Genomic DNA, 55,207 nt, shown 5'->3' on the forward strand with positions numbered 1-55,207 from the left:
GGCGCTGGCTGAAACCGGTCTGGCCCGGCGACACGCTGACCGCAAGTTCCGAGGTGATCGGCCTCAAGCAGAACTCGAACGGCAAGACCGGAGTGGTCTGGGTGCGCAGCCGCGGCGAGAACCAGCACGGCGAGACGGTGATCGAATACGTGCGCTGGGTCATGGTGCGCAAGCGCGACCCCAACACCCCGCCGCCCGAGACGGTGGTGCCCGATCTGGCCGATGCGCTGGCTCCGGAGAGGCTGGTGGTGCCGGACGGCCTGGACTTTACACGGTACGATTTCGACCTTGCGGGCGACCCGTATCGCTGGGGCGACTACGCCGTGGGAGAGACCATCGACCACGTCGACGGCGTCACCGTCGAAGAGGCCGAGCACATGCTGGCGACACGGCTCTGGCAGAACACCGCGAAGGTGCATTTCGACACGTCCGCCCGGCCAGATGGCAGCCGTCTGATCTACGGCGGTCACGTCATTTCGATGGCGCGCGCGCTCAGCTTCAACGGGCTGGCCAACGCGCAGATGATCGTCGGCCTGAACGGCGGGGCACATGCCAATCCCTGCCTTGCGGGGGATACCATTCGGGCCTGGTCGGAAGTGCTGGACAAGGCCGAGACGGCGGCCCCCGGCGTCGGCGCCCTGCGCCTGCGGCTGGTCGCCATGCGGGGCACCAAGCCCTTCGCGCTGCGCGGAGAGGACGGCAAGTACCTGCCGGACGTACTGCTCGATCTCGACTACTGGGCGCTGATCCCGGTCTGACGCGCCACCCCGCGGCTTGCCTGTTGGCCTGTTTCGCGGAATGGTCGCGACATGATCCGGGCGATCCTGCCTCTTGCCGCCGGCTTCTGCGCCGCCGGAGCCGCCGCTCGCGCCTGCGGGCTCGCGCTGGTGCTGGCGGTCGACATTTCCGGGTCGGTCGATCCGCGGGAATACGAGATCCAGATGACCGGCCTCGCCGCGGCGCTGCGAGACGGGATCATCGTCGACGCGCTGGTGGACACCAAGGCGCAGGTGACGCTGATCCAGTGGACAGGCGCTTCGCGACAGCGCCAGACGATTCCCTGGACCGCGATCGCGTCGCCCGACGACGCCTATGCGCTGGCCGACCGGATCGAGGCCGACGAACGGGTCTGGCGCAACTATTCCACTGCTGTGGGCGAGGCGCTTGCCCTTGCCGCCCGCAGCCTCGACGACGTTCCCGAGTGCCGCCGGCGCGTCATCGACGTTTCGGGCGACGGTCCCTCGAACGAAGGATTGGATCCGAAGACCCTGCATCCTCAGCTGCGCGAAAAAGGCGTCACCGTGAACGCGCTGGCCATCGAGACCAGCGAAGAAGACCTGACCGCATGGTTCTTCGAGAACCTGATCACGGGTGAAGGCGCCTTCGTGATTACGGCGAACGGGTTCGAGGATTATCCCGAGCAGATTCGGCGAAAACTGCAGCGCGAGACAACACGTCAACTTAGCCGGGGACGTTGAACTGGACACTGTGATCACGGGCCGGATGCGCGTGATCACAAAACGCTTCGCATGCAAGATTGCCGGCCCGCTTTCCGCGTCATGAGGACGCTTTTGCTCAGCTTACCCGTGACATGGCCGCGAGAAAGCTTAGAAAGGAGCACAAAGGTCCGAAGGAGTCTGACATGGCCGACGTGAACCGGGGCAACCGCCCGCTCTCACCTTTTATGCTGGGGCAGTACTACCGCTTCCAGCTCAATTCGGTCACCTCGATCCTGACCCGGATCACCGGCAACGCGCTGCTGATCTCGGCCCTGCTGATTGTCTGGTGGTTCGTCGCCGCGGCCACGTCATCGAGCGCCTTCGCCATCGCCGATGGCTTCCTGACCAGCTGGTTCGGGGATCTGGTCATGACAATTTCGGCTCTGGGGCTGTGGTACCATCTGCTCGCCGGGCTGCGCCATCTGATCTGGGATCAGGGCTACGCGCTCGATGTCAAGACCTCGGACAAGCTTGGCTGGGCGTGCCTCGGTGGCTCGGTCGTCCTGACCCTTCTGACCATTCTCGTCGTCTGAGGAGGCCGCCATGAGCTACCTGACCGACCGCAAACGCGCCGCAGGCCTCGGATCCGCCAAGTCGGGCACCGCGCATCACTGGTCGATGACCGTGACGTCCGTGGCCCTGCTGATCCTCGTGCCGCTCTTCATCTTCACCTTCGGCGCGATCCTCGGCGCGCCCTATGCCGAGGTGGTGGCCTACTACCAACGCCCGTTCCCCGCCGTTGTCGCGGCGCTGACCTTCACGGTCGGCTTCAAGCATCTCGTCGGCGGCGCACAGGTGATGATCGAGGATTACGTGCACGGTCTTGCCGGCAAGATCGCGCTCCTCGCGGTGACCTGCATCAGCTACGCCGCCCTTGCCGCGGCGCTTTTCGCGCTCGTGCGCCTCGCCCTCTGACCTCTGGAGACAGCAATGGCTGAATACGATTACGAAACGCACGAATACGACGTGGTGGTGGTCGGCGCCGGCGGCGCGGGTCTCCGGGCGACCCTCGGCATGGCCGAGCAAGGCTTGCGCACCGCCTGCATCAGCAAGGTCTTCCCGACGCGCTCGCACACCGTCGCCGCACAGGGCGGCATCGCTGCCTCGCTTGCCAACATGGGCCCCGACACCTGGCAGTGGCACATGTACGACACCGTTAAAGGCTCGGACTGGCTCGGCGATACGGACGCGATGGAATACCTCGCCCGCGAAGCTCCGAAGGCGGTCTACGAGCTCGAGCATTACGGCGTGCCGTTCTCGCGTACCGAGGAGGGCAAGATCTACCAGCGGCCCTTCGGCGGCCACACGACCGAATTCGGCGAAGGCCCCGCCGTGCAGCGCACCTGTGCTGCCGCCGACCGGACCGGCCACGCGATCCTGCACACGCTTTACGGCCAGTCGCTGAAACAGAAGGCCGAGTTCTACATCGAGTATTTCGCCATCGACCTCATCATGTCCGAGGACGGAACCTGCCAGGGCGTGCTTTGCTGGAAGCTCGACGACGGCACGCTGCATCTTTTTGCGGCGAAGATGGTCGTGTTGGCAACCGGCGGCTACGGCCGGGCCTATTTCTCGGCCACCTCGGCGCACACCTGCACCGGCGACGGCGGCGGGATGACGGCGCGCGCGGGCCTGCCGTTGCAGGACATGGAATTCGTGCAGTTTCACCCGACCGGCATCTACGGCGCCGGCTGCCTGATCACAGAGGGCGCGCGCGGCGAGGGCGGGTATCTCACCAATTCCGAGGGCGAGCGTTTCATGGAGCGCTACGCGCCGCAGTACAAGGACCTCGCCCCCCGCGACTACGTCAGCCGCTGCATGACGCTGGAGATCCGCGAGGGCCGCGGCGTCGGCAAGGATGGCGACCACATCCACCTCAACCTCAATCACCTGCCGCCCGAGACGCTGCACCTGCGCTTGCCGGGGATCTCGGAAAGCGCGCGCATCTTCGCCGGCGTCAACGTCAACAAGGAGCCGATCCCGGTCCTGCCGACGGTGCATTACAACATGGGCGGTATCCCGACGAACTACTGGGGCGAGGTGCTGGCCCCGACCAAGGACGATCCCGATCGCGTCTCTCCGGGCCTCATGGCCGTGGGCGAGGCGGGCTGCGCCTCGGTCCACGGGGCGAACCGCCTGGGCTCGAACTCGCTCATCGACCTTGTCGTCTTCGGACGGGCCGCCGCAATCCGCGCGGGCAAGGTGGTCGACCCCGAAAGCGCCGTGCCGACGCCGAACCAGCATAGCATCGACCGTGCGCTCGACCGCTTTGACAGCCTGCGCCACGCCAAGGGTCACACGCCGACGGCGGAGCTGCGGCTCGAGATGCAGCAGACGATGCAGAAGGACGCGGCGGTGTTCCGTGCCAAGGACACGCTGGCCAACGGCAAATCGCGGATGGAGGAGGTTGCCGGCAAGTACGACGACATCGGCGTCACCGACCGCTCGCTGGTCTGGAACTCCGATCTCATGGAAACGCTCGAGCTTGCCAACCTCATCCCGAACGCGGTGGCGACGATCACCGCCGCCGAGGCGCGCCACGAAAGCCGCGGGGCTCATGCGCACGAGGATTTCCCCGAGCGCGATGACGAGAACTGGCGCAAGCATTCGCTGATCTGGTTCAAGGGCAACCGCGCCTCGCTGGGCTATCGCGGCGTGCATACCGAGCCCCTGACCAGCCACAATGACGGCGGCATTGATCCCAAGAAGATCGCCCCCAAGCAAAGGACGTTCTGATGCTGAACGCGGTCAAGACATTTGTGATCTCGCTCTTCCTGCTGGCGAATCTTGCGGCCTGCTCCAGCGGTGGGGCGGATTACGCGACGCAGTGCATGTTCGAGGTGAATGCGCCGGGCGCCTACGAGTACCCGGCGGGGCAGGCCGTTCCGGTCGTCAGCCCCGGCGTAGGCGGAACCGCCGAGGGGGCGGCCGCTGTCAACGCCTGTATCCAGAACAAGGCCCAGCTCGCGGCATCGACGCCGGCCGGGTCGACGCAGAAGGCGGTCGTCGAGACCGAAACCGTCGACGGCAGGCAGTACACGGTGCAGACGTACACCTATGGAACGCCGCCGGCGGCCGCGCAGGCCGCGCCGGTCGTGGTGACGCCCGCGTATCGGGCACCCGCGCGCCTCGTGTCGCCGGGGTGTACGCTTGGAAATCCGCGGATCTACCGAGGATCGCTCTATTGCTGAGACGCGTGGTTCAGGGAGACGGAACATGTCGACAGAGAACGTCGTGACAGGACCGGGGCGGCTTCGAATGGCGGCCTTTCTCGTGCTCGCCGCATCGGGTCTCGTGGCCTGCGTATCGCGGGACGACGACTACGCACGACAGTGCATCGCCGAGCTCGACCTGCCCGGCAACTACGAGTACACGCCCGGCACCCTCGCCCCGGTCGTTCGGCCCGGTGCCGGCGGCACGGTGCGCGGCGCCGAAATCCTGAACCAGTGTGTCCGGCGCAAGGCGGAACTGAATGAACCGGGCCAGCCCGCGCCGGTCGTCACGGCGCCCGCGGCCACCGAGGCCGGCTTGGGCGGTGCGACCTTCGTGGCGGTGACCGGCGAGGGCAATACCCGTCGCGCCGACGCACCGATCTACCCGGCCGCACCTGCGCGCCCGGAGCCGGTCTACACCGCGACCCCTGTGACCCCGCCGTTCGAGGCGGCAACACCGCAATACGTGCAGCGACCGGCCTGCCGGCCACGTCAACGCGGCGTCACGCAGGCGCCGTTGTTTTGCTGATGTGGATGTCACCGATCGGGCGAGCGGCATGAGCGAAGTGCTCGAGGATGCGCGCCGCGCGCTGAGGTCCGAGGGGATGGCCGCTCATCCCATCAAGACCCGCGCGGCCTACCTGCGCGGCTATGGTTTCGCACCCGAGGTCGTGGTCGACGTCGGTGTCGGCGGCGGCACGACCTGGCTTTACCGGTGCTTCCCGCAGGCCCGTTTCGTCCTCGTGGACCCGCAGGCGAGCTGCGAGGCCGAAATCGCAACGAGCGGAGTGCCGGCGAATTTCGACTTTCACGCCGTGGCCCTCGGCGAGGCGCCGGGGACCGCCCGCCTGACGGTGCCCCGCAACCGCAAGGGACGGCAGGAGGACATGGCGAGCCTGCGCATCCGCACCGATCCGATGGCCGACAATTTCACCGGCGGCGAGATGCATGATGTCCCCGTCGCAAGGCTCGACGATCTGATGCGCGCCTGCCCGGGACGGGTCGGGTTGAAGATCGACACCGAAGGCTACGAGGCCGAGGTGCTGCGCGGTGGTGCCGAAACGCTTTCGCGCTGCGAGTTCGTGATCCTGGAGCTGTCGGTGACGCCGCGGTTCGACGGCGTGGCGCCGCCGTCCGAGGTTGTCGCGCTGCTGGCCGCGGCCGGTCTTGAGATGCGCGACGTGCTGACTGTCGCGGGCGGTCCGGGACGGCGCGCGCGCCCGCGCTACATGGATGTCCTGTTCGCAAGGTGGGGAACATGAACCCGAGTCTGTCCTTCCGCACCCGGCGCCGGGCCGGCGCTCTGATCCTGTCCGTCGCGCTGGCGGGACTGGCCGGCTGCGCCGAAATCGTGCGCACAGCCGACGAATCCGGTCGTGCCGCCGCCAAGACCGTCGTGCCAGAGGCGCTGGCGCTTTACTTCCCGCAGGTGCCCAAGGCGCTTTACACGCCGTTCACCGACTGCCTCATCGACAATGCGACCGGCCCGGAACTGGCCGATCTGGCGCAGGACGCGCTGATCGGTCCCGACCCGCAGACCGCCGAGACGATTCGTGCGATTCTGTCGCGCCCCGCAACGGAAAGCTGCCTGACCGCGCAGGTCCCCGGCAGCGGCCCCGCTCTTTAGAAGGAGACGCCGAAATGGTTCAGCTCACGCTCCCCAAGAACTCCCGTATCACGACCGGCAAGACCTGGCCTAAGCCAGAGGGCGCGACCAACGTGCGCAAGTTCCAGATCTACCGCTGGAACCCGGATGACGGAAAGAACCCGTCCGTCGACACCTATTTCGTCGATCTCGACACCTGCGGACCGATGATTCTCGACGCGCTGATCAAGATCAAGAACGAGATCGACCCCACGCTGACTTTCCGGCGCTCCTGCCGCGAGGGCATCTGTGGGTCCTGCGCGATGAACATCGACGGGCAGAACACGCTGGCCTGCACCTGGGGCATCGACGACGTCGAGGGCGACGTGAAGATCTACCCGCTGCCGCATATGCCGGTGGTCAAGGACCTGATCCCGGACCTGACGCACTTCTATGCCCAGCACGCCTCGATCATGCCCTGGCTCGAGACCAAGTCGAACGAGCCGGCCAAGGAGTGGCGGCAGTCGATCGAGGACCGCTCGAAGCTCGACGGGCTTTACGAGTGCATCATGTGCGCCTCGTGCTCGACCTCCTGCCCGTCCTACTGGTGGAACGGCGACCGCTACCTCGGGCCGGCGGCGCTGCTGCATGCCTACCGCTGGATCATCGACAGCCGCGACGAGGCCACGGGCGAGCGGCTCGACGATCTCGAGGATCCGTTCAAGCTCTACCGCTGCCACACGATCATGAACTGCGCCAAGACCTGTCCGAAGGGCCTGAACCCGGCCGAGGCGATCTCCAATATCAAGAAGATGATGGTGGACCGCGCGATCTGACCTGAACCGTGCCACGCGACGCAGCGTCGTTACGCCGCGCGGGGCCTCCGGAGGGTGGTGTTCGGCCGTCGGGCGCTTAACTCGGTGACAGGGAGGGCTCACAGTTTCGGAGCAGACCCGTGACCCAGAAAACCGACAAGTCCGAGGACAAGGCGCGCGAAGCGCTGGCGGCCTTGGAAGAGGCTTATGCGTACTTTACCCCAACCCCGCATCGCCCCAACTCAAGGCAGGCCGACTACACGCTTTTCGACGCCGCTGCCTGATCCGGCCCAAGCGCATCCGGCGTTGACCCGGGCGGGCCTTGTCCCGCTCGGTGGCGCCGGACAGCCCGGAAAGGACATGCCATGCCCGTGCTGCTGATCCTGCTGCTTGTCGGCGTGCTGGCCTATCTCTACTGGCGCCACACACGCACCACGCTGACGCGCGATTGCCGCTGGCGCGCCGACCGGTCGCGCGACAAGGGCAGCCTGCACTTTCATCGCTGCGCCTCCTGCGGGGCCGAGGTCTATACCGCCGGCGACGGTGCGCCGCGTGATTGCCGGCGCGGCACGCTTGGCGGGCGGCGCTGAGCCGACCGGCTTGGCAAATGCCAAGTGCGCGCGTACCCCTTCTGAGGTCAGAGAAGGAGCTTGCAGATGACCACACCCGAGGACGCACAGGCAAGGCGCGACGTGGCGCCGGTGATCTGCTACCCGGTCGAGACCTTGCCGAAACCCGACATGGCGATTTTGTCGGCTGCGCGGGACGGTTTCGAAAAGACCGGGGAGGTGATCGTCGCACCCCGCGAGGCTGCCTGCTTCGAGGTTCCGGCTGGACATTTCTTCCGGATCACTTCGGTCGAGGGGCCTCAGGTCGGCGACCTGAACCTCTGGAACCGTGACGATCTCGGCGAACGGTTCTACTCCGGCAAGACCCGTGCGCTGCACGGCACGCATGTCAGCACCGGCGACCGGCTGTGGTCGAACTTCCCGTACCTGCGCCCGCTCGCTACCGTGACCCGGGACACGCTCGACTGGTACGGCATCGATGCCTTCGGCGGGTCTGTCCACGACGTCATCGGCACGCGCTGCGATCCCTATACCCATGCGGTGCTGAGCGGCGGCGCGCAGTATTATCACTGCTGCCATTCCAATCTGACGCGGGCACTGGCCGCGCATCTGGGACTGTCGGTCTCCGAGGCCGAAGGCCACGTCCATGACGTTCTCAACGTTTTCATGTGCACCGGCTTCACCCGCGACACCGGCCAGTACTTCATGAAGGCAAGCCCGGTCCGGCCGAGCGATTTCCTCGAATTCTTCGCCGAAGTCGATCTGCTCGGCGCGCTCAGCGCCTGTCCCGGCGGCGACTGTTCGGCGCAGCATTCGAGCGATGTCGCGGCCTGTCATCCTCTCCTGGTCGAGACCTTCGCGTCGCGCGCCGGCGCGCTCGGGGGGTGGAGCAGGCCCGAGACCGCGCCATTCGACGGCACACACGGGCTCTGACCCCGGGCGACGACCTCGTCCGACACTCCGGCGAGAACCCGCGCACATCAGGCGCCTTCGGCCCCCGTTCCTGTGAATCCCCCGGAATCGCGGTACTCTATGACGCCTCAATTCGCTCGAAATTGGCAGGATCACCGGCTTTGTGCGCGATTCCAGCCGAATTTCCGCCTCAATAAGGGACTAGTTCGAACCGGCGCCGGGAAGCGCATCGCAACAGCTACGGAGCAGGTCGATGAAGAACGCGAACGCCCTCGAAATTTACGTGCTCGAACTGGTCAACGCTGCGCGTCAGAAAGCCGGGGTCGGCAAGCTTACGCTGGAACGCAATCTCAACGAGTCCGCCGAGAAATACTCGAAGTCGATGCTGAAGCACGGGTTTTTCTCCCATGACGGGGCCGACGGATCGAATGCGCACCAGCGCATTGCGCGCGAGGGCTATGATCTGAAAAGCGGCTGGTCCACGGGCGAAAACATCGCCGCCGGTACGATCGGTGGCTCCTCGGGCCTGCGCGACGACGTCAAGCGGCTGTTTGACGGGCTGATGGAAAGCCCCGGGCACAAAGCCAACATCCTCAGCGCCAAGTACGAACATGCAGGCTTCGGCATCGAGATCGGCAAGTTCGACCCGCTGAGCGGCAAGACGTCGATGGTGCTGACACAACACTTCGGCAAATCGTCCGGCGCGATGGACGAGCAGATGGTCGGCAGTGGGCGGCGCGACCGTCTCGACGGTGACGCTGGCAACGATCTCCTCGATGGCAACGGCGGCGGGGACATCCTGCGCGGTGGCCAGGGCTCCGACAAGATCCGCGGCGACGGCGGGCGCGACAAGATGTTCGGAGGAAGCGGCAACGACCACATCAAGGGCGGGTCCGGCAGCGACATGCTGCGTGGCGATGCCGGCAGGGACGTTCTGAGAGGCGACGGCGGGCGCGACAACCTCAACGGCGGGACGGGCAACGACCGCATGACCGGCGGTTCCGGCCCGGACACCTTCGTGTTCCGCAATGGCGACGACCACGACCGCATTACCGACTTCTCGCGCCAGGACACGGTCCGGCTCGACGATGCGCTCTGGTCCGGCAACCTGAGTGCCAACCAGGTCGTCAACCGGTACGGCGAGAAAAACAAGGGCTCGATCACGCTCGACTTCGGCGACGACAGCCTGACGTTCGACGGGTTCTCGAACTATTCCGCGCTTGCCGACAGCATCGACATCTTCTGACGGCGGTCAGGCGAACGCCGCTTCGAGCGCGATCTCGACCATGTCGCCGAAGCTGCGTTCGCGATCTTCCGAGGGCAGCGCCTCGCCGGTCTGAAGGTGATCGCTGACCGTCAGCACGGCAAGCGCCCGACGCCGGTGCCGTGCTGCCAGCGTGTAAAGCTCTGCCGCCTCCATCTCGACCCCGAGGATTCCGTGACGCACCATCTGCTCGTCGAGGTCGGGTCGCTCGGCATAGAACACGTCCGACGAATAGATCCCGCCGACATGCGTCGTGACCGACCGCGCCTCTGCGGCGCGGACGGCGGCTCTCAGCAGCGACCAGTCGGCGCAGGGCGCGAAGTTCAGCTCGCGGAAGATGCCGCTCGACGGTGATGTGATGGTGCTGGCCGTCATCGCGATCACCACGTCGCGGATGCCGACATGCGCCTGCATCCCGCCGCATGATCCGATCCGGATCAGGGTCTGAGCGCCGTAGTCGCGGATCAGCTCATTGGCATAGATCGACAGCGACGGCATCCCCATGCCCGAGCCCTGGATCGTGACGCGATTGCCCTTCCAGGTGCCGGTGAAGCCCAGCATGCCGCGCACCTCGTTGACCAGTTGCGCGTCTTCGAGAAAGGTCTCCGCCGCCCAGCGCGCCCGATAGGGGTCGCCTGGCATGAGAACGGTTTCGGCGATTTCGCCCGGCTTGGCACCGATATGGACAGTCATGTGGCGTGCTCCCGCGTCGTCTGCATTGCGCCAATCTGCCTCTCCGGTGTCACGGGGACAAGGGTTGCCCGGGTGTCGCGTTCTATTCCGCCGCGACGGCCTCGGGATCGGCGAGCGTCACGATGTCCGACATGATGGTGTTGAGCTCGAAATCCTTGGGTGTGTAGACCCGTGCCACGCCCATCGCGCGCAGGCGGCGCGCGTCTTCTTCGGGAATGATCCCGCCGACAACGACCGGCAGACCGCCCATTCCCTCGGCACGCAGGCGCTCCATCAGGTCCTCGACCAGCGGGATGTGCGATCCCGACAGGATCGACAGCCCCACGACATGCGCGCCTTCCGACTGCGCCGCCGCGACGATTTCCGCCGGGGTCAAGCGGATGCCTTCGTAGGCGATATCCATGCCGCAGTCGCGGGCGCGCACTGCGATCTGCTCGGCGCCGTTCGAATGGCCGTCGAGGCCGGGTTTGCCGACGAGGAACTTCAGCCGCCGCCCGAGCCGGTCGCTGACCGCGTCCACCGACGCGCGCAGATCATCCAGCCCCTCGGTCCTGTTCGACGGCGATTTCGACACGCCGGTCGGCCCGCGATACTCGCCGAAGGCCGCGCGCATCTCGGCGGCCCACTCACCCGTCGTCACACCGGCCTTTGCCGCCGCGATCGACGGCTCCATGATGTTGCGCCCGTCTTTCGCCGCTGCCCGCAGGTCGTTCAGCGCCTTGGCGACCGCCGCGTCGTCGCGTTCGGCGCGCCACGCCTGCAAGGAAGCCACCTGCGCGGCCTCGACTGCCGGATCGACCACCATGATGTCGCCGTTCCCGCTCATTAACGGCGAGGTCTCGCCCTGTTGCCACTTGTTGACGCCGACCACGACCGTCTCGCCAGCCTCGATGCGGTTCAGCCGCTCGGCGTTGCTTTCGACAAGGCGCCCCTTCATGTAGTCGATGGCCTCGACCGCGCCGCCCATCGAGGCGAGGTTGGCCAGTTCGGCCCGGGCGCCTTCCTTCAGCGCCTCGACCTTGGCGTCCACCGCCGGGTTGCCGTCGAAGAGATCGTCGAATTCCAGCAGGTCGGTCTCGTAAGCCAGGATCTGCTGCATGCGCATCGACCACTGCTGATCCCAGGGCCGCGGCAGGCCGAGCGCCTCGTTCCAGGCCGGAAGCTGCACCGCACGCGCGCGTGCCTTCTTGGACAGAGTCACGGCCAGCATCTCGATCAGAATGCGGTAGACGTTGTTCTCGGGCTGCTGCTCGGTCAGGCCCAGCGAGTTGACCTGGACCCCGTAGCGGAAGCGGCGGTAGCGCGCGTCCTCGACCCCGTAGCGTTCGCGGCAGATCTCGTCCCACAGATCGACGAAAGCGCGCATCTTGCACATCTCGGTGACAAAACGAATGCCCGCGTTCACGAAAAACGAAATGCGCCCGACCAGCGCCGGGAAATCCGCCTCCGGAACGCGCGGTTGCAGAGCGTCGAGCACTGCAGTCGCCGTGCCGAGGGCAAAGGCCAGCTCCTGCTCGGGCGTGGCTCCAGCCTCCTGCAGATGGTAGGAGCAGACGTTCATCGGATTCCATTTCGGCACATGGGCATAGCAATACTCGGCCACGTCCGCGATCATCTTCATCGATGGCTTCGGCGGGCAGATGTAGGTGCCGCGGCTGAGATACTCCTTGATCAGATCGTTCTGCACCGTGCCCTGCAGCGTCGCGACATCCGCACCCTGCTCCTCGGCCACGGCGATGTAGAGCGCCAGAAGCCAAGGGGCCGTGGCATTGATCGTCATCGAGGTGTTCATCTGTTCCAGCGGGATATCCCGGAACAGAGCGCGCATGTCGCCGAGGTGGCTGACCGGAACGCCTACCTTGCCGACCTCGCCACGGGCAAGCACATGGTCGCTGTCGTACCCGGTCTGGGTCGGAAGGTCGAAGGCCACGGAAAGCCCGGTCTGACCCTTGGCGAGGTTTGCGCGATAAAGCGCGTTCGACGCCTCGGCGGTCGAGTGTCCGGCGTAGGTCCGGATGAGCCACGGCCTATCACGTGTCGGTTGGGTCATGCTGCTCCTCGTCAGAATCGGACGCGCAACTTTATTTCTCAAAGGCAGAGATACTTGGAATTTTATGGCGCTGTCAATTCGCCGCGTTGCGGCGAACTTGCGGCGTTTCGCTGCACGCGCTCTGCGGGCCCGCATTCCGGGAGGATGTCGGCAGCACAAATCCATGTTTACCTGTCCGCCCGCCCCTGTCACGCTTTGCCCATGACGCAGACGGTCCAGCTTCCCTTGTGGCTTTTCGTCCTGATCGTGCTCTTCGCGATGGTGACCTTTGCGTCGCATTTCCTGTTTCCGTCCGTGCGCTGGTTCTTCCGGCGCCGCCTCGAACGCGGCGTACGACGCCTGAACCGGCGGCTTGCCCGGCCCATCGAGCCGTTCAAGCTGGCCCGGCGACACGACATGATCCAGCGCCTGATCTACGACCCGCAGGTGATGGCCGAGATCGTCAACTACGCACGTGAACACGACGTGCCCGAGAACGTGGCCTTCGAAAAGGCGACGGACTATGCCCGCGAGATCGTCCCCAGTTTCAGCGCCGTCGCCTATTTCAGCTTCGGCATTCGCGCCTCGCGGTTGCTTGCCAAGACCCTGTTCTCGGTGCGCACCGGGGCCGAAAACGAGGCCCGCCTGCGATCCGTGCCGCAGGATGCCACGGTCGTATTCGTGATGAATCACCGCTCCAACATGGATTACGTGCTGGTAACCTACCTTGCTGGCGAACTGTCGGCGCTGTCCTATGCGGTGGGTGAGTGGGCCCGGGTCTGGCCTCTTTCGGGACTGATCCGCTCGATGGGTGCCTACTTCATCCGGCGCAAGTCGCGCGGCGCGCTCTATCGCAAGGTACTGGCCCGTTACGTTCAGATGGCGATCGCGGGCGGCGTGTCGCAGGGGATCTTCCCCGAGGGCGGGCTCAGCCTCGACGGCCGCGTCGCGCCGCCGAAGCTTGGCCTGCTGTCCTACGTGGTCGACGGGCATGAACCCGTGGGCCGCGACGTCGTCTTCATGCCGGTGGCGATCAATTACGACCGGGTCCTGGAGGACAATGTGCTGATCGCCGCGGGGCTCCGCGGCGACCGGCGCTTCGGCGCCCGGGTGACGGTGATCGCACGCTATCTCCTGCGCAAGATGGGGCAGGCGCTTCGCGGACACTACTCGCGCTTCGGTGCGGCCGCGGTGGTCTTCGGCGAGCCATTGTCGCTGAACGTTTTCGGGCCCGACCGGCCGGTGGAGCTTCTTGGCGACGAGCTGATAGATCGGATTCGAGACACCATGCCTGGTCTCTACATTCCGCTGCTTGCGTATGCGCTGGATGCGGCAGACGGCCCCGTGTCCCGCGACGACCTCGCCGACCAGGTGTCGCAGATGGCGCGGCAACTCGGTCCGCTTTTTCTCGGCGGGCCGGAAGGCGAGCGCGACGACGCGATGGCCTTCGCGATCAACAAGCTGCGCGGCAACAAGGTGATCGCCGTCGAACCGGAAGGAATCTCGATCCTGCCGGGGCAGGAGCACAAGGTGCGCTTCTACGCGAATTCCATCGCCCATCACTTCGAGGCCGATCCGCCGGATGCTGCGACAGCAAATAAGATTGCTGCAACCGCTCGGTTATAAAATTTCAATTTTGCCTAGACACGGGTTGCAATATTGCGCGCATCCCCGTATCCCGATCTGAGAAGGTCACGATTCTGCGTCGCGGCACAGGATGATTTCAGGAGACTGTCATGGCACTGGATACCAGCATCGCCCCATACGAGGCGCCCGAGAAGGAACTCTATGCCGTCGGGGAGATCCCCCCGATGGGATACGTGCCGCCCAAGATGTACGCCTGGGCGATCCGGCGCGAACGCCATGGCGACCCCGACACGGCGATGCTGGAAGAGGTCGTCGACGTGCCGACGCTCGACAGCCAGGACGTGCTGGTGCTGGTGATGGCCGCAGGCATCAACTACAACGGCGTCTGGGCAGCGCGCGGTGTGCCGATCAGTCCTTTCGACGGCCACGGGGAGCCCTACCACATCGCCGGCAGCGACGCTTCGGGCATCGTCTGGGCGGTGGGCGACAAGGTCACGCGCTGGAAGGTCGGCGACGAGGTCGTGGTGCATTGCAACCAGGACGACGGCGACGACGAGGAATGCAACGGCGGCGACCCGATGTATTCGTCAAGCCAGCGCATCTGGGGCTACGAGACGCCCGATGGTTCCTTTGCCCAGTTCACCCGGGTCCAGAGCCAGCAGCTGATGCCGCGGCCCAAGCACCTGACCTGGGAGGAGAGCGCCTGCTACACGCTGACCCTGGCGACCGCCTACCGGATGCTCTTCGGGCACGAACCGCATGACCTGAAGCCGGGTCAGAACGTGCTGGTCTGGGGCGCCTCGGGCGGCCTCGGCTCCTACGCGATCCAGCTCATCAACACCGCCGGGGCCAACGCTATCGGCGTGATCTCGGACGAAAGCAAGCGCCAGTTCGTGATGGACCTTGGGGCGAAGGGCGTCATCAACCGGCGCGATTTCGACTGCTGGGGGCAGCTGCCGACCGTGAACACGCCCGAGTACGCGGCCTGGTTCACCGAAGCGCGCAAGTTCGGCAAGGCGATCTGGGACATCACCGGCAAGGGCGTGAACGTTGACATGGTCTTCGAGCACCCCGGCGAGGCGACCTTCCCGGTCTCGACCTTCGTGGTGAAGAAGGGCGGCATGGTCGTGATCTGCGCCGGCACCAGCGGTTTCAACCTGACCTTCGACGTGCGCTACATGTGGATGCACCAGAAGCGCCTGCAGGGCAGCCACTTCGCCCATCTCAAGCAGGCCTCTGCGGCGAACCGGCTGATGCTCGAGCGCAGGCTCGACCCGTGCATGTCTGAGGTCTTCAACTGGACCGACCTGCCGCAAGCGCACATGAAGATGATGCGCAACGAGCACAAGCCCGGGAACATGTCGGTGCTTGTGCAGGCTCCGGTCACGGGGTTGCGCACCCTCGGAGACGCGCTCGACGCCAAGGGCTGACCGCTTCGGACAGATCGGCAGTTGCCGCGACACCACCAAGGCACCCGCGAATCATGAAGCCGGTTCGCGGGTGTTTTCTCGCGTAGGTTGTCATTTTGTTTGGAATCAAGCACTTGGCCAAAAGCTGCCTCGCCATTTCGGGGGAATAAATAAATGCGAATATTCAAGGCCAATCCGGCCATGTTAGAGTTGCGTTAAATCTTCATTAACCCCTGAAAGGCGAGCCTGTCATGCGAAGCGACTGGATACTCGACGTCCTCACCGACCTGAAGACCTTTGCGACCGCGAACGATCTTCCGGTTCTGGCCGAGCAGCTTGACGATACGGCAATCGTCGCGCTGGCCGAGATTGCGGCGCTCCATGACAAGATGCAGGGCAACGCACATGTTGAAGAACGCAACGGTGGAAGCGATTTTGGAGGAGCTGGAGCAGGCCGACACGCTTGACGGCATGCAGGCCGCCATCGACGCCCTGCGGGTTCATTTCGGCGTCGATTTCATGGTCTATCACTGGGTCGACTCGGCGGGCGACCAGAGGGGCTGCGGGAACTACCCCCTGGAATGGGCCGCACGTTACATCGAGATGAACTACCAGCGGATCGATCCGGTTATCGTGGGATGTTTCCAACGCTTTCATCCCGTCGACTGGAAAAGTCTGGACTGGTCGGCAAAGGCAGTGAAGGCATTCCAGGCAGAGGCAATGACATATGGGCTGGGCACGCAGGGGTTTTCGATCCCGATACGCGGCCCCAACGGCCAGTTCGCGCTGTTCACGGTGAACCACACCTGCGACGACGAGACCTGGGCCGCATTCACCGAGAAGAATCGACGCGAACTGATCCTGATCGCGCATTTCTTCAACGAGAAGGCGCTGGAGTTTGAACCCGACAAGGTCGCATCGGACCCCCACGCCCTCTCGCCGCGCGAGGTCGATGCGATGACGCTGCTGGCGATCGGATATAGCCGTGCGCAGGTCGCCGACACGTTGTCGATTTCCGAGCACACGCTCAGGGTCTACATCGAAAGCGCCCGCTTCAAGCTCGGCGCGCTGAACACCACCCACGCCGTCGCCCGCGCCCTGAGCCGCGGGCTGATCGTGGTCTGACGCCCGCTGCAATCCTGAGCGGAGCGTAACCTAGCCGCGCGTGGCGGTCGCAGGGCATTAACGTGCCCTGTCCTAACGCTTTGTCCATACCCGCAGCCCAAATGGACGAAGGACACCCGCCATGCTTCGCTACATCTATGCCGACCAGCTTCACCTGCACCCCAAGCTTGCACAAAGCATGTTCCGGGACCGGGCCGATCAGTTCCGCGCGCGTCTCGGTTGGAGCGTTTCGGTCGACGCGGCCGGCGAGGAGCGCGACGATTACGACGCGTTGAACCCGCTCTACGTGATCTGGGAGTTGCCGGACGGGAGCCACGGCGGCTCGATGCGATTTCTTCCCACCACCGAGCGTACGATGGTCAACGATCATTTCCGCCACCTGATGGGCGGCGGCACCATCGTTTCGCCGCTGATCTGGGAATGCACCCGCTTCTGCCTGAACCGCGCGGCGCCCAGCAAGGTCGCCGCGGCACTGATGCTGGGTGGTGGCGAGATCATGCAGAACTTCGCCGTCGAGCATTTCGTCGGCGTCTTCGACAGCCGGATGGTGCGCATCTACCGGATGATCGGCGCCAGCCCCGAGGTTCTGGGCAGCGAGGGTGAGGGGCGCGACAGGATCGCCGTGGGCCTCTGGAGCTTCTCGGGCGCGGCGCAGGATCGGGTCGCTGCACGCGCCGGCGTCTCCCGCGAGCTGTCGCGTCTGTGGTTCGACCGCGCCTTCGGCCGCGCGCCCGTCACACCCAGCCGAGAGCTTTGCCTCGCCGGCTGAGCGGACACTGGCCCATGGCGCGGACCTCCTCTAGGGTCGCGCCATGACGATACCGGCGCTGCAATTCTCCGATGACCAGGCCACGGCCTATGATGCCGTGGCCGAGATGCTCCGCGGCGCAGGCATCGACCTCGACGACCAGTTGCTGACCCCGCCGCGCGGTTCGGACACGTCCGTGATGGCCGTGACCGGCAAGGCCGGATCGGGCAAGACACTGCTTTTGTCGCAGCTCTACGGCGCGTTGAAGGAGGCCGGCGTCGAGGTCGTGTCGGGCGACTACGAAAGCCGCAAGCGCAAGGACAAGCGCAGCCTGGCGATCCTCGCGCCGACCAACAAGGCGGCCTCGGTCCTGCGTCTGCGCGGTGTTCCGGCGACCACGATCCACCGCATCCTCTACACCCCGGTCTACGATCCCGAATACGAACGGATCGCCGAATGGCTGACCGGCAACGGTGAGCGCCCCGAGATCGAGGGGCTAACCGAAACGGCGCTCGACCGGGCCGCTGCGTTTTACGCCACCAACAGTTCGATCCCCGGGGCGCTCGCTGCGGCGGGGCTGCGCGGGTCGGATTTCATCACCGGCTGGAAACGCCGCGAGGAACCGCTCGATATCGGGTTCGTCGACGAGGCCTCGATGCTCGACGACCGCCAGTTCGAGGATCTCAAGGAGATTTTCCCGACCTTGCTGCTTTTCGGTGATCCGGCGCAGCTCGCCCCGGTCAACCAGTCCGGGGCGATGGTCTTCGACCGGCTGCCGGCGCCGCGCGTGCTGACGCTGAACCGGGTGTTCCGGCAGGAGGCGGACAACCCGATCCTCGACCTTGCCCATGCGCTGGGCGATCCGGACATGGGTTTCGAAGCTTTCGAACGCATGGTCGAAGAGGCCGCAACCCGTGACGAGCGCGTGGTCTGGGGTCAGCGCGTCGAGGTCGACCTGATGGCCCGCAGCCCAGTGCTGGTCTGGCGCAATGCCACGCGCATCCGCCTGATCAACGCGTTTCGCTCGGTCTACGGCGCGCCCGAGACGGCGCTGCTGGAGGGCGAGCCGCTGATCTGCGACGGGCTGGAACTGCCGCTCAAGCATCGCAAGAAACGGCTCGACCTCGAGGCGCGGGGGCTGATCAAGGGCGCGCAAGTGGTCTATCTCGGGCCCGGAAAGCGCCCCGGCTTCTCGCGCCTGCACGTCATTGGGGCCGAGGATCCGCAGGTCTCGGCCGCCTCCATCGTCAAGATCGAAAAGCCCGATGAGGAAGAACCCTTCATCCCTTTCGCAGCCCACATGGGTGCGGTCTTCCTGCATGGCGCGGCGGTGACCATTCACAAGGCGCAAGGCTCGCAATGGGACACGGTGCAGGTCTTCGCGCCCGATCTCTGGGCTGCCGCGCGCATGGGGCGAGTCGAGGCCGGTCAACCGCTCTGGAAACGCCTTGCCTACGTGGCGATCACCCGCGCGCAGGACCGGCTGATCTGGGTGGTGCGCAACCGCCTGTCTAAACCGACGCAGGCGCTGCAGGTCGACGATCTGAAGGCGGTGCCCGCCGCGCCGCTTTCCCTGACCCAGCCGGAGGATCTGCAATGAAGTCCATCATCGTCACCGGCGCGAGTTCCGGGATCGGTCGCGCCACCGCCGAGCTGTTCCTGTCCGAAGGCTGGCGGGTCGGTTTGATCGCGCGCCGTGCCGACCTGCTCGAAGAGATCGCGGCGGGCCATGACAGCGCCGTGATCCTGCCCGCCGACGTGACCGATGCGGAGGCGATGGCCGACGCCTTCGAGCGCTTCGGGCGCCTCGATGCGCTGTTCAACAACGCCGGTCTTTTCGGCACCGCCGGGCCGATCGACGAGATCCCGATTGCGGACTGGCAGCAGGTTCTGTCGGTCAATGTCGGCGGCATGTTCATCGCGGCGCAGCTCGCTTTCGGGCGGATGCGCCGCCAAGACCTGCAAGGTGGGCGCATCATCAACAACGGCTCGATTTCGGCCTATCGGCCGCGGCCCGGTTCGGTCTGCTACACGACGACCAAGCATGCCATTACCGGCCTGACGCGCAGCCTGTCGCTCGACGGTCGGCCGTTCGACATCGCCTGCGGGCAGATCGACATCGGCAATGCCGAAACCGACATCGTGGCCGCGCTGAAGGAAAAGACACCGGACATGCCGACGATGGACGTGGCCCACGCGGCCCGAGCGGTGCTGCACATGGCCACGCTGCCACCCGAAGCGAACGTTCAGTTCATGACCGTCATGGCGACGACGATGCCCTATATCGGGCGCGGCTGAGCCTTACGAGCGGATGAAGCGGAAGGCGGCGGAGGCCGCCCAGCCCGCGGCGATGGCAAGCACCAGCGACAGCACGCCGTAGATCGCCGGTTGTTCGCGCGACAGCTGGAACAGCCAGCGCTCCAGTCCGACCTTCTGGACGTAGATCGTGGTCTCGTAGCTCGATACCACGTCGCCCGACCGCGTGAGGAAAATGCGCGTGACGTAGTTGCCTTCGGTCAGGGCGGCGGGCATCTCGATCGAGGTTCGAAACAGCGTCTGCTCGTCGACTGAAACCGTGCCCTCGGCCACCTTGTAGACCTCCTGGTCCTTGCGGATGCGGATCAGCGCTTCGGTGAAGGAGGGGGAATCCTGGATGTGCGAGGGCGCGCCGACCGAGCGGATGGCGCGGGGGATCGAGACCTTGTGGCGCAGGTCCTCGACGTAGCTCAGCACGTCGTACAATGGGCCGCTGGTCGCAACGGCATAGAAGCTCGGCGCGCGATCAACCTCCACCACGTCGGTGTTGACCCAGATCCCGAAACGCCGCGCCTTGCGCCGGACCCGGACCGGCAGGGACGGGCCCGAGACGGTCACGACAACGCCCAGCTCGGTATCCGTGGGGATCGGGGTTTCGCGTTTGACCGCGCCGAAGATCAGGATCTCGGAGCCGTCGAAGTTGGTCGTGATCGACACCGTGTCGCGGCTGAGCCCCAGGACCACCGCCTCTTCCGGCGCAGGCGCCTGTTGGGCCGTTGCGGGCGCCGCCAGCAGCAGACCGAGGAGCAGGGCGCGCCAGCGGCTCATCACTGGCCGTCCATGCTGAGCGAGTAGATTTCGGACGGCTCGAGCAGCAGGTCGAGCGCGAGATTGCCGCAGACCAGCAGGACCATGCTGGCCAGCAGAACACGCAGCTGCTCGGCCTTCATCTTCAGCCCGATGGTGGTCCCGAACTGCGCGCCTATGACGCCGCCGACCAGCAACAGAAGCGCCAGGACGATGTCTACGGTGTAGTTGGTGGTGGCATGCAGCATCGTCGTGAAGGCTGTCACGAAGATGATCTGGAAGAGCGACGTCCCGACGACGACCTTCGTGGGCATGCCCAGAAGGTAGATCATCGCAGGCACCATGATAAAGCCGCCCCCGACGCCCATGATCGCCGCCAGCACCCCGACCAGCATGCCGACGAGAAGCGGCGGGATCACCGAGATGTAGAGACCCGACACGCGAAAACGCATCTTGAAGGGCAACCCGTGAATCCAGTTGTGCTTCTTGCGCGCCGGAGGTTTGCCGCTGCGGGTCTTGCGGATCGCGTTGATCGACTCGATGAACATCAGCCCGCCGATGACCCCGAGAAAGACCACGTAGCAGAGCTTGACCAGCAGATCGACCTGGCCCAGTGACTTGAGATGGTTGAAGACGATGATCCCAAGGCCCGATCCGATCAGACCTCCGATCAGCAGAACCACGCCCATCGGTATGTCCACGGTCTTGCGCTTGAGATGGGCAAGCAGCGCCGAGAAGGAGGAGGCGACGATCTGGTTGGTCGAGGTCGCGACCGCGACCGCCGGCGGAATGCCGGCGAAGAACAGCAGGGGCGTGATCAGGAAGCCGCCACCGACACCGAACATGCCCGAGAGCACCCCGACCAGCCCGCCGAGCCCGAGGATCAGGAAGGCGTTGACCGAGACTTCGGCAATCGGGAGGTAGATCTGCATGTCTAGTGTTAGACCCGTCCCCGCTGCAAAATCAACGTGGTCTGCTGCCCTGCAGCGAACAGGACCGCAGAAATTCCGGAACTGGCCTTATCCCTAGCGTTCCTTCACGTAGGGTTCGCCGCCGGCGCGTGGCGGGATCGCCTTGCCGACGAAGCCTGCGAGGATAATGACGGTCAGGATGTAGGGCAGGGCGTCGAGAAGCTGGACCTGCACCTTGAACCCGAGCGCGCCCTCGATGATGTCCGGTCGCAGGGCGATTGCCTGCAGGTAACCGAACAGCAGCGTCGCCCAGAGCGCGTGCCAGGGGCGCCACTTGGCAAAGATCAGCGCCGCAAGCGCGATGAACCCGCGCCCGGCGGTCATGTCCTTGACGAAACCCGCCTGCAGCCCGGTGGCGAGGTAGGCACCCGCGATGCCGCACAGCATCCCGCAGATCGCAACGGCGGCAAAGCGCAGCCCCACCACCGAGACGCCTGCGGTGTCGACGGCCGCCGGATTCTCGCCGACAGCGCGCAGGCGCAGGCCGAACCGGGTGCGGAACAGCAGCCACCAGGTCGCCGGGACGCAGAGGAAGGCGAGATAGACGAGGATCGAGTGGCCGGAGATCAGTTCGTGATAGATCGGGCCGATCAGCGGCACGTCGCGCAGCGCGTCCGCGAAGGGCAGGGTGATCGGCTCGAACCGCCCGCCACCGACCAGCGACGGCGTCCGTCCGCCCTGGCTGAACCAGTCCTGTGCCACGAGCACGGTCAGTCCCGCGGCGAGGAAGTTGATCGCCACGCCCGAGATCAGCTGGTTGCCGCGGAAGGTGATCGAGGCGACGCCGTGCAGACCGGCCAGCAGCATCGATGCCGCGATCCCGGCCAGAAGGCCAAGCCAGACCGAGCCGGTGATCGCGGCAACCGCGGCCGAGAAGAAGGCCGCGGCCAGCATCTTGCCTTCGAGGCCGATGTCGAAGATGCCGGCGCGCTCGCTGAAAAGACCCGCCAGGCAGGCCAGCAGCAGCGGCGTGGCAAGCCGGACGGTGCTGTCGAGAACGGAGAGGTCGACGAGGGCAAGGAGGTCCATCAGGCTTTCCTCCGGCGCCGGGCGAGGAAGTAGCTTTCAAGCGGCATCCGCACCATGTTGTCGAGCGCCCCGGTGAACAGGATCACCAGCGCCTGGATGACCACGATCAACTCGCGCGGGATCGTCGTCCAGAGCGCCAGTTCCGCGCCGCCCTGGTAGAGAAAACCGAAGAGGATCGCGGCGAGAAAGACGCCCAGCGGGTGACTGCGGCCCATCAGCGCCACGGCAATGCCGATGAAGCCTGCACCTTCGGTCGAGTTGAGCACCAGCCGCTCGGCCTCGCCCATGACGTTGTTGATCGCCATCATGCCGGCCAGGGCACCCGAGATCAGCATCGAGACCATGATGATGCGCACCGGCGAGATACCGGCGTAGCGGGCCGCGCTTTCCGACTTGCCGTAGGCCCGGATCTCGTAGCCGAGCTTGGTCCGCCAGATCAGCAGCCATAGGAACACGCAGGCGGCGACGGCCACGAAAAGCGAGACATTCGCCGGCGCGCCCTTGAACATCTCGAGCCCGAAGGTGCCCATCAGGTCCTGCAGGGTCGGAAGCTTGGTTGCTTCGGGGAAACGTGCGGTGGCCGGGTCCATGCTGCCCGCGGGGCGCAGCATGTTGACCAGCATGTAGTTCAGGAAGGCCGCGGCGATGAAGTTGAACATGATCGTCGTGATGACGATATGGCTGCCGCGCTTGGCTTGAAGATAGGCCGGGATCGCCGCCCAGGCCGCCCCGAAAAGCGCTGCCATGACCGTCGCCCCTACCAGAGCGATGGTCCAGTGCGGCCAGGGGATGAAGAGACAGGCGAGCGCAACGCCGAGCCCGCCCAGCATCGCCTGCCCTTCGCCGCCGATGTTGAACATGCGCGCGTGAAAGGCGATGGCCACGGCGAGGCCGGTGAACATGAAGTTGGTCGCGTAGTAGAGCGTGTAGCCCCAGCCGTAGCTGGACCCGAGCGCTCCGGACACCATGAGATTCACCGCCGCGATCGGGTCCTCACCGATGGCGAGGATCACGAGGGCCGACAGGATCGCTGCAAGGAACAACGAGATCAGCGGAACAAGGACCACCTCGGCCCATCTCGGCATCACGTCCATGTCAGGCCTCCACCCCGGCCATCAGCAGGCCGAGTTCCTTCTCGTCGGTCTCGGACGAAAGCCGTTCGCCCATGATCACGCCGTCGAACATGACCGCCACGCGGTCCGACAGGCTCAGGATCTCGTCGAGTTCGACCGAGACCAGCAGGATTGCCTTGCCCTCGTCGCGCAGGGCCACGATCTGCTGGTGGATGAATTCGATGGCGCCGATGTCGACGCCGCGGGTCGGCTGGCCGACCAGCAGCAGGTCGGGGTTGCGTTCGATCTCGCGGGCCAACACGATCTTCTGCTGGTTGCCCCCCGAAAAGTTCTTGGCTGCCAGTGCCGGGTCCGGCGGGCGCACGTCGAAACGCTTCATCTTCTCCTCGGTCTCGGACCGGATCACGGCATTATTCATCAGCACGCCGGACTGGTAGGCCGGGTCGAGGTGGTAGCCGAAGGCGGTGTTTTCCCAGGCCGCGAAGTCCATGATCAGGCCTTCGCGCTGGCGATCCTCGGGCACGTGCGCGATACCGTCGCGCCGGCGCGCCTGGCCGTCCGAGCCGGAGCCCGACAGCGGGATCGGCTTGCCGTTCACGAAGACCTCGCCTTTGCCTTCCATGTAGCCGCCGAGCACTTCGAGCAGTTCGGACTGGCCGTTTCCGGCGACGCCGGCGATGCCCACGATCTCGCCCGCGCGGACCTGCAGGTCGATGCCCTTGAGCCGTTCGACACCCTTTTCGTCGGTAACCCGCAGGTTACGCACGTCGAGCACGACTTCGCCCGGTGTGGCGGGCTTCTTGTCGACGCGCAGCAGAACCTTGCGCCCGACCATCAGCTCGGCCAGTTCGGCCGGCGAGGTCTCGGCGGTCTTGACGGTCGCGGTCATCTCGCCGCGGCGCATGACGCTGACCGTGTCGGTCGCCTCCATGATCTCGCGCAGCTTGTGGGTGATCAGGATGATCGTTTTGCCTTCTTCGCGCAGGCGATGGAGGATGCGGAAAAGCTGGTCGGCCTCGGCCGGGGTCAGCACTCCGGTGGGCTCGTCGAGGATCAGGATGTCGGCCTGGCGGTAGAGCGCCTTGAGGATCTCGACGCGCTGCTGCATGCCGACGCCGAGGTCCTGGATGACCGCGTCCGGGTTCACGTTGAGCCCGTATTCGTGTTCGAGTTCCAAGAGCGTTTTCCGCGCCTTGGCGAGCGACGGCCGCAGCAGCCCGCCGTCCTCGGCGCCGAGAATGATGTTTTCGAGCACGGTGAAGTTCTCGACCAGCTTGAAATGCTGGAACACCATGCCGATGCCGGCCGCGATCGCGGCCTGACTGTCGGGAATTTCGGTCTTCTTGCCGGAAATCCAGATCTCGCCGGCATCGGCCTTGTAGAAACCGTAGAGGATCGACATCAGCGTCGACTTGCCGGCACCGTTCTCGCCGATGATCCCGTGGATCGTGCCGGGCGCCACGCGGATCGAGATGTCCTTGTTGGCCTGGACCGGGCCGAAGGCCTTCGAGATGCCTTTCAGTTCGATCGCCGGGGCGGCCGTCTCCGCCCGCCCCGTGATTTCAGTCTGCACCATTGGCGCGAGCTCAGAAGCTCAGGGCCGGGCAGCTGTCGTCTGCCATGTAGTCGTGCACCTCGAGCTCGCCCGAAGCGATCTTCTCGGCGGCCGCGTTGGCCTCGGAGACCATATCCTCGGAAACGAGATCCTTGTTGTTCTCGTCCATCGCGTAGCCGACGCCGCCGTTGGCGATGCCCATGACGTTGATGCCCTTCTCCATGCCCGGGCCGTCCTTCATCGCGTCGTAGACCGCGTTGTCGACGCGCTTCATCATCGAGGTCAGGACCTTGCCGGGATGCAGGTAGTTCTGGTTGCTGTCCACGCCGATCGACAGGATGCCCTCGTCGGCGGCGGTCTGCAGCACGCCGACGCCGGTGCCGCCGGCCGCGGCATAGACCACGTCCGCGCCCTGGCTGATCTGCGCCTTGGTCAGTTCCGACCCCTTCACCGGGTCGTTCCAGGCCGCCGGCGTGGTGCCGGTCATGTTTGCGATGATCGTCGCGTCGGGGTTGATCGCCTTGACGCCTTGCGCGTAGCCGCAGGCGAACTTGCGGATCAGCGGGATGTCCATGCCGCCGATGAAGCCGACGGTGCCGGATTCGGACGCCCGCGCGGCCAGCATGCCGACAAGGTACGAGCCTTCATGCTCGTTGAAGACGACCGACCGCACGTTGGGCGCGTCCACGACCATGTCGATGATCACGAAATCGGTCTCGGGATAGTCGCCCGCGACCTGACCGAGCGCGTCGCCGAAGGCGAAGCCCGTCATCACGATGGGGTTGGCGCCGGCCTCGGCGAAACGGCGCAGGGCCTGTTCGCGCTGGGCTTCGGACTGAAGCTCGATCTCGCGGAAGCTTTCGCCGGTCTCTTCGGCCCAGCGCGTGGCGCCGGTAAAGGCGGCTTCGTTGAACGACTTGTCGAACTTGCCGCCGAGGTCGAAGATGAGGGCCGGCTCGGCCAGCGCGCCAGCGGCGGACAGGGCCAGAGCGGCGCCGGCGCCGAGCAGTTTCTTCATCAGGGTCATGTGGTTGTCTCCCAGGTTCAGGTTTTTTGGGTCCCTTGCCGGGGCGTGTCTCTCGGCCGGGTCCGGTATCGAGCAGATGCAATCTGATCCCGGGCAGTTTAGCGCGTATGAGACGCGTGGGGTCAACCGGTTTTTGACGCCCTGACAGGGGATTCCGGGCCTGCGCCGTCAGGTAAGGCACGCGACATCAGCAGGGCGTCGACAGAGGCATCGCCGTCGCGCCCGTAATAGCCCGCGCGCCGGCCGGTCTCGCGAAAGCCGTGGGCCGCGTAAAGCTGTCGTGCGGGGTGATTGTCGGCTGCCACCTCGAGAAACGCCCGCGTCGCGCCGCCTTGCGATGCGTCCGCGAGCCATAGGTTCACAAGTCTGTGCCCGATGCCCCGGCCCTGCGCCACCGGATGAACGGCAATGGTGAGAAGCTCACTCTCGTCGAGGACCTGGCGACCGAGGGCGAACCCGTCCTCGAGCGCGAAGGATCGAACACCGAACCCGGTCAGGAGCTGCGCGAACTCCGCCTGCGACCACGCGCGGTCGGCACGGAAGGCCGCGCGGTGGATGCGCGCCATCTCGGATGGCGTCACGGCAGGATCTCGGGCGGCAGGTCGCGGGCCGGGGCGGCGTCGGCGGGCCGAAGGTAGAGCGGCGCAGGCCGGGCGGTTTCGGTTTCGAACCGCGCGCGGGCGACGTGGGCTATCGAAGCTGCGGGTCCGTGGACCGGCGGCTGGCCGCCAGCGCCGATCAGCGGCCCGTCGTGCCGCGGGAAGTCGCCCGTGCCGACGAGTACGGGCGGACGGAGGCCGTCGGCGCCGTAGACCTGCACGTAGACCATGCCGCGCGGAGCGGCGACGGCGCAGGCACAGGGACCGTCGTGACCGAAACGCAGGGCCTCGAAGGCCGAGACGCCGACGGCGGGGATACCCAGCCCCAGGGCCAGACCGCGCGCTGCCGAGACCGCGATGCGGATGCCGGTGAAGTTGCCGGGGCCGACACCGACGCCGATGGCGTCGAGCTCGGCCAGCGTGCGGCCTTCTGCGCGCAGAAGGTCGGCGCAGAGCGGCAGCAGCCGTTCGGCCTGGCCGCGGTCCATCTCTTTGCGGACCTCGGACAGGATGCGGTCGCCGCAGAGCAAAGCGGCCGCGCAATGCGCGGCCGATGTGTCGAAGGCAAGAACGAGTGGCGCCCCGTCAGGCAACCGGGCGTACCTCGGTCACCTCGGGGATGTAGTGGCGCAGCAGGTTCTCGATGCCCATCTTCAGCGTCAAGGTCGAGGACGGGCAACCGGCACAGGCACCCTGCATGTGCAGGTAGACCACGCCGCGGTCGAAGCCGTGGAACGTGATGTCGCCGCCGTCCTGGGCCACCGCCGGTCGCACGCGGCTGTCTAGCAACTCCTTGATCTGGTTCACGATCGCGCCGTCCTCGCCGCTGTGCTCGGCATGGCCGGACGCGGGAGCGTGGTCGCCGGACATGACGGGCTGACCGGATTGGAAATGCTCCATGATCGCACCCAGCAGGGCCGGCTTGAGATGATCCCACTCAACGGCTTCGGCCTTGGTGACGGTCACGAAATCGGTGCCGAAGAACACGCCGGTCACACCGTCGACCGCGAAGAGGCGGCTTGCCAGCGGCGAATCGCCGGCTGTCTCGGAGGTCGGGAAATCCGCGGTGCCCATCTCCAGCACCGTCTGGCCGGGCAGGAACTTGAGCGTCGCCGGGTTCGGCGTGGATTCGGTCTGGATGAACATGTCTGCGCCTCCTGAGCTTGTGCCAGATATGCGGATCCCGGACGCACAAGTCAAGGTTTGGAACGATTCTAAACTGCTTGGTGCGCCAACCATTCAGGCCAACCCGAAGGTCCGGCGCGCCACCCCGTTTTCTTGCAAGAAAACGGTCCGGAAAATTCGAATTTTTCGGGGTCGGCCGGGCCGTCAGGTGATCGCTTCGAGCCGTTCCTTGCTGAGGTTGCCCGGGACGATCGTGATCGGAACCGGCAGGCCGCCCGAGTTGCGCGACAGCTGCGTCACCAGTGGCCCGGGGCCCTTCTTGTCGGTGCCGGCGCCCAGCACAAGAACGCCGATCTCCGGATCGTCCCGGATCTGCGCCATGATCTCGTCCACCGCCTCGCCCTCGCGGATAACAAGCTCGGGGTCCACGCCCTGCCGGTCGCGCATCCACTTTGCGAAGACCTCGAAATGCACCTCGATGCGCTCGCGCGCCTCTTCACGCATCACTTCGCCGACACCGATCCAGTGGTTGAATTCATCCGGGGGAATGATCGAGATGATCTCGACCCCGCCGCCGGTCTTGGCCGCCCGCATCGCCGCAAAGCGCATCGCGTTAAGACATTCCCGGCTGTCGTCCAGGACCACGAGAAACTTGCGCATCGGTCTTCTTCCCCTTCGCGCGGCGATCATGCCGGGCGACGCCCGGGCGCGCAATCGCTAACTGGACCGCCGTTCAGAGCCGTTGCGACGCGGCCCAGTCCCAGTACATTTCGCGCACCTTCCGCGTCACTGGACCGGCCTGGTACTGCGTGTCCTCGAAAGCCTTAACGGCGGTTACCTTGGACATGTTGCCGGACAGGAACACCTCGTCCGCGCCGTGGAAATCCTCGAAGCTCATCACCGTCTCATGCACGGTCATGCCGTCGCTCCGCATGTTGGCGATGTGGCGCGCGCGGGTGATGCCGGCGAGGAAGGTGCCGTTGGGGATCGGTGTGAAGACTTCGCCGTCCTTGATCATGAAGACGTTCGAGGTGGCCGATTCCGCGACGTTGCCCATCGCGTCGGCGACCAGCGCATTGCCGAAGCCGCGCGCGCGCACCTCGGCGATCATCCGGGCATTGTTGGGATAGAGGCAGCCTGCCTTTGCATCCACCACGCTGCTTTCCAGCACCGGACGCCGGAACCGCGTCATCGCCAGCGTGGTCGCCGCATCGGGTGGCGCCATCGGGATCGCTTCGAGGCAGAGCGCGAAGCGCGTGCTTTCCTCCAGCGGCACGATCGCGGTGTCGTTGCCGTCCACGGCCCAGTACATCGGGCGGATGTAGACTGCCGTTTCGGCATCGAAGGTCTTGAGACCCTCGCGCGCGATTTCCATCATCTCGTCGACGGTGACGGTCGGCTTGAGCATCATCGCCTCGGCCGAGCGGTTCACGCGGGCGCAATGCGCCTCCAGGTCAGGGACCAGCCCCGAAAACATCCGGGCGCCGTCGAAGACCGTCGAGCCGAGCCAGGCGCCATGATCGGCGGCCTTCATGATCGCCACGTCGCCGTCGCGCCAGCGGCCCTCGAACCAGGTTCTGATCTGGGATGATTGTGCCATGGGGCCGTCCTTCGGAAGTTGCGCGGGGAAGACTGTCCCCGCGGGTGGTCATTTCGCGCGGTAGACGCCTTCGGGCAGGTTCAGTGCGGCCACGAGATCGCGCCACTGTTCCGGCGAGAGCGTGATCGACACCGTCCGGTCGTTGCGTGCGTCGTACTGGTTGAGCAGGATTGCGCTTTCGGTGGCGTGCACGATCACGTCTTCCTGCAGCGGTGCCGATCCGTCGTCGACAAGGGTCACGACGGTCGCGTCGAATTCATGCTCGATGGTAAACATTGGCACACACTACGCCCGCCGGACGGCATTGCAAGAGGACAACAAGGCTGCGTGATGGTGGTGGCTCAGCGCCAGCGACGTGCTAGAACATGGGCGGTAAACCGTATCGAGGATCCCTTGTCATGACAGTCAAAGCACTGGCCGGACTCGCGATTGTCGCACTTCTGTCCGCCTGCGGCGTCTCGACGGGCCCCGCACCGGCGCCGGCACCGCAGCAGCGGCCCGCGGCAGCGGACGCGGGCCGGCAGCTGACCGCGAACCAGGCCGCACGGAATTTCGTGCAGGTGGTGCGCCGCGTGGAGCCGGTTGCCGAGCGCGAATGCCGCGGACGTACCCGCGGCGTGAACTGCGATTTCCTGATCGTCGTCGACGACCGGCGCGGCCAGCCGGCCAACGCCTACCAGACGCTGGACAAGTCGGGCCGACCGGTGATCGCGTTCACTCTGGGCCTGATTGCGGATGCGCGCAACGTCGACGAAATGGCGTTCGTGATGAGCCACGAGGCCGCGCATCATATCGCCGGCCACCTTGCACGCCAGCAGCAGAACGCCGTCGCGGGCGCGGTGATCGCGGGCAGCGTCGCGGTGCTGCTGGGCGGAGGACAGGCTGATGTCGAGAATGCCCAGCGCACGGGAGCGCAACTGGGCGCGCGGAGCTATTCGAAGAACTTCGAACTCGAGGCCGATGCGCTCGGCACGGTGATTTCCGCGCGGGCCGGGTACAACCCGGTCAGAGGCGCGCAATTCTTCACCCGCATCCCGGATCCCGGTGACCGCTTCCTCGGGACTCACCCGCCGAATGCGCAACGCATCGCGGTCGTGCGCCGCACCGCAGCGGGGCTTTAGAACCAACCCACTCAGGGTTTGTTGCTGTCGATCCACTTCGACATCAGGCCGCGATCGTGGAAGCACTCGCGCGGGATCTCGCGTCTCCGGATGCGGGCGATCCGCTCAGCAAAGGCGACCTGCTTCGAAGACGGCTGGTCCGACGGGACGCGCCGGCGGCCTGCCGCGACGTTGTGCTGGTCGATCCAGCGGGACAGGGCCTGCCGGTTGCGCGTGATGCCTTCGGGAAGACTGTCGCCCGTGCGGAGCGCAAGCTGGTGCGCGAAACGCACCTGCTTTTCGGTTGCAGGCAGCGGCTCACCGATGGGCAAAGCACCCTGTTCAGGGGCGAAAAGGCCGGGGATCTTGGGCTGGTAGGACACAATCATGCTCCTTCATCTTGGAACATCGCTTGTGGATAAGATAAGAACAAATGTGGAACATTGCAAGCGATATTACTGAAGACAGAACGCGGACAAGCCTATTTGGTTCCGTGTTCAGCCCGAGCAACTAGATATGGGATGGTGCACAGTCCATCATCACGCCGATTTTGCGATGTGTTGTGGATAAATTCGGCGCAGGCCGTCAGGCGAGGCGGCCCCAGAGATCGTACTCGCCAGCCTCGTCCACCGTGACCGAGACGATATCGCCGGGGGCGAGTTTCTCGTGGCCTTCGTCGATGAAGAGGTTGCCGTCGATTTCCGGTGCATCCGCCTGCGTGCGGCAGGTCGCGGCGTCGCCATCGACCTCGTCGACGATGACTTCGAGCGTCCGGCCGACCTTGGCGGCAAGCTTCGCTTCCGAGATACCTTGTGCTTTGGCCATGAAGCGCTCCCAGCGCTCCTGTTTGACCTCTTCCGGCACATGGTCGGGCAGCGCGTTCGAGCGTGCGCCCTCTACGTTTTCATACTTGAAGCAGCCGACCCGATCGAGTTGCGCCTCGTCGAGCCAGTCGAGCAGGGTCTGGAACTCGGCCTCGGTCTCGCCGGGGTAGCCGACGATGAAGGTCGAGCGCAGGGTCAGGTCGGGGCAGACGTCACGCCAGGCGGCGATCTCGTCGAGGGTCTTGGCCGCGGCGGCGGGTCGCGCCATCCGCCGCAGGACGTCGGGATGCGCGTGCTGGAACGGAATGTCGAGATATGGCAGCACGAGACCTTCGGCCATAAGCGGGATCAGCTGGCGCACGTGCGGGTAGGGGTAGACGTAATGCAGGCGCACCCAGGCCCCGAGGCTGCCGAGATCGCGCGCGAGATCGGTGATATGCGCCCGGTGCCCGCGGTCCTCGGCATGGCGGATATCGACGCCGTATGCCGAGGTATCCTGCGAGATGACCAACAATTCCCTGACCCCGTTCTGCACCAGCTTTTCGGCCTCGCGCATCACCGCATGGGCGGGGCGCGATTGCAGCCGGCCCCGCATGTCCGGGATGATGCAGAACTTGCACTTGTGATTGCAGCCCTCGGAGATCTTCAGGTAGCTGTAATGCCTCGGCGTCAGCGAAACGCCCGAGGCCGGCAGCAGGTCGACGAAGGGATCGGGCGCGGGGGGCACCGCCGCGTGTACGGCGTCGAGCACCTGCTCGTATTGGTGCGGGCCGGTCACGGCGAGCACCTTGGGATGGGCGCCGGTGATGTATTCTGGTTCCGCGCCGAGGCAGCCGGTCACGATCACCCGGCCGTTTTCGTTCAGCGCCTCGCCGATGGCCTCGAGGCTTTCGGCCTTGGCGCTGTCGAGAAAGCCGCAGGTGTTCACGATCACCGCGTCGGCGCCGGAGTAATCGGGCGAGATGCCGTAGCCCTCGGCGCGCAGGCGCGTCAGGATGCGTTCGCTGTCGACCAGCGCCTTGGGACAGCCCAGCGAGACCATGCCGATGGTCGGCTGGCCGTCGCGGAGATTGGCCGTCACGCTCGCGCGGGCGAGGTCGGGACGCAGGTCTGGCGGGTTGGTGCTCATCGTGGGCGCCATAGCCTATCGCGTTCCTCCGCGAAAGACCTCGCGGAAGGCACGGGACGTGACGAAACGGCGCCTCAGAAGGTCTGGTCGTAGTCTCCGACGCCCGGTTCGGTGCGGATCACGGCATCGAGGTCGGCAAAGATCGCGCGGAGTTCCGCCTCGCTTTCGGGGCTTTCGCAGACCACGACGAGGTTCGGCGTGTTCGACGAAGCCCGCACCAGACCCCAGCCGCCGTTGTCGAGGATCACGCGCGCGCCATTGACGGTGACCACTTCGGCGATCCTGCGCCCGCCGATGCTGCCGCCCGCGTCGGCAAGCGCGGTCAGCCGCTCGACGATGCGCTCGAGGATGGCGTATTTCTCGGTGTCGGCGGCGTAGGGCGACATGGTCGGCGTCGAGAAGGTGCGCGGCAGGGCGCGGCGCAGGTCGGACATCGACATATCCGGATTGCGGTCCATCAGCTTGCAGATCTCGACCGCGACGCGCATCCCGCAGTCGTACCCGCGTCCCAGCGGTTCGGCGAGAAAGTAGTGGCCGGACTTCTCGAACCCGGCGAGCGCCCCCAGAGCCTTGACCCGGCGCTTCATGTGCGAATGCCCGGTCTTCCAGTAATCCGCCTTGATGCCGTGCCGGATCAGCTCCGGGTCCGAGGCGAAAAGACCGGTGGACTTCACGTCCGCGACGAAGGTCGCGCCGGGGTGCAGCTTGGCGAGGTCGCGGGCCATGATGACGCCGACCTTGTCGGCGAAGATTTCCTCGCCCTCGTCGTCCACGACCCCGCACCGGTCGCCGTCGCCGTCGAAGCCGAGTGCCAGATCGGCACCGCTGGCCTTCACGGTCGCCGCCATGTCGTGCAGCATCTCCATGGCCTCGGGGTTCGGGTTGTAGTTCGGAAAGGTGTAGTCCAGCCGGTTGTGACTTTCGACCACCTCGACGCCCATGCGCCGGAAGAGTTCCGGCGCGAAGGCCGAGGCGGTGCCGTTGCCGGTGGCGCAGACGACTTTCAGGGCGCGCGACATGCGGAAATCGCCCACGAGGTCGTCAAGATAGGCCTCGCGCACCCCGTCGACGAATTCGTAGCCGCCACCCTCGCGCGGCTCGCCCTGACCTTGCAGCACGATGTCGCGGAGCTCGGCCATCTCGTCGGGGCCATGCGTCAGCGGGCGCTCGAAGCCCATCTTCACGCCGGTCCAGCCGTTCGGGTTGTGGCTGGCCGTGACCATGGCGACGGCCGGCGCGTTGAGGTGGAACTGGGCAAAATACGCCATCGGCGACAGGGCGGGGCCAATGTCGCGCACTTTGATGCCGGCCTGCATCAACCCGATGATCAGCGCGTGCTTGATGGCGAGCGAATAGTCCCGGTAATCATTGGCGACGGCGATGACGGGCTCGATCCCGCGGCGCTGCATCTGCGTGCCGAGCCCGAGGCCCAAGGCCGTCATCCCCGGCAGGTTGATGTCGTCGGGGTACTTCCAGCGCGCGTCGTATTCCCGGAAGCCCGTCGGGGCGATCATCGGATCGCGCAGGAACTCCCACGTGTTGGGGGTCACGGTGGGGGCCGGTTTCTTCATGGAATCGCTCGCAGGAAAGGGATCAGGGCGACAGCGGGTTGGCCTTGGCCAGCGCGTCGAACTGCATCAGGGTCTCGACCAGCGCCGGCATGTCGCGCAGGTAGATCATGTTCGGGCCGTCCGAAGGCGAACGGTCCGGATCCTCGTGGGTCTCGATGAACACCGATGCCACCCCGACGGCCACGGCTGCGCGTGCCATGACCGGCGCGAATTCGCGCTGGCCACCGGACGAGCCGCCCTTGCCGCCGGGCTGCTGCACGGAATGCGTGGCGTCCATCACCACCGGGTAGCCGGTCTGCGCCATCTGCGGCAGCGACCGCATGTCGGCCACCAGCGTGTTGTAGCCGAAGGACGTGCCGCGCTCGGTCAGAAGGATGCGTTTGTTGCCGGTGCTCTCGATCTTGGAGACGACATTCGGCATGTCCCAGGGTGCGAGGAACTGGCCTTTCTTGACGTTGATTACCGCGCCGGTCTCTCCGGCGGCGAGCAGCATGTCGGTCTGGCGCGACAGGAAGGCGGGGATCTGGATGATGTCGACCGCCTCGGCGGCCAGCGCGCATTGCGCCTCGTTGTGGACATCCGTCAGAACCGGCACGCCGATTGACTGCCCGACCGACTGGAGGATCTTTAACCCTTCATCCATTCCGGGACCGCGAATGCCCGACAGCGAGGTGCGGTTGGCCTTGTCGTAGCTGGCCTTGAAGACATACTGCGCGCCCGCCTTGTTGCAGGCCTCCTTCATCGTGCCCGCGATCATCTGCGCGTGATCAGCGCTTTCAAGCTGGCAGGGCCCCGCGATCACGGTCAGCGGGCGGGTGTTTCCGATGGTCAGCTCTTTGACCGTTACATCCGTCATGACGTCACCTGTTCCCTGAGTATCGACGCAGTCAGCGAGATCATCAGGTATACACCGGCGAAGACGAGGAAGGCCAGCAAGGTGTTCTCGAACTTGCGCGGGTAGGTCGCCTCTTCCGGCGGCACCGGGCGCACGCTGGTGGTCAGGTAGCGCACCTGCCGGTTGGCTTCCATCCGGGTCTGTTCCATCTGCTGCAGCGCCGACTGAAGCATCATGTCACGCGTCGCGAGGTCGGCCTGGGCCATCTGGATGCGGACCGACAGTTGCGCAAGCGAGTTCTCGCCCTGGCTCACGTCCGTCATCTTGGCATTGAGCTGCTCGAGCATCTCGTTCAGCCGCCGCACGTCCGCGCGCGCGCCGTCGACCCGCGACTGGTTCGGCCGCGCGTTGTCGAGCAGGGCCGAGAGCTGCAATTCCTTCTCTTGCAGTTGCAGCTCGATGCTGTTGATCTGCGAGCGCAGGCCCGCGATCACCGCCTCGGGATCGAGCGTCGCGCCCTCGAGTTGGAGGTTGACCAGTTCCTCCTGGGCTGCGCGGCGCTCTGCCTCGGCCTTGGCGAAACTGGCCTCGGCGTCGGCCATCTGGTCGCCGCGTTTCTGCTGGCTCAGGTCGTTCACGCGCTGCTCGGCGTAGGACAGGAGAGCCTCGGAGAACTGCGCGGAGACCACCGGGTCGGCGGCGATCACCTCCATCCGCAGCACGCCCTCGGTCGGGTCGTAGCCGACCTTCACGTTCTTCTCGTAGACCCCGTAGGCCTGTTCCGTGGACGGATCGGGTTCGAGGCGCTGGATCGGGTCAATCGCCTCCTGGCTGAAATGCGCGGTGAATCCCTCGTCCTCGTCGAGGCGCAGCATGGCATCCTTCGACAGCAGGTAGGACTGCACGACGATGCTGTCCTGGCTGGTGGCGAACTGGGTTCCGGACAACAGCCCGCCCAGCCCGGTGCCGCCCTGGTTGTCGGCCTGCAAGATCACGAACTCGGACTTGGTGGCGAACATCGGCGTGGCGATCTTGTAGAAATACCATCCCGCGGCGAAGGTCGGCAGGAACACGAAGAAGGCCAGGCGTGCGCACAGAAGGGCGACCTTGCGGCGGCGCCTGCGCGTGATGTCGCGCTGGATGTCCGAGATCTGGCGGTTGCGCCGTTCGATCGGGCTGAGCTCGGTCGAGGGCAGCGTCTCGCCACCTTGCGGCACCGTCTGCGGCAACTGGATTGTGTCGGCCTTCGGTTCCGCGCCAGAAGCCTGTTCGCGACCCTCCGGGTCACGCGGCACCACGAGTTCGAGCATATTGGACCGCTGGAACGGGTCGATGCCGCGCATCCGCAGCAGGCGCACCGCGTCGAAATCCGACGTCGGGTTCATTCCGTGCTTCTGGGCCACGCGCCGGGCCATGCGCAGCTGGCGTCCGGTCAGGCCCTCCTGCCGGATCTGCTCCATGTCGAGATCCGGCCGGGCTGTTTTGGGCGCGTCCGGCTGAGACGCAGCAGCTTCGGTTCGATCCTGCTTGGCTGACGGTTCAGGCGCGGTTCTGCCGGGCTTGGGTGCATCCGCGGCGGGTTTCGCGGACGGCGCGTCGCCACTCGACTGCATCCGGGCGCGGCGTTCGAGCACCGCCGCGGCGCTGGCGTCGCTGGCCGCCAGCCGCAGGCGCAACGGGTCCTGCTGGGGGTCCGCCGATGTCGCTGCGGGCTCGGCCGAGCGGCGGATGCGGAATTTCCTAGCCTTGGGTTTCGTAGTCATAGAGTTTCTTCGCCTCTTCCAAGGTGTCGAACATGTGCAGCTTGCCGTCGAGCATGACAGCGGCGGTGCGCGCGAATTTCTCCAGCACCTCGGCCTGGTGCGAGACGATGACGATGGTCGTGGTCTCGAGCCGCTCGGCCAGGATCTGTGCGGCGCGCCGGTTGAACTCGACATCCGTCGTGGAAGGCATGCCTTCGTCGATCAGATAGATGTCGAAATCGAGCGCCAGCATCAGCGCAAAGCAGAACCGCGCGCGCATGCCCGACGAATAGGTGCCGACGGGTTGGTCGAAATATTCCTCGAGGTTGCACAGCCAGCGGCAGTAGGCCTCGACGTAGTCGGGATCGAGCCCGTAGAGCCGCGCGATGTAGCGTGCGTTCTCCATCGCCGAAACGCGGGTGCTGACGCCGCCCATGAACCCGAGCGGAAACGAAATGTTGCAGCCGCGCCGGATCTCGCCCTCGTCGGGCTTTTCCAGACCCGCGATCATGTTGACGAGGGTGGTCTTGCCGGTGCCGTTGGGGGCGAGGATGCCAAGCGAATTGCCGAGATCGACGCGAAAGGAGACCTTGTCGAGGATCACCTTGTGCTGCGTCCCGGTCCAGAAGGACTTGGAGACATTCTCGAACTCAAGCATCACCTGCTCCGGCCGTGCCCTCTGTGCCCACCCCTGGCAGGCGACCGCTCTGGGGTTGTTATTGCGGATTATCTTCCGAGTTTGGCCACATTATGTCCGGATTTTAGACAAATGTACAATGCGGAACGCTGCGAAACGACCGCGTGTCCGCATGGCTTGGCAGGTTCGCGCCGGCGTTGTGTCCCGGTCTTTTCAGAGGCCGCGGGTCGGTCAGGCGATGACCTGCCAGGCAAGCCCTGCCAGGATCGATCCCACGAAGGCGAAGCCGAGGTAGGCCGCGAACACGCGCGGCTTGACCAGAGCCCAGACCGCGATGGCTGCCGGGATGCAGCTTACGCCGCCGGCGATGACAAAGGACATCGCCGCGCCTTGCGCCATGCCCTGGGCGAGCAGCGCGTCGACCAGTGGAACGGCAGCATAACCGTTGAGATAGGCCGGTGCTCCGACCAGAGCGCCGAGCAGGATCGGCGTGACGCCCTCGCCGCCAAGCACGCCGGCGATCAGGTCGGCGGGCACGTAGCGCAGCATCAGCGCCTCGATGACATAGGCGAGCGTCAGCCACTTGGTCAGGAACAGCGCATTGTCGAGCGCCGTGTCGCGGAAGGTCTCGCGCCGCGCGTCTTCCTTCCAGAAAGCCCAGACCGGCGCCCCCTCGAAGGGCTTGCGCACGCCGCAGCAGCCGCCGATCGCGGGCCGTTCACGCAGCGGATCCGCAAAGACCGGCGTCCGGGCCATCGCCATCGTGCCGAAACCGCCCAGCAGGCCCAGGCCCACCGCCGCGACGGTCTTGGCCAGCGCGAAATCGAAGCCGAGCGTGCCGGATGTGATCGCGAACATCGCCGGGTCCATCAGCGGCGAGGCGAGCCAGAACGCCATGACCGCCGAGAGCGGCGCGCCGACCGCGAGCAGGGCCGCGATGAAGGGAATGACCTCGCAACTGCAGAAGGGTGACAGCCCGCCCAGAAGCGCGGCCATGAGGATCATCCGGCTTTGGCGCCCCTCGAAGGCGCGCGACAGCAACCGCTCGGCCCCTGAGGCCTTGAGATAAGCCACGGCGAGGACCGCGAAGGCGATGAAAGGCGCGGTGTGCAGAAGCGCGCGTGCGGTGAAGGCGACCGTGGGTCCGATGGCGGCGGTGTCTAGCAACGCCAACGCCGCCAGCAGCGCAATCGTGACCCACCAGGCGTTGAAGCGAAGGCGGCGCGTCACGGCGCGGGCGGCGGAGTGTGACAGGTCAGTCATGCAAGTGATCCTCGCAGGGCGCCGCGCGGTCGGCACAGCATTCGGTGAGAAGGAATTCGGACAGCGCGCGGACGTCAGCGTAGGCGACGGCGGCGCAGATGATGCTGCGCCCCTGGCGGGCCTGCGTGACCAGCCCGGCCGAGGCGAGGATCTTCATGTGGTGGGTCAGCGTACTGCCCGACACGCCCGAACGCGCGCCGAGCTCGCCGATGCTCAGGCCCTCCGGCCCGGCCCGCACCAGCGTGCGCAACACGCCGAGGCGCTGTTCCGAGCCCAGCGCCGCGAATTGCGCGGCAGCAATCGTGAGGTCGAGGTTCTCGGGGCTAATCATTTTCATGATTCTAGAAATATCGAAGCGATCTGGGGCGCGCAAGTCCTTATTTCGAAAAGTTTCGAAATATCTAGCGACCTTTTCTGCCGAGGCGCACAAGACTAGGTATCGGGCATGCACGACATCCGGCCCGAATTGCGCAATTGCACGATCTGTCGCGATCGGTTCGCCGTGACCGCGACGGAGCATGCGCCGCGTCCCGTGGTCTGGTTCGATCCCGGCGCGCGCCTTCTGATCGCAAGCCAGGCGCCCGGTGCCCGCGCTCATGCTTCGCAAAAGCCGTTCACCGACCCCTCCGGCAAAAGGCTCCGCGACTGGCTCGGGCTAGACGAAGCGCAATTCTACGACCGCGGCCGGGTCGCCATCGTGCCGATGGCCTTCTGCTTTCCGGGCTACGATGCCCAGGGGTCTGATCTGCCGCCGCCGAAGGTCTGCGCCGAAACCTGGCGCGCCCAGGCGCTTGCCATGTTGCCCGATCTGCGCCTGACACTTCTGATCGGGGGCTACTCGATCGCCTGGCACCTGGGGCGCAAGATGCCGGTGACCGAGGCCGTGAGGGATGCGCAGGCACATGGCGCCGGCATCTTCGCCTTGCCTCACCCGAGCTGGCGCAATACCGGGTGGATGAAACGAAACCCGTGGTTCGAGGCCGAGATCCTGCCCGAACTGCGCCGCCGCGTGACGGACGCCATGAATGACTGACCACACCCCACTCGACCGAGCGCATGCCGAAATGCAGGCCGCGCCACAGGACGGCGCGGCGCGCCTGAGCTTTTTCGACCGGCTCGCGGCGGCCGAGCTGTTCTTGTGGCTCGAGGCCTCGCCAGAGGGCGACCAAGTGTCACCAAACCTCTTCGAGGCAGGTGACGACCGGTACGTGCGGGTCTTCGATCGCGAGCACCGGCTTGCGCATGCTGCAGGCGGTCCGGCGCCCTATGTTGCCCTCTCGGGCCGCGCGATCGCCGGAATGCTCGCGGGCCAGGGGATCGGTATGGCACTCAATCTCGACGTCGCGGCCTCTTCGATACTGCTGCCGGCGACGGCCATCGATTGGCTGCATGATACGCTGGGGAACGCACCTCGGGAGGTCGAGGCGCGCATCACGGCGGTTCATGCGCCCGGCGGTTTGCCCGATAGTCTCGTGACGGCTCTCGACGCCCGTCTCGCCAGCGCCACGGGTCTTGCGCAATGTGCCTGGCTGGTCGCGGCAGAGCGCGCAGACGGCAGCCGCGGGCATCTGCTGGCTTTCGTCGGCGCCGCCCCCGCAGCACACGAGGCGCTGGCGCGCGCCGCGTCGGCCGCGCTGACCTTCTCGGGCATCGATGCAGGGGAAATGGACGTCGGCTTTTTCGATGCCGCGCATCCGGTGATCGGAAGACTGGCCCGTGTCGGGCTGCGGTTCGACCTGCCGCAGCCGGTCGGATTGCAACAATCGACAGCTTCAGCGCCCGGGAGCGACCCCGCGAAACCTCCGATCCTGAAATAATCGGTCCCTATCGGCACGGGTCCGTCACGAACGCATCACGGGCGGTGCGCGCAGGCTCACAACCGCGCGAGAGGTGGGCAAGACTGCTGCGCGACGCTCTGTGCTGTGCCTAGATGAAGCGGACCAGAAACCGAACATCGGAGTTCGCCATGAACCGCTTTCCCCTTCTCATCGCTGCATCCGCGACGGCCCTGACTCTGGCCGCCTCGGCGATCGCGGGTCCGCAATATCTCGACGATACGGGTTATGCCGTGTCGGGCTACGACGTGGTGGCCTACTTCGATCTCGAGCAGAATTCGGTGGGCGAGGCCCAGCCGCAGGCGGTCCCGGGCGACAAGGACATCGTGTCGGAATACAACGGCGCCACCTTCGCCTTCTCGACACCCGAGAACAAGGCGCGCTTCGACGCCGACCCCGAGGCCTTCGTGCCGCAGTATGACGGCCATTGCGCCTATGGCGTCTCGAAAGGCGGCAAGGTGCCGGGCAACCCGAACCTTTGGCGCATCGTCGACGGCAAGCTCTATCTCAACATCACCGAGAACGTGGTCGGTTTCTGGGAAGAGGATATCCCGGGCAACATCAACCTCGCCGAAGGCAACTGGCCCGGCATCGAGGGGGAAGGCGCCTCGAAGAATCCGATCCCGCAATTCTCCAGCAGCGCCCCGGCGGACTGAGCCCTGACGGGCCCGCGACCCGCGACAAGGCCACGTCCCGCCGCCCGAGCCGGGCGGCGGGCTGTCCTGTTGGGCGGGGCCGCGGCGGTGACCGTCGCAGGCCTTGGCGCCCTGCAATGGTTCAATGTGTTTGCCGATCCGGAAGGTGGGCTGTCGGTGACAGAGGCCCATGCGGCGGCGACCGCAGGCACCCTGCTGCTGGTCGACATCCGGCGTCCGGACGAGTGGAGGGCGACCGGCATTGGCGCCGGGGCCGTCCCGCTCGACATGCGCCGCGACGACTTCACCCAAGCTCTGGAAGAGCTGGCCGATGGCGACACGTCGCGCGAGATTGCCCTGATCTGTGCGCGCGGCGTCCGCTCCAGGCGCCTGACCGCCCGCCTGCGCGCTGCGGGCTTTGACAACGTGCGCGATGTGCCGGAAGGCATGCTGGGCTCGGGTGCCGGCCCGGGCTGGCTGCGCAGCGGTCTTCCGGTGCACGATCAAGGCTGACAGACGGGCGGGTACTCCCGTCCGCAAATCCCGTATCACTTACTCCGCGGCGACGCGCAGCAAGGTGTCGATCCGCCTGCGTTCGTCGCGCGCCCGCGACACCACCGCCGGTTCCCGGATCGTGCAGGGGCTGTTCATGCGCAGGCTTGCAGGCAGTGCCTGCGCCACGGGCAACGCGCTCAGCGCCGAAAGCGGCACGGCAAGGCAGAGGCTGAGCGCGATCGGAATGAGCCAGAGCGACACCAGCCCCGAGAGCAGGCCCGCCAGCAGAACGGCGCCCAGCACCGTCTCGACCCAGTGAAAGCGCAGCAGCGTGGCGAGGGGATAGGCCTCGGCGTGCCGCGCCTGGGCATTCCAGCCGGACTGTGTCCCAAGTGCTGCGCGCAAGACCGCGCGGGTCTGCTGGATCATCAGGATCGGAGCGTAAAGCACCGACAGCAATACCTCGAACGAGACCGCGACGAGGAAGGGCGCACGCCCGCCGAACACCCGCGTCGCCTTCGGGTGTGCCGCGATGATGCCCGCGGCGACCAGCTTGGGTGTCAGGAGCATCGCGTACATGATCACGAGGAAGACCGCCGAGTCGATGTGGCTCATCTCGGGCGGCCAGTCGGGAAACAGCGGGTTGGCCTCGTTGAAGTAGCGGATCACGTTGGTCTCTGCGCTCTTGCCAAGCAGGCTCCAGATCACCAGCAGAATGAACCACGCCGGGGACAGCAGGTAGGAGACCGCGCCGTGGAAGAGGTGAAAGCGCGAGACCGGATGCAGACCCGCGGTGCCAAGCAGGCGCAGGTGCTGCAGGTTGCCCCGGCACCAGCGCTGGTCGCGCAGGACGTAATCGATCAGCGTTCCGGGTGTTTCCTCGTAGCTGCCCGACACGCGTGGCAGGAAGCGCACGCGCCAGCCGGCGCGGCGCAGCAACCCCGCCTCGACGAAATCGTGGCTGAGGATCAAGTCCTCGCGCCCGTGCGGCCCGCGCAGGTGCGGCAACCCGGCGGATTCGGCAAAGGCGCGGATCCGGATGATCGCGTTGTGGCCCCAGTAGTTGCCTTCGCTGCGTGACCAGAAGGCCAGGCCCTCGGCCAGCAGCCAGCCGTAGGCGACGTTGGAGAACTGCTGCATCCGGGCGAACAGCGTGTCCGCCCCGATCAGCATCGGGAAGCTCTGGATCAGGCCGGCATCGTCATCCCGGCTCATCTCGTTCGCGAGGCGTTCGATGCAGCGGCCGGTCATCAGGCTGTCGGCGTCGAGCACCAGCATCGCCTCATGCCGCGCGCCCCAGCCGGTGATCCAGTCGAGCAGGTTGCCGACCTTCTTGTCGGCATTGTCGGCCCGGCGCCGATAATGCACGTCCATATCCGCCGGGGCGCCGGCCCGCAGCTCGGCGAAGGCCCGTTGCTCCTGTTCCGCGATCTGTTCGTCGCGGGTGTCGGACAGAACGTAAAGCGTGTAGCGATGAACCCCGGCGCGACGGGCGAGGTCTTTCAGCATCGCCGAGGCGTTGCCGAACACGTCCGACGGCACCTCGTTGTAGATCGGCACCAGCAGCGCCACGTCGAGAGGTGCAACGTCGGCATTGCCCTGCGTCCGATCGTTCTCACGTGCGAGCAGACCGGCGACGGCGACGCCGACGGTGCTGACCGAGAGCGTGACCCAGACGAAGGTCATCCCGATCATCGACAGAAGCGCCCATTCGAGCCCCGTCATGCCTGCGTCCGAGAGCCAGCCGTAGAGGCCGTAGATCAACAGGGACGTGCCCAAGAGCGCCGGTCCGAAGACCGCGACCCGTGCCGCGCGCGACCGGCGCTGCGGTCCCGCGTCGGGACGGCTGGCCGCAGGTTTGCTGCCGAGATCCTGCGCGCGCATCTCCAGCGGGGCGCGCGGCGGCATCATCGTCATCGTCGTTTCAGGGTCTCGAAGGACCTTTGTCATGATTTCGTCCACCTGTAGAGCCAGACCTCGCTAAGGGCCGCTCCGTCGAGACGCAGCTGTGCACGGAACTCGATCAGATCTTCCTCGCCGGGGTCGAAGGTGAACGTGATCCGAGGTCCATTGGTTTCCGGGTTTCTTTGCACCGCCTGATGCGTGAGCGATTCCTTGCTCGCGCGGAGCGAGAGCTCGATCCGTGACAGGTCCTCGGGAACCAGCGCCGAGGTCTCGAAGTCGATCGCGGCGACGATTCCGCCGCCGAAATGTCCGCCGATTGCAGTGTGCACAGCCCGAAGCGGCTGGTCGCCGGTCGGGGAGGGCGCATCGCCCCAATCGAGCGTGTAGCGCAGGCTCAACTCTCCGCCCGCCGGGACCGGCTCGGCCGGACGCCAGAAGCACACGATGTTGTCGTAGATTTCCTTGTCGGCCGGAATCTCGACCAGCACCACCGCCCCCGGTCCCCAATCGCCCTGCGGCGTGATCCAGGCCGACGGACGCTTGTGATAGAGCGCCTCGAGATCGTTGTAGTTGCTGAACTTGCGCGGTCGCTGCATCAGGCCGAAGCCGCGCGGGTTGTTGTCGACGAAGGCGCTGAACTGCAGGGTGAGCGGATTTGCCAGTTGCCGCCAGAGCACCTCGCCAAAACCGGTGTGAATGAGCAACCCGTCGCTGTCGTGCACCGCAGGGCGGAAGTCGGAGAAGCGACCCCGCATCGTCTCGTCGAAGAGGAACATCGAAGTCAGCGGCGCGATCCCGATCCGCGAAAGCTCGGTGCGCGCAAAGATCGTCGCCGAGATGCCCATGCGCAGCGTGTCGCCGGGCGTGATGTCGAAGCGGTAGGCCCCGGTACAGCTGGGGCTGTCGAGCAGCGCGTGCAAGACGACCGAGGTCGCCTCCGGCTCCGGGCGCTCGATCCAGAAGGCCACGAAGTCCGGGAACTCTTCGCCATCGGCCTCGCCGGTGTCGAGTGCGAGACCGCGCGCGCTGAGGCCGTAGATCTCGCCGGTGCCGATCCCCCGAAAGTAACTCGCCCCCTGGAACACCGCGTATTCCTGAAACACGCCGGGTTTCTCCAGCTCGGCGCGCAGGCGAAGCCCGGAGTAGCCCAGCGTCCCGTCGATCTCGACCTCGGGGAACTGGTCGGTCCGGTCGAAGACGCCAAGGTCGAACTTCACCTCATGGGCGATGCCACCCTCGACCGAGTAGAGGGCCACGGCCTGCGGAAAGTAGAGGCCCGGCGGAAACACATCGACCCGCTGCGGCGTGTCGGTGTTTTCCCAAAGGGCGTTGCGGCTGTCGAACCAGATGCTGCGATACTGGTCGTAGTTCAGCGACACCCAGCTCTCCGGGATTTGCGGCCGCGGCTGGTACTCTTCGGCCGCCATCGCCCGGGCGCGCTCGACCACGCTTTGCGGATCGAAGGGCTCGGAAGCGCCAAGTTGCAGGCCGGGTTCGCCGGCCTCCTGTGCGCGGGCACTCAACGGCGAGAGCGCGAGGGCGGCAAGGGTGGACAGGAACTCTCGGCGTATCATGTCGTCTCCGTCTTGCGGCGCCAGGGTTGCAGCTTGAACCAGCCGACGCCGTAGGCGACGACGATCAGAACGGCGAACCCGGTCACGAGAACAAGCACCTGGTTGAAGGCCGATTTAGACCCGAGCACGTCGAGTGCGAGCCCGAGGATGCGGGCGATGAACATCGAGGTGATGAAGACGGCAAGCGACTGCTGGCCGACTTTCATGATCCAGGCCAGGACCGTGCGCCAGACCTGCGCCAGGGCCCCGTCCCCCTCGGGCGGCAGGATGCGCCGGCCTGCCTCTCCGACGGCCATCCAGCAGACGTAGGCCAGCGCAAGGAAGTGGATGTAGCGCAGGATGCCGAAATCCGTCTTGGCGATCAGCACCCTGTTGGCCTCGCGCCAGGCGCGGATCTCGGGCACGTCGCCGATGATCCGGTAGTAGGCGAGCGGCACGATGGCGAGCACGATGACAACGGCCAGGGCGAAGAGCCGCCGGTCGCGCGGCGGTGCGGGAAGCCAGCCGGCCATGAAGGCGAAGCCCGTGAAAAAGACCAATTGCCAGCCGAAGGGGTTGAAGAACCATTCGCGATCCGACCAGGGCTCGGCCGGCATGGCCAGCAGGTCGATCTGGGCGCCGAACCAGACCAGCCCGACAAGAGCCAATGCCAAAAGCGGGTGCGCCCGGTAGCAGGCGATCACGACGGGCATCATCGCGAGAACGACGAGGTACATCGGCAGGATGTCGAAGTAGTTGGGCACATAGGTCAGCGTCAGAAGCCCGACGAGGTTCGGCATCGTGTCCTTGAAAAAATGGTAGAGGTTCAGTTGCGCCACGTAGTCGCGGTCGGTCAGCTCGGCCGCGTTCATCAGCACCACGGCCCCGGCCACGGCCAGGAACAGACCGATATGCGCCCAGTAGACCTGCCAGCACCGGAACGCGACGCGCGCCGTGCCCATCCACCAACCGCGGTTGCGGAACACCGATCCGAAAGCGATGGCAGAGGCCATGCCGGAGCAGAAGACGAAGATCTCGGTGGCGTCCGAGAATCCGAAGCGGGCCGGGATCCACAGCGGGAACCAGCTTTGCGGCGTGTGGGCAACGAGGATGATGAACATCGCGATGCCGCGAAAGAAATCGAGGCGTGGATCGCGCACGCGGGCAACCGATTGTGCAGTGATACTGGTCGGTTGGGAGGTCGAAGTGGTCATGTCTGCGGACTCGGCAAGCGTCATGGCCGGTCTCTAGTCAATGCGGCGCGGGCTGTCATCGGTGAGCATCCCTACTGCGCGGGAATGCGCCTGAGTCCGTCAATGCGCGCAAAGCGGGTTGCCGTGAACCGGTCCTCGTGGCCGCCGCGGCGCCCGAGCCTGTCCTTCAGCACCTGTTCGGCCTTGTCGTGCTGACCGGCCCGCAGGCCGGCATCGATGGTGATCCTTTCGAACACGTCGCGCTGCGCATGGCTTCCGCCGATGCTCTGCATCGACGGGCGCGCCGCAAGAAGATCGGCGAAGGCCGCGCTGTAGCGGCCTTCGGCAAAGGCATTCAGACCGGCAAGCGCCGCCTGCCCGGGATCGGCGACGCGCCGGTTCATCTCTCCGGGCTTCGCGGCATCACGGGCGAAGCGCGCGGCCATGTCGCCCTGCGCATCGTCGCGTCCGGCGCCGGCCAGCGCCAGCATGTAGTGCAGGTCCGCGAAGACGAGACAGCCGTCGCCGGTGCGTTTTTCGGCAAGATCGGCAAGCTCTTCCCAGCGCCGACCGACCTCGGTCCCTTCGAGTTCGAGCCGCATGAGCAGCGAGGTGGCGTTGGCGATGTCGCGGTAGTCGTCGGTCTTGTCGCGGCGCACCTGGGAGTCATAAAGGCCGAGCGCCACGTCGCATTCGCCGCGGTCGAGATGCAGCAGCGCCTTGTGCCACCAGACGTGGTAGCGGAAGTTGTTGCAATGCGACCAGGCCGTCGCGTGATCTTCGATGAGCCGGATGCCGAGGCTCGGGCGGGCTGTCATGTCATATACGTGGGCAACCGCGTGCAGCCCCCAGGCATCGTCGGGCGCATGTACGAGCGCCTCGCGGCCCGTCGTCTCGGCCGCGGCGTACTCTCCGGCTTCTTCCAGCGCGAAAGCGTGGCACCCCAGCGCGTAGCCGCGGCAGGCGTGATCGGCGTCATGCGCGGGCAGCACCCGCTCGATTGAGCGGCGCATGCCATCCTTGTCGCCGAGAATGAAACGGATGGCGTGTGACACCTTGGCCGAAATCGTGTCGCCCGGGTCCCGGTCCAGTGTATCCTCGATGGATTGGATTGCGGCACCGGGTCGCCCGTCGAGCCAATGGTCGAGTGCCGCGATCCAGGCGCGCTCGCGCCGGTTCGCGCCGCGTGCCGCGGTGGCTTTGTGCGCGGCCGCCAGGGCCTCGCGAGCGACGGGGATCATCTCGGCGCGGCCCAGCATCAACGAGAAGAGCCCGCGCGCGGCGTGGGCCATTGCGAGCTGGGGATCGGCCTTCAGAAGTCTGCCGAGATGTTCCGGCGTCTCGGAGCCATGCGCAAGAAACGCCAGCACAAGTGCATTCCAGTGCCCGAGTGCCTCGGGCGAGGACACCGAGACCGGGCTGCGGCAGATATCGTGCATCATCCGGACGTGCCTCCCAACCAATCAACAAGTTCGGTTTAGCTCATATCTGCGGAGGACCTAGCGCGGCGTAGGCAGCAACACGCCAACGTGAAGCCGCGTGTCTTCAATGCCTAATTATTTCAGCGCCGTGGCGCTTTCATCAGCCGTTTGCGAAAGGCAGGCGCGCGCCGTTCAGCGCCCGTCGTTCTCCGACGCAGGCTCGGGGTGGAGAACCGCCTTGGTGTCCTGGCCGAAGCGCGGCGGCGGACGGCGGTAGGTGACGGGCGTGCGCGAAAGCTTGAGCGGGTTGCCCAGCAGGCGAACCGCGCCATCCCTCATGCCTGCGGCCGGAACTTCGATCACGGCACCACGCGCCCGCGCCTGGTCCGAGCCCAGCGCCTCGGCCACGTCGTGGATCGGCCCGACGGGCACCTTGACCGCTTCGAGCCGGGCAGTGACGTCCGCGCGGTCGAAGCGCAACAGACACGGGCGCAGATGCTCCATCAGCGCGTCGCGGTTCTCGATCCGTCCGAGGTTGGTGCGAAACCGCGTGTCCAAGGCGATTTCGGGCAGGCCCATCGCGTCGCAGAACCGTGCGAATTGCGCGTCGTTGCCGACTGCGACCAGAACGTGCCCGTCCGCGCAGGCGAAGGCGTCGTAGGGCACGATGTTGGGGTGCGCGTTGCCGCGGCGTTCCGGCACCTTGCCCGAGGTCAGGTAGTTCGTGCCCTCGTTGATCAGCCAGGCCATCTGCGCGTCGACGAGCGCAAGATCGATATGCTGGCCCTCGCCCGTCGCGTCGCGATGCCGCAGGGCGGCGAGGATGCCCACGGTGGCGTACATCCCGCACATCACGTCGGCAATGCCGACCCCGGTCTTCATCGGCGCGCCCTCGGGGTCCCCGGTCAGCGACATGATCCCGCCGTAGCCTTGCGCCATCAGGTCGTACCCCGGCTTGTCGCGGTTCGGTCCAGTCTGGCCGAAGCCGGAGATCGAGCAGTAGACGAGGCCCGGATACGCCGCGTGCAATGTCTCGTGGTCGAGCCCGTATTTCTTCAGCCCGCCGGGCTTGTAGTTCTCGATCACCACGTCGGCGCGCGCAGCAAGCCGGCGCACGGCCTCCTGACCCGCAGAGGTCGACAGGTCGACGGCCACCGAGTGCTTGTTGCGGTTGGCGGCCATGAAGTAGGCCGAGAGGTCCGTCACCTTGCCGTCGGCGTCGCGCGCGTAATTCGGACCCCAGCCCCGGGTGTCGTCCCCGCCGGTCGCCGGGTTCTCGATCTTGACTACCGTCGCACCAAGATCCCCCAGAAGCTGGGTCGCCGTCGGCCCGGCGAGGATCCGCGTGAGGTCGAGCACGAACAGCCCGTCAAGCGCGCCTGGCGTGTCAGATGCGGCCATCGTAAGCTCCCCGTTCGATCTGTGCGGCAATGACCGTGAACGTGTCCGAGGTCTGCGCCGCATTGAGCGCATCGCGCAACTCGGCGCGGCTGGTCACCGTGTGCCCTTCGCCGCCAAAGGCCCGGCCCATCGCCGCAAAATCGTGGCGATCGAAATCGACGCCGCGGTTGGGCATCTGGCGTCCGCGCTGTTTCAGTTCGATCAGCGCGAGCGAGGCGTCGACGAAGACAACGAAGATGCAGGCAAGACCCAGTTCGCGCGCCGTGGCGAGTTCTCCCGCGACCATGAGGAACCCGGCGTCGCCGGTGAAAGCGACCACCGGACGATCGGGCGAGGCAAGCTTGGCCCCAATCGCCAGCGGCAGGGCGCAGCCCATCGTGCAGAGCGCCGAGGACTGCATCAGCCCGCGCGGCTCTTGGCATCGCCACATCTGCGACAGAAGGATGCGGTGCGCGCCGCTGTCCACGGTGGCCAGCGTGTCTTTCGGCAGCGCGGTGCGGCAGGTGTCGATGATGGACGCCGGGCCCCAGTCCTCATCGGCGGGGAAGGCCTCGCCAAGGGCTTGCCTCAAGGTCTCAATGTCGCCGCCGGGCCATGTCTCGACCGGTGCGACGCCTTCGGAAAGGGCCGCGAGCGTCGGCGCGCAGGAGGCGATAATGTTGAGGCTGGACTGGTGCATGTAGTGGTGATTGGGTTCGGCGGTCACGTCGATGACACGCGTGGTGTCGGGCGACCAGGGATCGCGCCAGCCGGTGCGCATCTCGATCGGATCGTACCCGACGCAGAGGATCAGGTCGGCGGCTTCGAGAAACGGCAGCAGGTGCCGGTCTGCCTTGGGTGAGAGGCCTGCGCCGCCGAGGGCCAGCGGGTGATCCTCGGGCAGCAGGCCCTTGGCCTTGTAGGTCGTGATCACCGGCACGCCGTGGCGCTCGGCAAAGGCGCGCAGCGCGTCGCCCGCGCCTTCGTTGACGGCGTCGAGACCGGCGATCATCACCGGGCGCCGCGCTTCGCCCAGCCAGGCGCGCGCCGTGTCGAGATCCGCGCCAACCGGGGCCACGGAAACTGCGGGCCTTCGGTGGGGCGGGATCGCGTCGGGCACCTGCGCATCTGCCACGCTGATCGGCACGTCGATATGCACCGGACCGGACCGGCCTTCGGTGGCGATCGCCAGCGCCTTGTCGGCGATGACATGCGCGGCCCCCTCGACGAGCGCGAAGCTGGCCTTGGTGATCGGGCGGAACACGGCCTGCTGGTCAAGCACCTGGTGGGTGTAGGTCTGGACTTCATCGGGGTCGACCGCGCCCGCCAGCACGATCAGCGGCACCCGGTCCTGGTGCGCGTTGGCAACCGCATTCACTCCGTTCAGCGCGCCCGGCCCTACCGTCGCGACAAGGATGCCGGGCGCGCCGGTGCGGTGCCAGGCGCCTTCGGCCATAAAGGCCGCGGCGTTTTCGTGCTTGGCAAGATGGAAACGGATGCCCGCGCTTTCGAGCGCATCGACGAGGGTCAGAACCTCGCCGCCCGGCATCCCGAAGGCGTGGCGGCAGCCGGCGGCATGAAGGCGGCGGGCAAGCGCGTCGGCGGCGCGGATCGTCGGCATGGGCGTGGCCTCGCTTGGGGCGTCAGGGTCGCGGCAGAAAAACCACGCGCCTGCGCCGGAGGCAACTCATCTTCGCTTGTTTCGGTGTTACACCGCGGTCAGCGGCGGCGGTCGCGGCGCGACGACATCGGCTGGAAGGCGACGCCGACATGGGCCTCGCAATAGGGTTTGCCCTGCTGCACCGGCAGGCCGCAGAACCAGAAATCCTCGGTCGCGGGATCGCCGACCGGCCACTTGCAGGTCCGTTCGGTCAGTTCCATCAGTCCGAGCTTTTTCGCCTTTTTCTCGATCTCGTTCACCTTCGCCAGTGCTTCGGGGCTGATCTCGTTCGGAGAGGGCTGCGGCGGCAGCGGCTGGCCGGCCGGGATGATCGGCTTGCGCGCCGGCAGCGTCGGTTTCGGCGCGGGTTCGGCGCTGTCCTCTTCCTCAGGGGCCGGCTTGGGCGCTTCCTGCTTCGGCGCGGCCTTCGGCTTCGCCTCGCTCTTGGGGGCCGCCTTGGGCTTGGCGGCCGGCGCCGCGGCCCCGGTCGAGCCGACCCGGTTCGACAGGCCCAGGCGATGTACCTTGCCAATCACCGCGTTGCGGGTGACGCCGCCCAGTTCCTTGGCGATCTGACTTGCCGACTGGCCCTCGCTCCACATCTTCTTGAGCAGTTCCACACGTTCGTCAGTCCAGGACATCGGCGATTCCCCAATTCAAAAGCGGCCCGTCGCAGGGGCCGCTTCCACAATTTCAACGGTGCATCATTCTAGCCACCCGACGCGGAGTTACAAGCCGGATACGGCGCGCCATTGTCGTCCCGCAAGAAACGCGGCGTCACCGCGCGCCTCAATGCCGAGGATGCCGCCTGCGGGAAGCGCTTCCCTTGCGCGTTGTCATGCGCTAAAGCGATCTCATGAGCACGACGCACCCCTTTACGCTTCGACGACGCCCCGGCAACCGCGCCTAAGCGACCGCTCATCTTTTGCGCACGACCGCCGTGCGCTTCGCCCTTCCCGAGACCCTGAATTCTGTTGACCCGCCGGAAAGGCTCATGCACGTTCCGTGCTTCCACCGCCGGCCTGCATCGAAAGGACCGACCGATGATCCCTGCCTTGCTTCCCACCTATGCCCGGGCGCCGCTCAGCTTCGTCAAGGGCGAAGGCGCGTGGCTGATCGAGGCGGACGGGCGACGCTTTCTCGATCTCGGGGCCGGCATCGCGGTCAACGCGCTGGGCCACGCGCATCCGCCGCTGGTCAAGGCTCTGACGGACCAGGCGAATGCGCTCTGGCACACCTCGAACCTCTATCAGATTCCGCAGCAGCAGGCGCTGGCGGAGACGCTCATCGACCTGAGCTTCGCCGACACGGTGTTTTTCACCAACTCCGGCACCGAGGCCTGTGAACTCGCGGTCAAGATGGCGCGAAAGTACTTCTTCGAGAAAGGTCAGCCTGAGCGGACGGACATTCTCACCTTCTCGGGATCCTTCCACGGACGCTCTTCGGCGGGGATCGCCGCTGCCGGCTCGGAAAAGATGACCAAGGGGTTCGGGCCGCTGCTGCCGGGCTTCGTGCATCTCGATTTCGCCGACCACGACGCGCTGAACGCGGCGATCAACGACAGGGTCGCCGCGATCCTCATCGAACCGGTGCAAGGCGAGGGCGGCATCCGGCCGGTTCCGGACCAGTGCCTGAAAGGGTTGCGCGACCTCTGCGACGAGCATGGCATCCTGCTGATCTTCGACGAGGTGCAATGCGGCGTGGCGCGGACCGGCAAGCTCTTCGCACATGAATGGGCGGGCGTGTCGCCGGACATCATGATGGTCGCCAAGGGCATCGGTGGCGGCTTTCCCATCGGCGCGGTTCTGGCCACCGAAGAGGCGGCCTCGGGCATGGTGCTCGGCACGCACGGCTCGACCTACGGCGGCAACCCGCTGGGCTGCGCGGTAGGCCGCGCGGTTCTGGACGAGGTGGCCGATCCGGCGTTTCTCGACGCGGTCAATCGCAAGGCGGGGATGTTCCGGCAGAAGCTCGAAGGGCTGATTGCCGAACACCCCGAGGTCTTCGAGAGCGTCCGCGGATCGGGCCTGATGTTGGGCATCAAGTGCAAGGCGGCGAACACCGACATCGTCAGCGCCGGTTACGACGCGCTGGTGCTGACGGTGCCCGCCGCCGACAACGTGATCCGCCTGCTGCCGCCGCTCAACATCAGCGAGGACGAGATCGCCGAGGCGATCTCGCGGCTCGACGCTGCGGCGACTGCCGTGAAGGCCGCCTGACACCATCGCGCCCGGCGCGCCGGGTCCCTGCACGATCGAAAAGACGAAGCGACATGAACCATTTTCTCGACATCCACCTCACCGCGCCGCAGGACCTGCGGCAGATCATCGACAGCGCCGCGACCATGAAAGAGGCGCGCAAGGGCCGCACGCGTGGCGCGCCGGACGATGACCTGCCGCTCGAGGGGCGCATGGTCGCGCTGATCTTCGAGAAACCCTCGACGCGAACCCGCGTGTCGTTCGACGTGGGCGTGCGCCAGATGGGCGGCGAGACGATGGTGCTGTCCGGTCAGGACATGCAGCTCGGCCACGGCGAGACCATCGCCGACACAGCTCGGGTGATGAGCCGTTATGTCGATCTCATCATGATCCGGACCTTCGACGAGGCGGTGCTGACCGAGATGGCCGAGTTCGCGACGGTGCCGGTGATCAACGGGCTGACCGACCGGACCCACCCCTGCCAGATCATGGCCGACGTGCTGACCTACGAAGAGCATCGCGGGCCGATCAAGGGCAAGAAGGTGGTATGGTCGGGCGACGGCAACAACGTCTGCGCCTCGTTCCTGCATGCCGCCGGGCAGTTCGGGTTCGACCTGACCTTCGCCGGCCCCGCGACGCTCGACCCCGAGAAGGAGTGGGTCGAGTTCGCGCGCGGCAAGGGCTCGACGATCGAAATCGAGCGCGATCCGCAGAAGGCGGTCGCGGGAGCGGACCTCGTGGTGACCGACACCTGGGTTTCGATGCACGATGCGCAGTCCGCGCGGGAAAGGCGTCACAACCAGCTGCGCCCCTACCGCGTCGATGCCGAGCTGATGTCGCATGCCAAGCCCGATGCGCTGTTCATGCACTGCCTGCCGGCGCACCGCGACGACGAGGTGACGAGCGAGGTGATGGACGGTCCGAACTCGGTCATCTTCGACGAGGCCGAGAACCGGCTGCATGCGCAGAAGGCGATCATGCGCTACTGCCTGGGGGTCTGAGCGCCCGCGGTCACAGCCGTCCGATCATCCGTTTCAGCACAGGGCCGGGAACGCGCTGTGCCGCGGCATCGATCGTGAACCAGCGGCGTTCGCGGTCAGCGGCCTCGGGCCAGTCGGGTGCCAGTTCGCATACATCGACGAGGTAGAGGCTGGCCCGCACCGGCGCATTCGCCGCGCCGGGACGCTGAGGCGCGTCGGACAGGATGCCCAACGGCAGGTTGCGCACGTGGCCGTGGAGTACGCCGGCGGCCTGCCAAGCGAGGTAAAGAGCGCACAACCCTTCGGATCGCGCCGGGTCGGCCGGACCGCGCGGCACGTCCCAGTGCCCCCCGTCGCGGCTGGTGACCAGCAGCACGCGCGGCCCGGCCCGGTCGGAGCGGTGGCAGAGTGCCGCGATCCCGGTCGCGGCGCGCTCGGGCGTGACGCGCCGCCAGAGGCCCAGAAGCGAGGCGCCGAGAGCGTCGCGCGCCCGTATCGCGTGATCCTGCATGGCTGCCTGTCCTCGATCTGCCGCATTTTTTCGCGGCAAGACATCCCGCGGCCAGTCAAGCAGATTGTGGTGAAGGCGCGGTTAAGACCCGGTGGACCGGGTCAGCCGCGTGGTTTGGCCCTCAGGGTCGGATCGGCGACAGTCGGATCCTCGGGCCACGGGTGCTTGGGGTAGCGTCCGCGCATGTCCTTGCGCACGTCGGCATAGGACGACGCCCAGAAGCCGGGCAAGTCTTCGGTCACCTGCACCGGGCGCTGGGCCGGGGACAGCAGGGTGATGCGCAAGGGGCGTCCTGCGACTTGCGGGTGCCGGGTCACCCCGAACATCTCCTGCAGGCGCAGCGCGATGCCGGGAGACTGATCGGCATAGTCGATGGGAACCCTACGTCCCAGCGGCGTCTCGAAATGCGAGGGCGCGGCCCGGTCGAGCGCCTGCTGCTGGTCCCAGTCGAGCCGCGCCCGCAGCGCGTCGAGCGGATCGAACGCCTTCCAGTCGGCCGCACTGATGACGCCCGTGAGATAGGGCAGAAGCCAATCCTCGAGCGTTGCCAGAAGGTGCGCGTCGTCGAAGTCCGGGAACTCGGGGTCCGCGGTGCGCATCAGTTTCGCCCGTTCGGCAAGTCGTCGGGCGGCTGGTGTCAGGCGCAGACCGAGTTGGCGCACCCCGTCGAGCATCGCGCGGGCGACGGCGTCGGGCGGCGCGTCGGGCCAACTTCGGTCCTGGAGCACCAGCGCCCCAAACCTCTCTTGCCGGCGCGCCACCACGCGCTGCTCGCGTCGCGACCATGCGCATACCTCGTGCCAGGCGGTCCGGTCTGCGAAAGTGTCGCGCAGCTCGGGCTCGCTCAGCCG

Annotated in this window: 59 protein-coding genes (2 of these 59 running past the window's edge); 28 read left to right on the plus strand and 31 right to left on the minus strand. The window is 66.2% G+C overall.

All coding sequences use genetic code 11. From position 1 onward, the window contains the following. From R5H30_RS13810 to R5H30_RS13875, 14 genes are all read left to right on the plus strand, one after another. Nucleotides 1-758 carry the 3' portion of a MaoC family dehydratase gene (locus tag R5H30_RS13810; protein WP_318329029.1) on the plus strand. It extends 274 nt beyond the left edge of the window, so only the last 758 of its 1,032 coding nucleotides appear in the window; its start codon lies beyond the left edge, outside the window; its stop codon occupies nt 756-758. 51 nt (nt 759-809) lie between these two features. Beyond that, entirely contained in the window at nt 810-1,478 is a 669-nt protein-coding gene (locus tag R5H30_RS13815; protein WP_318329030.1) for a DUF1194 domain-containing protein, read from the plus strand. A 164-nt stretch (nt 1,479-1,642) separates the two neighbouring features. After that, nucleotides 1,643-2,032, plus strand: coding sequence for a succinate dehydrogenase, cytochrome b556 subunit (gene sdhC / locus R5H30_RS13820; RefSeq protein ID WP_318329031.1), 390 nt, complete (start codon nt 1,643-1,645; stop codon nt 2,030-2,032). A gap of 10 nt (nt 2,033-2,042) precedes the next feature. Further along, complete coding sequence (gene sdhD / locus R5H30_RS13825) at nt 2,043-2,414, plus strand: succinate dehydrogenase, hydrophobic membrane anchor protein (protein WP_318329032.1); 372 nt, start codon at nt 2,043-2,045, stop codon at nt 2,412-2,414. Nucleotides 2,415-2,429: 15 nt separating this feature from the next. Next, the gene (gene sdhA, locus R5H30_RS13830; protein ID WP_318329033.1) at nt 2,430-4,235 is read left to right on the plus strand and encodes a succinate dehydrogenase flavoprotein subunit; all 1,806 of its coding nucleotides are present in this window, start codon (nt 2,430-2,432) and stop codon (nt 4,233-4,235) included. Continuing rightward, the gene (locus tag R5H30_RS13835; RefSeq protein WP_318329034.1) at nt 4,235-4,690 is read left to right on the plus strand and encodes a hypothetical protein; all 456 of its coding nucleotides are present in this window, start codon (nt 4,235-4,237) and stop codon (nt 4,688-4,690) included. The genes sdhA and R5H30_RS13835 overlap by 1 nt, the downstream gene beginning before the upstream one ends. A 25-nt stretch (nt 4,691-4,715) precedes the next feature. Beyond that, on the plus strand, nt 4,716-5,240 hold the full coding sequence (locus R5H30_RS13840; protein WP_318329035.1) for a hypothetical protein: 525 nt from the start codon (nt 4,716-4,718) through the stop codon (nt 5,238-5,240). A 28-nt stretch (nt 5,241-5,268) separates the two neighbouring features. Next, nucleotides 5,269-5,973 (plus strand): FkbM family methyltransferase, encoded by a 705-nt coding sequence (locus tag R5H30_RS13845; protein ID WP_318329037.1) that lies wholly within the window; start codon nt 5,269-5,271, stop codon nt 5,971-5,973. After that, nucleotides 5,970-6,338: a hypothetical protein gene (locus R5H30_RS13850; protein WP_318329039.1), complete on the plus strand. Its 369-nt coding sequence runs from the start codon at nt 5,970-5,972 to the stop codon at nt 6,336-6,338. Before R5H30_RS13845 ends, R5H30_RS13850 begins: the two co-directional genes overlap by 4 nt. A gap of 14 nt (nt 6,339-6,352) precedes the next feature. Beyond that, on the plus strand, nt 6,353-7,132 hold the full coding sequence (locus R5H30_RS13855; protein WP_318329040.1) for a succinate dehydrogenase iron-sulfur subunit: 780 nt from the start codon (nt 6,353-6,355) through the stop codon (nt 7,130-7,132). A 119-nt stretch (nt 7,133-7,251) separates the two neighbouring features. Then, nucleotides 7,252-7,395 carry a hypothetical protein gene (locus R5H30_RS13860; protein WP_318329042.1) on the plus strand — a complete coding sequence of 48 codons (144 nt, stop codon included), beginning with the start codon at nt 7,252-7,254 and terminating at the stop codon, nt 7,393-7,395. A gap of 81 nt (nt 7,396-7,476) precedes the next feature. Then, nucleotides 7,477-7,701, plus strand: coding sequence for a hypothetical protein (locus tag R5H30_RS13865; RefSeq protein WP_318329043.1), 225 nt, complete (start codon nt 7,477-7,479; stop codon nt 7,699-7,701). Between the two features lie 66 nt (nt 7,702-7,767). Next, on the plus strand, nt 7,768-8,613 hold the full coding sequence (locus tag R5H30_RS13870; protein ID WP_318329044.1) for an urea carboxylase-associated family protein: 846 nt from the start codon (nt 7,768-7,770) through the stop codon (nt 8,611-8,613). Between the two features lie 232 nt (nt 8,614-8,845). Then, the gene (locus R5H30_RS13875) at nt 8,846-9,838 is read left to right on the plus strand and encodes a CAP domain-containing protein (protein ID WP_318329045.1); all 993 of its coding nucleotides are present in this window, start codon (nt 8,846-8,848) and stop codon (nt 9,836-9,838) included. 6 nt (nt 9,839-9,844) lie between these two features. On the opposite strand, the gene deoD is transcribed toward R5H30_RS13875, so the two are convergent. Both deoD and R5H30_RS13885 read right to left on the minus strand, forming a co-directional pair. Beyond that, entirely contained in the window at nt 9,845-10,549 is a 705-nt protein-coding gene (deoD, locus tag R5H30_RS13880) for a purine-nucleoside phosphorylase (RefSeq protein ID WP_318329046.1), read from the minus strand. Between the two features lie 82 nt (nt 10,550-10,631). Continuing rightward, on the minus strand, nt 10,632-12,599 hold the full coding sequence (locus tag R5H30_RS13885; RefSeq protein ID WP_318329047.1) for a methylmalonyl-CoA mutase family protein: 1,968 nt from the start codon (nt 12,597-12,599) through the stop codon (nt 10,632-10,634). 201 nt (nt 12,600-12,800) lie between these two features. On the opposite strand from R5H30_RS13885, the gene R5H30_RS13890 reads away from it, so the two are divergent. The 7 genes from R5H30_RS13890 to R5H30_RS13920 all read left to right on the plus strand — a co-directional run bounded on the left by R5H30_RS13890 (nt 12,801) and on the right by R5H30_RS13920 (nt 19,745). After that, entirely contained in the window at nt 12,801-14,204 is a 1,404-nt protein-coding gene (locus R5H30_RS13890) for a 1-acyl-sn-glycerol-3-phosphate acyltransferase (RefSeq protein ID WP_318329048.1), read from the plus strand. Between the two features lie 110 nt (nt 14,205-14,314). Then, nucleotides 14,315-15,595, plus strand: a complete 1,281-nt coding sequence (gene ccrA, locus R5H30_RS13895) for a crotonyl-CoA carboxylase/reductase (RefSeq protein ID WP_318329049.1) — start codon at nt 14,315-14,317, stop codon at nt 15,593-15,595. Between the two features lie 230 nt (nt 15,596-15,825). Beyond that, nucleotides 15,826-16,041, plus strand: a complete 216-nt coding sequence (locus R5H30_RS13900; protein ID WP_318329051.1) for a hypothetical protein — start codon at nt 15,826-15,828, stop codon at nt 16,039-16,041. Further along, the gene (locus R5H30_RS13905; protein WP_318329052.1) at nt 15,980-16,699 is read left to right on the plus strand and encodes a helix-turn-helix transcriptional regulator; all 720 of its coding nucleotides are present in this window, start codon (nt 15,980-15,982) and stop codon (nt 16,697-16,699) included. Before R5H30_RS13900 ends, R5H30_RS13905 begins: the two co-directional genes overlap by 62 nt. Nucleotides 16,700-16,820: 121 nt before the next feature. Further along, nucleotides 16,821-17,468, plus strand: coding sequence for an acyl-homoserine-lactone synthase (locus R5H30_RS13910; protein ID WP_318329053.1), 648 nt, complete (start codon nt 16,821-16,823; stop codon nt 17,466-17,468). A 43-nt stretch (nt 17,469-17,511) separates the two neighbouring features. After that, complete coding sequence (locus R5H30_RS13915) at nt 17,512-19,047, plus strand: ATP-dependent DNA helicase (RefSeq protein WP_318329054.1); 1,536 nt, start codon at nt 17,512-17,514, stop codon at nt 19,045-19,047. After that, on the plus strand, nt 19,044-19,745 hold the full coding sequence (locus R5H30_RS13920; protein WP_318329055.1) for an SDR family oxidoreductase: 702 nt from the start codon (nt 19,044-19,046) through the stop codon (nt 19,743-19,745). Before R5H30_RS13915 ends, R5H30_RS13920 begins: the two co-directional genes overlap by 4 nt. 3 nt (nt 19,746-19,748) lie before the next feature. On the opposite strand, the gene R5H30_RS13925 is transcribed toward R5H30_RS13920, so the two are convergent. The 12 genes from R5H30_RS13925 to R5H30_RS13980 form a co-directional block, all read right to left on the minus strand. Beyond that, the gene (locus R5H30_RS13925) at nt 19,749-20,531 is read right to left on the minus strand and encodes a TIGR02186 family protein (RefSeq protein ID WP_318329056.1); all 783 of its coding nucleotides are present in this window, start codon (nt 20,529-20,531) and stop codon (nt 19,749-19,751) included. Beyond that, entirely contained in the window at nt 20,531-21,442 is a 912-nt protein-coding gene (locus tag R5H30_RS13930; protein WP_318329057.1) for a sulfite exporter TauE/SafE family protein, read from the minus strand. Before R5H30_RS13930 ends, R5H30_RS13925 begins: the two co-directional genes overlap by 1 nt. Nucleotides 21,443-21,535: 93 nt before the next feature. Then, complete coding sequence (locus tag R5H30_RS13935; RefSeq protein WP_318329058.1) at nt 21,536-22,510, minus strand: ABC transporter permease; 975 nt, start codon at nt 22,508-22,510, stop codon at nt 21,536-21,538. Continuing rightward, complete coding sequence (locus tag R5H30_RS13940) at nt 22,510-23,604, minus strand: ABC transporter permease (RefSeq protein ID WP_318329059.1); 1,095 nt, start codon at nt 23,602-23,604, stop codon at nt 22,510-22,512. The genes R5H30_RS13935 and R5H30_RS13940 overlap by 1 nt, the downstream gene beginning before the upstream one ends. A 1-nt stretch (nt 23,605) precedes the next feature. Next, nucleotides 23,606-25,156 carry an ABC transporter ATP-binding protein gene (locus tag R5H30_RS13945; RefSeq protein WP_318329060.1) on the minus strand — a complete coding sequence of 517 codons (1,551 nt, stop codon included), beginning with the start codon at nt 25,154-25,156 and terminating at the stop codon, nt 23,606-23,608. A 13-nt stretch (nt 25,157-25,169) separates the two neighbouring features. Beyond that, a complete protein-coding gene (locus tag R5H30_RS13950) occupies nt 25,170-26,165 on the minus strand; it encodes a BMP family lipoprotein (RefSeq protein ID WP_318329061.1) in 996 nt (331 codons plus the stop codon). A 122-nt stretch (nt 26,166-26,287) separates the two neighbouring features. Beyond that, nucleotides 26,288-26,731 carry a GNAT family N-acetyltransferase gene (locus R5H30_RS13955; protein ID WP_318329062.1) on the minus strand — a complete coding sequence of 148 codons (444 nt, stop codon included), beginning with the start codon at nt 26,729-26,731 and terminating at the stop codon, nt 26,288-26,290. An 11-nt stretch (nt 26,732-26,742) separates the two neighbouring features. Then, nucleotides 26,743-27,357 (minus strand): tRNA (adenosine(37)-N6)-threonylcarbamoyltransferase complex dimerization subunit type 1 TsaB, encoded by a 615-nt coding sequence (gene tsaB, locus R5H30_RS13960; RefSeq protein WP_318329063.1) that lies wholly within the window; start codon nt 27,355-27,357, stop codon nt 26,743-26,745. After that, on the minus strand, nt 27,350-27,910 hold the full coding sequence (locus tag R5H30_RS13965) for a NifU family protein (protein WP_318329065.1): 561 nt from the start codon (nt 27,908-27,910) through the stop codon (nt 27,350-27,352). Before R5H30_RS13965 ends, tsaB begins: the two co-directional genes overlap by 8 nt. Nucleotides 27,911-28,093: 183 nt before the next feature. Further along, the gene (locus tag R5H30_RS13970) at nt 28,094-28,549 is read right to left on the minus strand and encodes a universal stress protein (RefSeq protein WP_318329066.1); all 456 of its coding nucleotides are present in this window, start codon (nt 28,547-28,549) and stop codon (nt 28,094-28,096) included. A gap of 73 nt (nt 28,550-28,622) precedes the next feature. Next, entirely contained in the window at nt 28,623-29,489 is an 867-nt protein-coding gene (locus R5H30_RS13975) for a branched-chain amino acid aminotransferase (RefSeq protein ID WP_318329067.1), read from the minus strand. Nucleotides 29,490-29,537: 48 nt separating this feature from the next. Further along, the gene (locus R5H30_RS13980) at nt 29,538-29,765 is read right to left on the minus strand and encodes a DUF8831 family protein (RefSeq protein WP_318329068.1); all 228 of its coding nucleotides are present in this window, start codon (nt 29,763-29,765) and stop codon (nt 29,538-29,540) included. A gap of 122 nt (nt 29,766-29,887) precedes the next feature. Between R5H30_RS13980 and R5H30_RS13985 the strand changes: the two genes are divergently transcribed. After that, the gene (locus R5H30_RS13985; protein WP_318329070.1) at nt 29,888-30,610 is read left to right on the plus strand and encodes a M48 family metalloprotease; all 723 of its coding nucleotides are present in this window, start codon (nt 29,888-29,890) and stop codon (nt 30,608-30,610) included. Nucleotides 30,611-30,621: 11 nt separating this feature from the next. Here the strand turns inward: R5H30_RS13985 and R5H30_RS13990 are convergent, their stop codons facing one another. The 8 genes from R5H30_RS13990 to R5H30_RS14025 all read right to left on the minus strand — a co-directional run bounded on the left by R5H30_RS13990 (nt 30,622) and on the right by R5H30_RS14025 (nt 38,927). Continuing rightward, nucleotides 30,622-30,972, minus strand: coding sequence for a hypothetical protein (locus R5H30_RS13990; protein ID WP_318329071.1), 351 nt, complete (start codon nt 30,970-30,972; stop codon nt 30,622-30,624). A 202-nt stretch (nt 30,973-31,174) separates the two neighbouring features. Then, nucleotides 31,175-32,542, minus strand: coding sequence for a 30S ribosomal protein S12 methylthiotransferase RimO (gene rimO, locus R5H30_RS13995; RefSeq protein WP_318329072.1), 1,368 nt, complete (start codon nt 32,540-32,542; stop codon nt 31,175-31,177). A gap of 74 nt (nt 32,543-32,616) precedes the next feature. Further along, nucleotides 32,617-34,113 (minus strand): phosphomannomutase/phosphoglucomutase, encoded by a 1,497-nt coding sequence (locus R5H30_RS14000; RefSeq protein WP_318329073.1) that lies wholly within the window; start codon nt 34,111-34,113, stop codon nt 32,617-32,619. 22 nt (nt 34,114-34,135) lie between these two features. After that, on the minus strand, nt 34,136-34,969 hold the full coding sequence (gene kdsA / locus R5H30_RS14005) for a 3-deoxy-8-phosphooctulonate synthase (RefSeq protein WP_318329074.1): 834 nt from the start codon (nt 34,967-34,969) through the stop codon (nt 34,136-34,138). Further along, nucleotides 34,966-36,711: a KpsE/RkpR family capsule polysaccharide export protein gene (locus R5H30_RS14010; RefSeq protein WP_318329076.1), complete on the minus strand. Its 1,746-nt coding sequence runs from the start codon at nt 36,709-36,711 to the stop codon at nt 34,966-34,968. The genes kdsA and R5H30_RS14010 overlap by 4 nt, the downstream gene beginning before the upstream one ends. After that, nucleotides 36,689-37,348: an ABC transporter ATP-binding protein gene (locus R5H30_RS14015; RefSeq protein ID WP_318329077.1), complete on the minus strand. Its 660-nt coding sequence runs from the start codon at nt 37,346-37,348 to the stop codon at nt 36,689-36,691. Before R5H30_RS14015 ends, R5H30_RS14010 begins: the two co-directional genes overlap by 23 nt. Nucleotides 37,349-37,558: 210 nt before the next feature. Continuing rightward, entirely contained in the window at nt 37,559-38,590 is a 1,032-nt protein-coding gene (locus R5H30_RS14020; protein ID WP_318329078.1) for a permease, read from the minus strand. Further along, a complete protein-coding gene (locus R5H30_RS14025; protein WP_318329079.1) occupies nt 38,583-38,927 on the minus strand; it encodes an ArsR/SmtB family transcription factor in 345 nt (114 codons plus the stop codon). The genes R5H30_RS14020 and R5H30_RS14025 overlap by 8 nt, the downstream gene beginning before the upstream one ends. Before the next feature lie 108 nt (nt 38,928-39,035). Between R5H30_RS14025 and R5H30_RS14030 the strand changes: the two genes are divergently transcribed. The 4 genes from R5H30_RS14030 (at nt 39,036) to R5H30_RS14045 (ending at nt 41,573) form a co-directional block, all read left to right on the plus strand. Continuing rightward, the gene (locus R5H30_RS14030) at nt 39,036-39,623 is read left to right on the plus strand and encodes a uracil-DNA glycosylase family protein (RefSeq protein ID WP_318329080.1); all 588 of its coding nucleotides are present in this window, start codon (nt 39,036-39,038) and stop codon (nt 39,621-39,623) included. After that, nucleotides 39,616-40,407, plus strand: a complete 792-nt coding sequence (locus tag R5H30_RS14035; protein WP_318329082.1) for an SseB family protein — start codon at nt 39,616-39,618, stop codon at nt 40,405-40,407. Before R5H30_RS14030 ends, R5H30_RS14035 begins: the two co-directional genes overlap by 8 nt. A 149-nt stretch (nt 40,408-40,556) precedes the next feature. After that, nucleotides 40,557-41,081 (plus strand): YHS domain-containing (seleno)protein, encoded by a 525-nt coding sequence (locus R5H30_RS14040; RefSeq protein ID WP_318329083.1) that lies wholly within the window; start codon nt 40,557-40,559, stop codon nt 41,079-41,081. An 87-nt stretch (nt 41,082-41,168) separates the two neighbouring features. After that, the gene (locus R5H30_RS14045; RefSeq protein WP_318329084.1) at nt 41,169-41,573 is read left to right on the plus strand and encodes a rhodanese-like domain-containing protein; all 405 of its coding nucleotides are present in this window, start codon (nt 41,169-41,171) and stop codon (nt 41,571-41,573) included. 39 nt (nt 41,574-41,612) lie between these two features. On the opposite strand, the gene mdoH is transcribed toward R5H30_RS14045, so the two are convergent. The 7 genes from mdoH to R5H30_RS14080 form a co-directional block, all read right to left on the minus strand. After that, nucleotides 41,613-43,505: a glucans biosynthesis glucosyltransferase MdoH gene (mdoH, locus tag R5H30_RS14050; protein ID WP_318329085.1), complete on the minus strand. Its 1,893-nt coding sequence runs from the start codon at nt 43,503-43,505 to the stop codon at nt 41,613-41,615. Next, nucleotides 43,502-45,034, minus strand: a complete 1,533-nt coding sequence (locus tag R5H30_RS14055; protein WP_318329086.1) for an OpgD/OpgG family glucan biosynthesis protein — start codon at nt 45,032-45,034, stop codon at nt 43,502-43,504. The genes mdoH and R5H30_RS14055 overlap by 4 nt, the downstream gene beginning before the upstream one ends. Further along, on the minus strand, nt 45,031-46,251 hold the full coding sequence (locus R5H30_RS14060; protein WP_412105141.1) for an OpgC family protein: 1,221 nt from the start codon (nt 46,249-46,251) through the stop codon (nt 45,031-45,033). Before R5H30_RS14060 ends, R5H30_RS14055 begins: the two co-directional genes overlap by 4 nt. Nucleotides 46,252-46,298: 47 nt before the next feature. Next, a complete protein-coding gene (locus R5H30_RS14065) occupies nt 46,299-47,648 on the minus strand; it encodes a tetratricopeptide repeat protein (protein WP_318329089.1) in 1,350 nt (449 codons plus the stop codon). Nucleotides 47,649-47,819: 171 nt separating this feature from the next. Next, a complete protein-coding gene (locus R5H30_RS14070) occupies nt 47,820-49,028 on the minus strand; it encodes a CaiB/BaiF CoA transferase family protein (RefSeq protein WP_318329091.1) in 1,209 nt (402 codons plus the stop codon). Then, nucleotides 49,015-50,628: a thiamine pyrophosphate-binding protein gene (locus R5H30_RS14075; protein ID WP_318329092.1), complete on the minus strand. Its 1,614-nt coding sequence runs from the start codon at nt 50,626-50,628 to the stop codon at nt 49,015-49,017. Before R5H30_RS14075 ends, R5H30_RS14070 begins: the two co-directional genes overlap by 14 nt. 98 nt (nt 50,629-50,726) lie before the next feature. After that, nucleotides 50,727-51,308, minus strand: coding sequence for a GcrA family cell cycle regulator (locus R5H30_RS14080; protein WP_318329093.1), 582 nt, complete (start codon nt 51,306-51,308; stop codon nt 50,727-50,729). Nucleotides 51,309-51,710: 402 nt separating this feature from the next. Between R5H30_RS14080 and R5H30_RS14085 the strand changes: the two genes are divergently transcribed. Together R5H30_RS14085 and argF are read left to right on the plus strand one after the other, a co-directional pair. Next, on the plus strand, nt 51,711-52,886 hold the full coding sequence (locus tag R5H30_RS14085) for an aspartate aminotransferase family protein (protein ID WP_318329094.1): 1,176 nt from the start codon (nt 51,711-51,713) through the stop codon (nt 52,884-52,886). 53 nt (nt 52,887-52,939) lie between these two features. Next, nucleotides 52,940-53,866: an ornithine carbamoyltransferase gene (gene argF / locus R5H30_RS14090; RefSeq protein ID WP_318329095.1), complete on the plus strand. Its 927-nt coding sequence runs from the start codon at nt 52,940-52,942 to the stop codon at nt 53,864-53,866. Nucleotides 53,867-53,876: 10 nt separating this feature from the next. On the opposite strand, the gene R5H30_RS14095 is transcribed toward argF, so the two are convergent. After that, nucleotides 53,877-54,356 (minus strand): NUDIX hydrolase, encoded by a 480-nt coding sequence (locus tag R5H30_RS14095; protein ID WP_318329096.1) that lies wholly within the window; start codon nt 54,354-54,356, stop codon nt 53,877-53,879. Nucleotides 54,357-54,457: 101 nt separating this feature from the next. Beyond that, on the minus strand, nt 54,458-55,207 hold the 3' end of the coding sequence (gene hrpB / locus R5H30_RS14100; RefSeq protein ID WP_318329097.1) for an ATP-dependent helicase HrpB. Its footprint extends 1,686 nt past the window's final position; the window shows 750 of its 2,436 coding nt (coding positions 1,687-2,436); its start codon lies off the right edge, out of view; it ends in the stop codon at nt 54,458-54,460.

Source organism: Roseobacter sp. FCG-D35, assembly GCF_033436665.1.
In the GTDB taxonomy this organism is placed as follows: Bacteria; Pseudomonadota; Alphaproteobacteria; order Rhodobacterales; family Rhodobacteraceae; genus JAWQFO01.

Excerpts from the sequence above, each read along its gene's own strand:
- R5H30_RS13815 (WP_318329030.1), top strand. The coding sequence starts at position 810 with ATGATCCGGGCGATCCTGCCTCTTGCCGCCGGCTTCTGCGCCGCCGGA.
- sdhC (WP_318329031.1), top strand. The coding sequence starts at position 1,643 with ATGGCCGACGTGAACCGGGGCAACCGCCCGCTCTCACCTTTTATGCTG.
- sdhD (WP_318329032.1), top strand. The coding sequence starts at position 2,043 with ATGAGCTACCTGACCGACCGCAAACGCGCCGCAGGCCTCGGATCCGCC.
- sdhA (WP_318329033.1), top strand. The coding sequence starts at position 2,430 with ATGGCTGAATACGATTACGAAACGCACGAATACGACGTGGTGGTGGTC.
- R5H30_RS13835 (WP_318329034.1), top strand. The coding sequence starts at position 4,235 with ATGCTGAACGCGGTCAAGACATTTGTGATCTCGCTCTTCCTGCTGGCG.
- R5H30_RS13840 (WP_318329035.1), top strand. The coding sequence starts at position 4,716 with ATGTCGACAGAGAACGTCGTGACAGGACCGGGGCGGCTTCGAATGGCG.
- R5H30_RS13845 (WP_318329037.1), top strand. The coding sequence starts at position 5,269 with ATGAGCGAAGTGCTCGAGGATGCGCGCCGCGCGCTGAGGTCCGAGGGG.
- R5H30_RS13850 (WP_318329039.1), top strand. The coding sequence starts at position 5,970 with ATGAACCCGAGTCTGTCCTTCCGCACCCGGCGCCGGGCCGGCGCTCTG.
- R5H30_RS13855 (WP_318329040.1), top strand. The coding sequence starts at position 6,353 with ATGGTTCAGCTCACGCTCCCCAAGAACTCCCGTATCACGACCGGCAAG.
- R5H30_RS13865 (WP_318329043.1), top strand. The coding sequence starts at position 7,477 with ATGCCCGTGCTGCTGATCCTGCTGCTTGTCGGCGTGCTGGCCTATCTC.
- R5H30_RS13870 (WP_318329044.1), top strand. The coding sequence starts at position 7,768 with ATGACCACACCCGAGGACGCACAGGCAAGGCGCGACGTGGCGCCGGTG.
- R5H30_RS13875 (WP_318329045.1), top strand. The coding sequence starts at position 8,846 with ATGAAGAACGCGAACGCCCTCGAAATTTACGTGCTCGAACTGGTCAAC.
- deoD (WP_318329046.1), bottom strand. The coding sequence starts at position 10,549 with ATGACTGTCCATATCGGTGCCAAGCCGGGCGAAATCGCCGAAACCGTT.
- R5H30_RS13885 (WP_318329047.1), bottom strand. The coding sequence starts at position 12,599 with ATGACCCAACCGACACGTGATAGGCCGTGGCTCATCCGGACCTACGCC.
- R5H30_RS13890 (WP_318329048.1), top strand. The coding sequence starts at position 12,801 with ATGACGCAGACGGTCCAGCTTCCCTTGTGGCTTTTCGTCCTGATCGTG.
- ccrA (WP_318329049.1), top strand. The coding sequence starts at position 14,315 with ATGGCACTGGATACCAGCATCGCCCCATACGAGGCGCCCGAGAAGGAA.
- R5H30_RS13900 (WP_318329051.1), top strand. The coding sequence starts at position 15,826 with ATGCGAAGCGACTGGATACTCGACGTCCTCACCGACCTGAAGACCTTT.
- R5H30_RS13905 (WP_318329052.1), top strand. The coding sequence starts at position 15,980 with ATGTTGAAGAACGCAACGGTGGAAGCGATTTTGGAGGAGCTGGAGCAG.
- R5H30_RS13910 (WP_318329053.1), top strand. The coding sequence starts at position 16,821 with ATGCTTCGCTACATCTATGCCGACCAGCTTCACCTGCACCCCAAGCTT.
- R5H30_RS13915 (WP_318329054.1), top strand. The coding sequence starts at position 17,512 with ATGACGATACCGGCGCTGCAATTCTCCGATGACCAGGCCACGGCCTAT.
- R5H30_RS13920 (WP_318329055.1), top strand. The coding sequence starts at position 19,044 with ATGAAGTCCATCATCGTCACCGGCGCGAGTTCCGGGATCGGTCGCGCC.
- R5H30_RS13925 (WP_318329056.1), bottom strand. The coding sequence starts at position 20,531 with ATGAGCCGCTGGCGCGCCCTGCTCCTCGGTCTGCTGCTGGCGGCGCCC.
- R5H30_RS13930 (WP_318329057.1), bottom strand. The coding sequence starts at position 21,442 with ATGCAGATCTACCTCCCGATTGCCGAAGTCTCGGTCAACGCCTTCCTG.
- R5H30_RS13935 (WP_318329058.1), bottom strand. The coding sequence starts at position 22,510 with ATGGACCTCCTTGCCCTCGTCGACCTCTCCGTTCTCGACAGCACCGTC.
- R5H30_RS13940 (WP_318329059.1), bottom strand. The coding sequence starts at position 23,604 with ATGGACGTGATGCCGAGATGGGCCGAGGTGGTCCTTGTTCCGCTGATC.
- R5H30_RS13950 (WP_318329061.1), bottom strand. The coding sequence starts at position 26,165 with ATGACCCTGATGAAGAAACTGCTCGGCGCCGGCGCCGCTCTGGCCCTG.
- R5H30_RS13955 (WP_318329062.1), bottom strand. The coding sequence starts at position 26,731 with ATGGCGCGCATCCACCGCGCGGCCTTCCGTGCCGACCGCGCGTGGTCG.
- R5H30_RS13965 (WP_318329065.1), bottom strand. The coding sequence starts at position 27,910 with ATGTTCATCCAGACCGAATCCACGCCGAACCCGGCGACGCTCAAGTTC.
- R5H30_RS13970 (WP_318329066.1), bottom strand. The coding sequence starts at position 28,549 with ATGCGCAAGTTTCTCGTGGTCCTGGACGACAGCCGGGAATGTCTTAAC.
- R5H30_RS13975 (WP_318329067.1), bottom strand. The coding sequence starts at position 29,489 with ATGGCACAATCATCCCAGATCAGAACCTGGTTCGAGGGCCGCTGGCGC.
- R5H30_RS13980 (WP_318329068.1), bottom strand. The coding sequence starts at position 29,765 with ATGTTTACCATCGAGCATGAATTCGACGCGACCGTCGTGACCCTTGTC.
- R5H30_RS13985 (WP_318329070.1), top strand. The coding sequence starts at position 29,888 with ATGACAGTCAAAGCACTGGCCGGACTCGCGATTGTCGCACTTCTGTCC.
- rimO (WP_318329072.1), bottom strand. The coding sequence starts at position 32,542 with ATGAGCACCAACCCGCCAGACCTGCGTCCCGACCTCGCCCGCGCGAGC.
- R5H30_RS14000 (WP_318329073.1), bottom strand. The coding sequence starts at position 34,113 with ATGAAGAAACCGGCCCCCACCGTGACCCCCAACACGTGGGAGTTCCTG.
- kdsA (WP_318329074.1), bottom strand. The coding sequence starts at position 34,969 with ATGACGGATGTAACGGTCAAAGAGCTGACCATCGGAAACACCCGCCCG.
- R5H30_RS14010 (WP_318329076.1), bottom strand. The coding sequence starts at position 36,711 with ATGACTACGAAACCCAAGGCTAGGAAATTCCGCATCCGCCGCTCGGCC.
- R5H30_RS14015 (WP_318329077.1), bottom strand. The coding sequence starts at position 37,348 with ATGCTTGAGTTCGAGAATGTCTCCAAGTCCTTCTGGACCGGGACGCAG.
- R5H30_RS14020 (WP_318329078.1), bottom strand. The coding sequence starts at position 38,590 with ATGACTGACCTGTCACACTCCGCCGCCCGCGCCGTGACGCGCCGCCTT.
- R5H30_RS14025 (WP_318329079.1), bottom strand. The coding sequence starts at position 38,927 with ATGAAAATGATTAGCCCCGAGAACCTCGACCTCACGATTGCTGCCGCG.
- R5H30_RS14030 (WP_318329080.1), top strand. The coding sequence starts at position 39,036 with ATGCACGACATCCGGCCCGAATTGCGCAATTGCACGATCTGTCGCGAT.
- R5H30_RS14035 (WP_318329082.1), top strand. The coding sequence starts at position 39,616 with ATGACTGACCACACCCCACTCGACCGAGCGCATGCCGAAATGCAGGCC.
- R5H30_RS14040 (WP_318329083.1), top strand. The coding sequence starts at position 40,557 with ATGAACCGCTTTCCCCTTCTCATCGCTGCATCCGCGACGGCCCTGACT.
- mdoH (WP_318329085.1), bottom strand. The coding sequence starts at position 43,505 with ATGACAAAGGTCCTTCGAGACCCTGAAACGACGATGACGATGATGCCG.
- R5H30_RS14055 (WP_318329086.1), bottom strand. The coding sequence starts at position 45,034 with ATGATACGCCGAGAGTTCCTGTCCACCCTTGCCGCCCTCGCGCTCTCG.
- R5H30_RS14060 (WP_412105141.1), bottom strand. The coding sequence starts at position 46,251 with ATGACGCTTGCCGAGTCCGCAGACATGACCACTTCGACCTCCCAACCG.
- R5H30_RS14065 (WP_318329089.1), bottom strand. The coding sequence starts at position 47,648 with ATGATGCACGATATCTGCCGCAGCCCGGTCTCGGTGTCCTCGCCCGAG.
- R5H30_RS14070 (WP_318329091.1), bottom strand. The coding sequence starts at position 49,028 with ATGGCCGCATCTGACACGCCAGGCGCGCTTGACGGGCTGTTCGTGCTC.
- R5H30_RS14075 (WP_318329092.1), bottom strand. The coding sequence starts at position 50,628 with ATGCCGACGATCCGCGCCGCCGACGCGCTTGCCCGCCGCCTTCATGCC.
- R5H30_RS14080 (WP_318329093.1), bottom strand. The coding sequence starts at position 51,308 with ATGTCCTGGACTGACGAACGTGTGGAACTGCTCAAGAAGATGTGGAGC.
- R5H30_RS14085 (WP_318329094.1), top strand. The coding sequence starts at position 51,711 with ATGATCCCTGCCTTGCTTCCCACCTATGCCCGGGCGCCGCTCAGCTTC.
- argF (WP_318329095.1), top strand. The coding sequence starts at position 52,940 with ATGAACCATTTTCTCGACATCCACCTCACCGCGCCGCAGGACCTGCGG.
- R5H30_RS14095 (WP_318329096.1), bottom strand. The coding sequence starts at position 54,356 with ATGCAGGATCACGCGATACGGGCGCGCGACGCTCTCGGCGCCTCGCTT.